This window comes from Pedobacter sp. SYP-B3415, assembly GCF_004138205.1.
In the GTDB taxonomy this organism is placed as follows: domain Bacteria; phylum Bacteroidota; class Bacteroidia; order Sphingobacteriales; family Sphingobacteriaceae; genus Pedobacter.
Genome location: NZ_RXNQ01000031.1, coordinates 57,672 through 115,342, shown reverse-complemented (window position 1 = coordinate 115,342; position 57,671 = coordinate 57,672). Strand labels below are relative to the sequence as shown.

General features: G+C 47.4%; 53 protein-coding genes, 1 pseudogene and 1 riboswitch (2 of these 55 cut by a window edge). Of the genes and pseudogenes, 31 read left to right on the top strand and 23 right to left on the bottom strand.

The genetic code is table 11. The features are described 5' to 3' along the window. Nucleotides 1-239: the 3' portion of a DUF2975 domain-containing protein gene (locus EJV45_RS10890; RefSeq protein ID WP_129715707.1), read on the top strand. It extends 415 nt beyond the left edge of the window; the window shows 239 of its 654 coding nt (coding positions 416-654); the start codon falls outside the window, past its left edge; the stop codon is at nucleotides 237-239. A gap of 9 nt (nucleotides 240-248) precedes the next feature. Then, complete coding sequence (locus tag EJV45_RS10885; RefSeq protein ID WP_129715706.1) at nucleotides 249-452, top strand: helix-turn-helix transcriptional regulator; 204 nt, start codon at nucleotides 249-251, stop codon at nucleotides 450-452. A gap of 24 nt (nucleotides 453-476) precedes the next feature. Here EJV45_RS10885 and purE read toward each other — a convergent pair whose 3' ends face one another. After that, the gene (purE, locus tag EJV45_RS10880) at nucleotides 477-986 is read right to left on the bottom strand and encodes a 5-(carboxyamino)imidazole ribonucleotide mutase (RefSeq protein ID WP_129715705.1); all 510 of its coding nucleotides are present in this window, start codon (nucleotides 984-986) and stop codon (nucleotides 477-479) included. A 6-nt stretch (nucleotides 987-992) separates the two neighbouring features. Further along, a complete protein-coding gene (locus EJV45_RS10875; RefSeq protein ID WP_129715704.1) occupies nucleotides 993-2,132 on the bottom strand; it encodes a 5-(carboxyamino)imidazole ribonucleotide synthase in 1,140 nt (379 codons plus the stop codon). A gap of 54 nt (nucleotides 2,133-2,186) precedes the next feature. Between EJV45_RS10875 and EJV45_RS10870 the strand changes: the two genes are divergently transcribed. Next, nucleotides 2,187-3,377, top strand: coding sequence for an aminoacetone oxidase family FAD-binding enzyme (locus EJV45_RS10870; RefSeq protein ID WP_129715703.1), 1,191 nt, complete (start codon nucleotides 2,187-2,189; stop codon nucleotides 3,375-3,377). Nucleotides 3,378-3,918: 541 nt separating this feature from the next. Here the strand turns inward: EJV45_RS10870 and EJV45_RS10865 are convergent. Further along, a complete protein-coding gene (locus tag EJV45_RS10865; RefSeq protein WP_129715702.1) occupies nucleotides 3,919-7,164 on the bottom strand; it encodes an amidohydrolase family protein in 3,246 nt (1,081 codons plus the stop codon). A gap of 69 nt (nucleotides 7,165-7,233) precedes the next feature. Between EJV45_RS10865 and EJV45_RS10860 the strand changes: the two genes are divergently transcribed. From EJV45_RS10860 to rplT, 9 genes are all read left to right on the top strand, one after another. Next, nucleotides 7,234-9,126 carry an ATP-dependent DNA helicase RecQ gene (locus tag EJV45_RS10860; RefSeq protein ID WP_129715701.1) on the top strand — a complete coding sequence of 631 codons (1,893 nt, stop codon included), beginning with the start codon at nucleotides 7,234-7,236 and terminating at the stop codon, nucleotides 9,124-9,126. 51 nt (nucleotides 9,127-9,177) lie between these two features. Next, nucleotides 9,178-9,885 (top strand): head GIN domain-containing protein, encoded by a 708-nt coding sequence (locus tag EJV45_RS10855; RefSeq protein ID WP_129715700.1) that lies wholly within the window; start codon nucleotides 9,178-9,180, stop codon nucleotides 9,883-9,885. 102 nt (nucleotides 9,886-9,987) lie between these two features. Further along, complete coding sequence (locus tag EJV45_RS10850; protein ID WP_129715699.1) at nucleotides 9,988-11,304, top strand: MFS transporter; 1,317 nt, start codon at nucleotides 9,988-9,990, stop codon at nucleotides 11,302-11,304. Nucleotides 11,305-11,342: 38 nt separating this feature from the next. Next, nucleotides 11,343-12,080: a (Fe-S)-binding protein gene (locus EJV45_RS10845; protein WP_129715698.1), complete on the top strand. Its 738-nt coding sequence runs from the start codon at nucleotides 11,343-11,345 to the stop codon at nucleotides 12,078-12,080. Nucleotides 12,081-12,177: 97 nt separating this feature from the next. Beyond that, on the top strand, nucleotides 12,178-13,044 hold the full coding sequence (locus EJV45_RS10840; protein ID WP_129715697.1) for a hypothetical protein: 867 nt from the start codon (nucleotides 12,178-12,180) through the stop codon (nucleotides 13,042-13,044). Nucleotides 13,045-13,279: 235 nt separating this feature from the next. After that, nucleotides 13,280-15,205: a threonine--tRNA ligase gene (gene thrS, locus EJV45_RS10835; protein WP_129715696.1), complete on the top strand. Its 1,926-nt coding sequence runs from the start codon at nucleotides 13,280-13,282 to the stop codon at nucleotides 15,203-15,205. Between the two features lie 10 nt (nucleotides 15,206-15,215). Further along, a complete protein-coding gene (gene infC, locus EJV45_RS10830; protein ID WP_129715695.1) occupies nucleotides 15,216-15,785 on the top strand; it encodes a translation initiation factor IF-3 in 570 nt (189 codons plus the stop codon). A gap of 26 nt (nucleotides 15,786-15,811) precedes the next feature. Continuing rightward, on the top strand, nucleotides 15,812-16,012 hold the full coding sequence (rpmI, locus tag EJV45_RS10825; RefSeq protein WP_107215237.1) for a 50S ribosomal protein L35: 201 nt from the start codon (nucleotides 15,812-15,814) through the stop codon (nucleotides 16,010-16,012). Between the two features lie 76 nt (nucleotides 16,013-16,088). Continuing rightward, the gene (gene rplT, locus EJV45_RS10820) at nucleotides 16,089-16,433 is read left to right on the top strand and encodes a 50S ribosomal protein L20 (protein ID WP_129715694.1); all 345 of its coding nucleotides are present in this window, start codon (nucleotides 16,089-16,091) and stop codon (nucleotides 16,431-16,433) included. Between the two features lie 249 nt (nucleotides 16,434-16,682). On the opposite strand, the gene bioD is transcribed toward rplT, so the two are convergent. From bioD to EJV45_RS10800, 4 genes are all read right to left on the bottom strand, one after another. Then, entirely contained in the window at nucleotides 16,683-17,297 is a 615-nt protein-coding gene (bioD, locus tag EJV45_RS10815) for a dethiobiotin synthase (protein ID WP_129715693.1), read from the bottom strand. A gap of 2 nt (nucleotides 17,298-17,299) precedes the next feature. Next, nucleotides 17,300-18,433, bottom strand: coding sequence for an 8-amino-7-oxononanoate synthase (locus EJV45_RS10810; protein ID WP_129715692.1), 1,134 nt, complete (start codon nucleotides 18,431-18,433; stop codon nucleotides 17,300-17,302). Between the two features lie 63 nt (nucleotides 18,434-18,496). Continuing rightward, nucleotides 18,497-18,940 (bottom strand): hypothetical protein, encoded by a 444-nt coding sequence (locus EJV45_RS10805; protein ID WP_129715691.1) that lies wholly within the window; start codon nucleotides 18,938-18,940, stop codon nucleotides 18,497-18,499. Between the two features lie 100 nt (nucleotides 18,941-19,040). Then, nucleotides 19,041-19,817: a LexA family transcriptional regulator gene (locus tag EJV45_RS10800; RefSeq protein WP_129715690.1), complete on the bottom strand. Its 777-nt coding sequence runs from the start codon at nucleotides 19,815-19,817 to the stop codon at nucleotides 19,041-19,043. Nucleotides 19,818-19,951: 134 nt separating this feature from the next. Between EJV45_RS10800 and EJV45_RS10795 the strand changes: the two genes are divergently transcribed. After that, nucleotides 19,952-20,302, top strand: a complete 351-nt coding sequence (locus EJV45_RS10795; RefSeq protein ID WP_129715689.1) for a GIY-YIG nuclease family protein — start codon at nucleotides 19,952-19,954, stop codon at nucleotides 20,300-20,302. 89 nt (nucleotides 20,303-20,391) lie between these two features. On the opposite strand, the gene EJV45_RS10790 is transcribed toward EJV45_RS10795, so the two are convergent. Both EJV45_RS10790 and EJV45_RS10785 read right to left on the bottom strand, forming a co-directional pair. After that, on the bottom strand, nucleotides 20,392-23,514 hold the full coding sequence (locus EJV45_RS10790) for a basic secretory protein-like protein (RefSeq protein ID WP_129715688.1): 3,123 nt from the start codon (nucleotides 23,512-23,514) through the stop codon (nucleotides 20,392-20,394). Between the two features lie 75 nt (nucleotides 23,515-23,589). Continuing rightward, nucleotides 23,590-26,043: a transglycosylase domain-containing protein gene (locus tag EJV45_RS10785; protein WP_129715687.1), complete on the bottom strand. Its 2,454-nt coding sequence runs from the start codon at nucleotides 26,041-26,043 to the stop codon at nucleotides 23,590-23,592. Nucleotides 26,044-26,196: 153 nt separating this feature from the next. Between EJV45_RS10785 and EJV45_RS10780 the strand changes: the two genes are divergently transcribed. Then, nucleotides 26,197-27,078, top strand: a complete 882-nt coding sequence (locus EJV45_RS10780) for a PPK2 family polyphosphate kinase (protein ID WP_129715686.1) — start codon at nucleotides 26,197-26,199, stop codon at nucleotides 27,076-27,078. On the opposite strand, the gene EJV45_RS10775 is transcribed toward EJV45_RS10780, so the two are convergent. Beyond that, complete coding sequence (locus EJV45_RS10775) at nucleotides 27,079-28,326, bottom strand: serine hydrolase (protein ID WP_240755257.1); 1,248 nt, start codon at nucleotides 28,324-28,326, stop codon at nucleotides 27,079-27,081. A gap of 95 nt (nucleotides 28,327-28,421) precedes the next feature. Continuing rightward, nucleotides 28,422-28,618: riboswitch (cobalamin riboswitch) on the top strand. A gap of 92 nt (nucleotides 28,619-28,710) precedes the next feature. Between EJV45_RS10775 and EJV45_RS10770 the strand changes: the two genes are divergently transcribed. The 8 genes from EJV45_RS10770 (at nucleotide 28,711) to EJV45_RS10735 (ending at nucleotide 37,194) form a co-directional block, all read left to right on the top strand. Then, nucleotides 28,711-30,759, top strand: coding sequence for a TonB-dependent receptor (locus EJV45_RS10770; protein WP_129715685.1), 2,049 nt, complete (start codon nucleotides 28,711-28,713; stop codon nucleotides 30,757-30,759). Next, nucleotides 30,749-31,888, top strand: a complete 1,140-nt coding sequence (locus tag EJV45_RS10765; protein ID WP_165305037.1) for a YncE family protein — start codon at nucleotides 30,749-30,751, stop codon at nucleotides 31,886-31,888. Before EJV45_RS10770 ends, EJV45_RS10765 begins: the two co-directional genes overlap by 11 nt. Before the next feature lie 3 nt (nucleotides 31,889-31,891). Next, nucleotides 31,892-33,022, top strand: coding sequence for a YncE family protein (locus tag EJV45_RS10760; protein WP_129715684.1), 1,131 nt, complete (start codon nucleotides 31,892-31,894; stop codon nucleotides 33,020-33,022). An 8-nt stretch (nucleotides 33,023-33,030) separates the two neighbouring features. Beyond that, nucleotides 33,031-33,924: a cell surface protein gene (locus tag EJV45_RS10755; RefSeq protein WP_129715683.1), complete on the top strand. Its 894-nt coding sequence runs from the start codon at nucleotides 33,031-33,033 to the stop codon at nucleotides 33,922-33,924. A 30-nt stretch (nucleotides 33,925-33,954) separates the two neighbouring features. Then, nucleotides 33,955-35,067: a DUF5074 domain-containing protein gene (locus tag EJV45_RS10750; RefSeq protein WP_165305036.1), complete on the top strand. Its 1,113-nt coding sequence runs from the start codon at nucleotides 33,955-33,957 to the stop codon at nucleotides 35,065-35,067. A 63-nt stretch (nucleotides 35,068-35,130) separates the two neighbouring features. Further along, nucleotides 35,131-35,724: a DUF6580 family putative transport protein gene (locus EJV45_RS10745; RefSeq protein ID WP_129715681.1), complete on the top strand. Its 594-nt coding sequence runs from the start codon at nucleotides 35,131-35,133 to the stop codon at nucleotides 35,722-35,724. 50 nt (nucleotides 35,725-35,774) lie between these two features. Continuing rightward, nucleotides 35,775-36,476 (top strand): NAD-dependent deacetylase, encoded by a 702-nt coding sequence (locus EJV45_RS10740; RefSeq protein ID WP_370291319.1) that lies wholly within the window; start codon nucleotides 35,775-35,777, stop codon nucleotides 36,474-36,476. Then, entirely contained in the window at nucleotides 36,463-37,194 is a 732-nt protein-coding gene (locus tag EJV45_RS10735; protein ID WP_129715680.1) for an ATP-binding protein, read from the top strand. The genes EJV45_RS10740 and EJV45_RS10735 overlap by 14 nt, the downstream gene beginning before the upstream one ends. Here the strand turns inward: EJV45_RS10735 and EJV45_RS10730 are convergent. Next, nucleotides 37,166-37,459, bottom strand: coding sequence for a hypothetical protein (locus tag EJV45_RS10730; RefSeq protein ID WP_129715679.1), 294 nt, complete (start codon nucleotides 37,457-37,459; stop codon nucleotides 37,166-37,168). The two genes, EJV45_RS10735 and EJV45_RS10730, sit on opposite strands and share 29 nt — an antisense overlap. Nucleotides 37,460-37,771: 312 nt before the next feature. Between EJV45_RS10730 and EJV45_RS10725 the strand changes: the two genes are divergently transcribed. Continuing rightward, entirely contained in the window at nucleotides 37,772-38,269 is a 498-nt protein-coding gene (locus EJV45_RS10725; protein WP_129715678.1) for a YMGG-like glycine zipper-containing protein, read from the top strand. 107 nt (nucleotides 38,270-38,376) lie between these two features. Further along, nucleotides 38,377-38,784 carry a Dabb family protein gene (locus EJV45_RS10720; RefSeq protein ID WP_129715677.1) on the top strand — a complete coding sequence of 136 codons (408 nt, stop codon included), beginning with the start codon at nucleotides 38,377-38,379 and terminating at the stop codon, nucleotides 38,782-38,784. Between the two features lie 30 nt (nucleotides 38,785-38,814). Here EJV45_RS10720 and dnaB read toward each other — a convergent pair whose 3' ends face one another. Continuing rightward, a complete protein-coding gene (dnaB, locus tag EJV45_RS10715) occupies nucleotides 38,815-40,383 on the bottom strand; it encodes a replicative DNA helicase (protein WP_129715676.1) in 1,569 nt (522 codons plus the stop codon). Between the two features lie 194 nt (nucleotides 40,384-40,577). Here dnaB and rlmB point away from each other — a divergent pair, with 194 nt between their 5' ends. Continuing rightward, complete coding sequence (rlmB, locus tag EJV45_RS10710; protein ID WP_129715675.1) at nucleotides 40,578-41,351, top strand: 23S rRNA (guanosine(2251)-2'-O)-methyltransferase RlmB; 774 nt, start codon at nucleotides 40,578-40,580, stop codon at nucleotides 41,349-41,351. Nucleotides 41,352-41,400: 49 nt separating this feature from the next. Here the strand turns inward: rlmB and EJV45_RS10705 are convergent, their stop codons facing one another. Next, complete coding sequence (locus EJV45_RS10705; RefSeq protein ID WP_129715674.1) at nucleotides 41,401-42,492, bottom strand: mannose-1-phosphate guanylyltransferase; 1,092 nt, start codon at nucleotides 42,490-42,492, stop codon at nucleotides 41,401-41,403. A 10-nt stretch (nucleotides 42,493-42,502) separates the two neighbouring features. Then, nucleotides 42,503-43,468, bottom strand: coding sequence for an SIS domain-containing protein (locus EJV45_RS10700; RefSeq protein WP_129715673.1), 966 nt, complete (start codon nucleotides 43,466-43,468; stop codon nucleotides 42,503-42,505). Nucleotides 43,469-43,557: 89 nt separating this feature from the next. Between EJV45_RS10700 and recQ the strand changes: the two genes are divergently transcribed. Both recQ and kdsA read left to right on the top strand, forming a co-directional pair. Further along, on the top strand, nucleotides 43,558-45,747 hold the full coding sequence (gene recQ / locus EJV45_RS10695; RefSeq protein ID WP_129715672.1) for a DNA helicase RecQ: 2,190 nt from the start codon (nucleotides 43,558-43,560) through the stop codon (nucleotides 45,745-45,747). 22 nt (nucleotides 45,748-45,769) lie between these two features. After that, a complete protein-coding gene (gene kdsA, locus EJV45_RS10690; protein WP_129715671.1) occupies nucleotides 45,770-46,582 on the top strand; it encodes a 3-deoxy-8-phosphooctulonate synthase in 813 nt (270 codons plus the stop codon). Nucleotides 46,583-46,591: 9 nt separating this feature from the next. On the opposite strand, the gene EJV45_RS10685 is transcribed toward kdsA, so the two are convergent. Together EJV45_RS10685 and EJV45_RS10680 are read right to left on the bottom strand one after the other, a co-directional pair. Then, nucleotides 46,592-47,005: a DUF6526 family protein gene (locus EJV45_RS10685; RefSeq protein ID WP_129715670.1), complete on the bottom strand. Its 414-nt coding sequence runs from the start codon at nucleotides 47,003-47,005 to the stop codon at nucleotides 46,592-46,594. Nucleotides 47,006-47,039: 34 nt separating this feature from the next. Continuing rightward, the gene (locus EJV45_RS10680; protein ID WP_129715669.1) at nucleotides 47,040-47,663 is read right to left on the bottom strand and encodes a 7-carboxy-7-deazaguanine synthase QueE; all 624 of its coding nucleotides are present in this window, start codon (nucleotides 47,661-47,663) and stop codon (nucleotides 47,040-47,042) included. A 32-nt stretch (nucleotides 47,664-47,695) separates the two neighbouring features. On the opposite strand from EJV45_RS10680, the gene EJV45_RS10675 reads away from it, so the two are divergent. After that, nucleotides 47,696-48,046 (top strand): Rieske (2Fe-2S) protein, encoded by a 351-nt coding sequence (locus EJV45_RS10675; protein WP_129715668.1) that lies wholly within the window; start codon nucleotides 47,696-47,698, stop codon nucleotides 48,044-48,046. Nucleotides 48,047-48,116: 70 nt separating this feature from the next. On the opposite strand, the gene EJV45_RS10670 is transcribed toward EJV45_RS10675, so the two are convergent. After that, entirely contained in the window at nucleotides 48,117-48,452 is a 336-nt protein-coding gene (locus EJV45_RS10670; RefSeq protein ID WP_129715667.1) for a potassium transporter KefB, read from the bottom strand. Between the two features lie 120 nt (nucleotides 48,453-48,572). Between EJV45_RS10670 and EJV45_RS10665 the strand changes: the two genes are divergently transcribed. Next, nucleotides 48,573-49,151 carry a TIGR00730 family Rossman fold protein gene (locus EJV45_RS10665; RefSeq protein ID WP_129715666.1) on the top strand — a complete coding sequence of 193 codons (579 nt, stop codon included), beginning with the start codon at nucleotides 48,573-48,575 and terminating at the stop codon, nucleotides 49,149-49,151. Between the two features lie 14 nt (nucleotides 49,152-49,165). Here the strand turns inward: EJV45_RS10665 and EJV45_RS10660 are convergent, their stop codons facing one another. After that, nucleotides 49,166-49,525 (bottom strand): helix-turn-helix domain-containing protein, encoded by a 360-nt coding sequence (locus EJV45_RS10660; protein WP_129715665.1) that lies wholly within the window; start codon nucleotides 49,523-49,525, stop codon nucleotides 49,166-49,168. Between the two features lie 267 nt (nucleotides 49,526-49,792). Here EJV45_RS10660 and EJV45_RS10655 point away from each other — a divergent pair, with 267 nt between their 5' ends. Further along, on the top strand, nucleotides 49,793-52,648 hold the full coding sequence (locus tag EJV45_RS10655) for a PAS domain-containing sensor histidine kinase (protein ID WP_129715664.1): 2,856 nt from the start codon (nucleotides 49,793-49,795) through the stop codon (nucleotides 52,646-52,648). Here EJV45_RS10655 and EJV45_RS10650 read toward each other — a convergent pair. Continuing rightward, entirely contained in the window at nucleotides 52,645-53,199 is a 555-nt protein-coding gene (locus EJV45_RS10650; RefSeq protein WP_129715663.1) for a DinB family protein, read from the bottom strand. The genes EJV45_RS10655 and EJV45_RS10650 overlap by 4 nt on opposite strands. Before the next feature lie 141 nt (nucleotides 53,200-53,340). Continuing rightward, nucleotides 53,341-53,892: an NADPH-dependent FMN reductase gene (locus tag EJV45_RS10645; RefSeq protein ID WP_129715662.1), complete on the bottom strand. Its 552-nt coding sequence runs from the start codon at nucleotides 53,890-53,892 to the stop codon at nucleotides 53,341-53,343. Nucleotides 53,893-54,428: 536 nt separating this feature from the next. On the opposite strand from EJV45_RS10645, the pseudogene EJV45_RS19750 reads away from it, so the two are divergent. Beyond that, a pseudogene (locus EJV45_RS19750) lies at nucleotides 54,429-55,306 on the top strand (manganese catalase family protein). Nucleotides 55,307-55,453: 147 nt separating this feature from the next. Here the strand turns inward: EJV45_RS19750 and EJV45_RS10635 are convergent. The 3 genes from EJV45_RS10635 to EJV45_RS19745 form a co-directional block, all read right to left on the bottom strand. Next, the gene (locus EJV45_RS10635; RefSeq protein WP_129715661.1) at nucleotides 55,454-55,645 is read right to left on the bottom strand and encodes a cold-shock protein; all 192 of its coding nucleotides are present in this window, start codon (nucleotides 55,643-55,645) and stop codon (nucleotides 55,454-55,456) included. A 224-nt stretch (nucleotides 55,646-55,869) separates the two neighbouring features. Beyond that, nucleotides 55,870-56,835 (bottom strand): SDR family oxidoreductase, encoded by a 966-nt coding sequence (locus EJV45_RS10630; RefSeq protein WP_129715660.1) that lies wholly within the window; start codon nucleotides 56,833-56,835, stop codon nucleotides 55,870-55,872. 186 nt (nucleotides 56,836-57,021) lie between these two features. Continuing rightward, on the bottom strand, nucleotides 57,022-57,671 hold the 3' portion of the coding sequence (locus EJV45_RS19745; RefSeq protein ID WP_129715659.1) for a thrombospondin type 3 repeat-containing protein. The gene runs 67 nt beyond the window's last position; 650 of the gene's 717 nt are visible here — the last part of the coding sequence; the start codon falls outside the window, past its right edge; it ends in the stop codon at nucleotides 57,022-57,024.

The following is a 57,671-nucleotide window of genomic DNA, read 5'->3' as shown; positions in this document are numbered from 1 at the left end:
TTTTATGGCTGCAGGTTATCGGGTTCAGTCTGATCGCTCTTCCCTTATCAGGCTGGCTGATGAAAGAGCTATTTATTCACTGCATCAGCGAAATGGGCATGAACGATTCGGGTTACCTGCTGCACAATGCCTCCCGGTTCACATCGTCAGAAACGATCTGGGGAAGTATTTTGCTTGTCATTGCATTCGTTTTTAGGACGGGTGCGCAATTGAAGGAAGAAAATGAGTCTTTTGTATAACCGAACTGTATGCCAATCATAATCAACCTTGACGTCATGCTGGCCAAACGAAAAATGTCGCTCACCGAACTTTCGGCGAAGGTGGGTCTTACCATCGTCAACCTTTCCATACTAAAAACCGGCAAAGCAAAAGGTGTTCGTTTTGATACGCTTGAGGCGATTTGTAAGGCGCTTGACTGCAAGCCCGGCGATATTATTGATATTGCCGATTAACAACTGCGGTCAGATTCAGATCCGTCAGGCTTTCGCCTCAACCTCAGCGGCACTCTCTTCAATCTTCTTTTTCAGGTCGTCTTTGTATTGCTGAAAAGCAGCCGACAGGCTTTCATCGGCAGTGGCCAGGATCTGCGTGGCAAGAAGACCGGCGTTTTTTGCGGCATTCAGCGCAACTGTGGCAACGGGAATCCCATTCGGCATTTGCAGGATGGAGAGAATGCTGTCCCAACCATCAATTGAGTTTGACGATTTTACCGGAACGCCGATCACGGGAAGCGTCGTGATAGAGGCAACCATTCCGGGAAGGTGCGCAGCTCCACCGGCGCCGGCAATGATCACTTTGATACCGCGGGAGGAAGCATGCTTAGCATATTCGAACATACGCTCGGGTGTGCGGTGCGCCGAAACGACTGTAATCTCGTAGGCGATGCCAAATTCCCGTAACACATCCGCCGCATCCTGCATGATGTTCAGGTCAGATTTACTGCCCATGATAATACCTACCTTCGGTTGCACTTCTTGCTGCTCCATATATATTTAGCTGATAACTTTTAGTGTTTGCTGCACATAACGTGCTTTTTCGATTGCCTTGTCACGATTCTGGTCGACCACCGTTACGTGACCCATTTTTCTGAAGGGTTTAGTGTATTTTTTTCCGTAGAGGTGTACGTAAACGCCCTCAATAGCAAGGACACGCTCAAGGTCCTGGTAAACTGCCAGTCCTTCATGTTTCTTTTCGCCAAGCAGATTGATCATCACAGCATTGCTGAGCGACCGTGTATCGCCGGGAGGCAAATTAAAAATAGCGCGCAGGTGCTGGGCAAACTGCGATGTGTAATTGCCTTCAATTGAATGGTGACCGCTGTTGTGGGGACGTGGTGCGAGCTCGTTTACCAGGATGTCGCCGTCATGCGTAATAAACATTTCTACGGCTAGCAGTCCGGTGATGTTCAATGCGGTAGCAATACTTACAGCTATCTTCTCGGCTTTTTGCTGAATGGCCTCAGGATAGGTAGATGGCGAAATCAAGAACTCAACCAGGTTGGCTTCTTTGTTGAACTCCATCTCGACAACCGGGAAGGTCTTAATGTCACCATTCGGATTCCGGGAAACAATTACCGCAATTTCCTTTTCGAAATTTACCAGGGCCTCTGCCAGCATCGGTGCATCAAATGTATTGTCTATATCCTCAGGTCCGCTGACAAGCATCACACCTTTGCCGTCATACCCGTCACGCCGCTGTTTAACTATATAGGGAAATGAAAAAGCACAGCTGTGCAGGTCTTCCTTCGAACCGATCAGTTGAAAGGGAGCCGTCGGGATATCGTTTTCTTTAAAAAACTGTTTTTGAATGCCTTTATCCTGAATCAGGCGGATGACGCGTGGCTGCGGATAAACAACTTTGCCTTCGCGTTCGAGCTGCTCAAGCGCCTCGATGTTTACCTTCTCGATCTCAATTGTAATGATGTCTGCTTTTTTACCGAATTGATACACCGTATCAAAGTCGGTGATAGATCCGCACTCGAATTTATGTGCTATATCTTTGCAGGGAGCATCGTGATCAGGGTCAAGGACATGGGTAACCAGGTTGTAATTAATGGCTTCCTGTATTAACATGCGGCCAAGCTGCCCGCCGCCCAGAATGCCCAATTTTAAATCACTGATCTGTTTTGCCATAAGGTAAGGAAAGTATGCTAATTTTGCTCAAAAATAAGAATATTTAGGAAATAGATGGTTGCAGATGCGATAATTGTGGGGGCCGGGGCCTGCGGACTGATGTGCGCTGTCCAGGCCGGATTTCTTGGTAAGAAGGCTATTTTGCTTGAGAAAAACAAGCAACCCGGCGCAAAAATCCTGATCTCGGGCGGCGGACGCTGCAATTATACCAACCTTTATACAACGGCCGATCAGTTTATTTCTGCCAATCCGCACTTTGTAAAGTATGCGCTCAACCAGTGGACTGTTGACGATACGGTCTCTTTTTTTGAAACCTATGGCATTTCCGGTTCAGAGAAAACGCTTGGCCAGCTGTTTCCGGAAAACGGGAATGCAAAAGATGTTGTGCGCATGTTTACCCAGCTTTGCAATGACCTGGGGCAGGAAATTCGCTGCCGCTCTGAAGTAAAAGACATCAGGCAGATTGACGGTGGTTTTGAGGTCGATTATGATCAGGATGGAAATGCTGTTACTTTACGTACGCCTAAAGTTGTGATTGCCTCCGGCGGATTGCCAATCCCTAAAATGGGCGCAAGCGATTTCGGGCTTCGTTACGCGCGTAGGCAGGCGATTAATATCATCGAAACTTCCCCTGCATTGGTGCCCCTTACCATTACCGGAAAGGATGAATCCTGGTACGCCCAGCTTTCCGGAAATTCGGTTTTTGCAGCAGTCAGCAACGGGCGCGCCGATTTTGAAGAAAACATTTTGTTTACACACTGGGGCCTTAGCGGACCGGCTATTTTACAGATTTCCTCGTACTGGCAACGGGGTGAAACAATTACAATCGACCTGCTGCCCGGCCGGGACGCAAACGCATTGCTAAGTGAAGCCCGGCGAACTTCAGGCAGCATGCTGTTGTCTGCCTTTTTGCAGCAGTTTGTTACCCGGCGGTTTAGTGAAGCGCTTGGCAGGTTTTTGCCGCTCGAAAAAACGGTCGCCTCACTAACAAAAGACGAGATCGCAAAAACAGAAGAAACGTTACACCGTTTTCAGGTCAAACCTGCGGGCGACAAGGGCTACGACAAAGCTGAAGTCATGCGCGGCGGAATAGATACGAACGAGTTATCGACTAAAACGCTTGAGTGCAAAAAGATACCTGGCCTTTACTTTGGCGGTGAGTGTGTTGATGTAACGGGCTGGTTAGGGGGGTATAATTTTCAATGGGCCTGGGCCAGTGGCTTTTTGATTGCGCAGGATATCTGAGTTAAGTTGTAAGTTTTAAGTAGTAAGTTCTAAGCGCATTTCTTCGAGATTTGAGATGTGAGATGTGAGTCTTGAGACATGATAGTATTTAGGTGTTCGTAATTCGTATTTAGACGTGACGCATACCTTTCATGGCGCATGACCGGATCTGCGCCGTGGTCATTCTTCCTCTTTCTTTTTTCTTTGGTCTCCCTGCGCAAACGGTCGTCGCTGCTTCAAGCAGGAGATCCCTCGCCGTTGCGTTCCCGGAAAAAAAGGAATTGCGTAAACGCGCTTCGGGATGACGGCGTGGGGCATGGGCAGTGAATTATGGCGATATGAGAATTGACGTCTGAGTCCTGACATGCGCAAAACCCCTCGGCCGGTTATGGCATATTGAGGGGGTATGCGCCCAGACTTAGAACTTAATACCTACAACTTAGAACTCCATCTTTTCTTTTTTTGCTCGCCCTGCGCGCCCAGACTTTAAACTTTTTACTTTCAACTTTCAACTCAACGAGGGCAATCGTTTTTCTTTATCCCTTTTCCCCTGATTAATTCCTTAATCGCAATGCGGTACCGTGTACGTCCAGGTTTCGATGTTGCCCTGTGGATATGATAACGACACATTCCGGTCGTTTTCGAACCACAGTTTGCCGCGTACTTTTTCGCGGAGACCGGTTTCGTTCAGGGTCATGCTGTCGTAAAGGCGACCATTGATCATAACATATTTGATCTTTTCCGAATTGCGGATATCCTCCAGCGGATTGGCATCCATGATGATCAGGTCTGCAAGTTTGCCGTTTTCAAGCGAACCAAGTTCTTTTTGCATGCCAAGATAGGTTGCGCCATTCAGTGTGGCCGCCCGCAGGGCCTGCATCGGGCTCATTCCGCCCTGAACAAGCATCCACAGCTCCCAGTGTGCACCCAGGCCCTGAATTTGTCCGTGGGCACCCAGATTGACCCTTGTTCCGCCATCGGCAATTTTCTTTACTGCCTTTGCAACATCAATGTGCCCATAATCTGCATACTCAGAAGTGGTTCGACGCCTTGCTCTCGAATCTACAATCCCTCTTGGGGTGAAGGCCATTAAGCGCTCATTTTCCCATACATTGGTACGGTCGTACCAATAGTTTTCTCCCCACTGGCTGCCGTAACTTACAATCAGCGTTGGGGTATAGGCTACCTCCGTTTTGTTCCAGAACTGCGCTACATCATTATATACAGGTACAATCGGAATGGAATGTTCTATGCCTGTATGACCGTCTGCCACCATGTTCATATTGGTAAAGAACGTGGATCCGCCTTCGGGAACCACTTCCATTTTCAGCTGTCTCGCAGCCTCAAGGATCTGCTGCCGCTGTTCGCGCCTCGGCTGGTTGTACGATTTGACCGAAAACGCACCAACAGCTTTGAGCCTCCTCAGGTGTGAAAGGGCATCATCAAGACTGTTTATGGTCACCTTGAAATCACCGTCGGCGCCATAAAGAATGGATCCGGTAGAGTAGACCCGCGGACCAATCATTCGGCCGGTCTTGAGCATTTCGCTCTGGCTGAACACCATTTCTGTATTGCTAGACGGATCATGGGCAGTTGTTACGCCAAACGCCAGGTTAGCCAGATACGACCAGTCTGTTTGCGGCGATATGCCGTCCGGGCTGGTGCGCAGATGTGCATGCACGTCGACTATGCCCGGAACAATCGTCTTACCGCTTACATCGACAACTTTTGTCTTCTCAGGAATGGCAACATCAGCAGTTTTTCCCAACTGTCTGATGCGGTTGTTCTCAATCAGGATGGTTCCGTCTTCAATGACCTGGTCGCCCTTCATGGTTACGATCCGTGCACCTTTGAGCGCGATCAGGCCTGTTGGCATATCAGCCTTCAGTTTAAGTCCAAGTTCAATTCCGGTTGTATCAGGAGCTGCCACCTGTGCCTGTCCGCCATCTGCAAAGGCAAAGATTTTTGATAATTCACGGCTAAAGTATTTAGGTCCCAGTGTCCACATCAGTTTTTTGCTGTCTCCGCTCCAATGGATGTAACTTCCAGCATCTTTCGTAATCCTGCTTACAGGAATGCTTTTGTTTGCTGATGAGAGATCGAGCGCCGAGCCGATCGTAACAAGCGGCGTTACGTATACATTGAAAAACTCGGTGAAGGCCAGCCATTTCCCATCCGGACTCGGCAAAAACTGTGTGGTATATGTAGACGTGTAGTGTGTGCGCTCATCAGCGCCATTCACATCTACGCTTTTCAGCGCCTTTTTACCGTCGCTGTAGCCCTGGAAATATATCCGGGTGTCATCAGCACTAAACTGGGGCCGGATACCGCTTTCGCTGATCAGCCGTATGCCTTCGCCATTCGCATTCATAATAAATATTCCCGTGTTGCGACCATAACTCAGTCCGAGTGTCTCATTGCCAACGCCCTTGCGAAACACAATGCGATCGCCTTTTGCAGCGTATTGCGGCGAGTAATAATATCCTTTCTCAGTAGTCAATGCGGTGACTTTCCCGGTACGGAGATCTGCCCGCTTGATAGCCCCTTTTAATTCGTCGCTCCAGCTTGCAAAAACAACAGATTTGCCATCCGGACTAAATGCGGGCTCAAACTCAAACTCTGCAGACCTGGTAAGGCGCTCAGGTGTTCCGTTCGGAAGTTCTTTTTTATATAAATACCCTGCAGCGTTAAACACAACGGTCTTACCATCAGGCGATGTGGCAAGCTGGCGAATCATTTTTATGTCGACCTCATCATTGAAAACCTGCTGGGGAAAATGCAGTGCTTCCTGTATGGTTTGAACACAATTTGCGCTGAAAGGAATTTCCTGTACCTGGAAGCCATTGATGCTGCTTTTTCTTATCTTTCCTTTAGCATAAAAAACAAGATTCTTTGAATCCGGTGTCCAGGCAAAGTTGGGGTAAACGCCGAAAATTGCCCATGTTTCCTGCTGGTCGCGCGACAGGTCATCATAGACCTGCCATTCTTCACCGGTTTGGATGTTCTGCACAAACAGTACCGATTTGAGTCTGACGCGGCGGACGTAGGCCATCAGTCTACCATCAGGGGAAACCTGTGGTCTGGCCGCACCGCCCTGCACATTGATAAAATCGCGCAACCGGCCGGTCTTCAGGTCAAGGCGCCTGATGGCATAAATGGTTCCGTTCGGATCTTTGCTGTATTCAAAGTTTGGTCCGGGACTCACGTCCTCACTAAAGTAAAGATAACGCCCATCAGGCGAAATATCAGGTTCGCCGGCATCCTGCTGGTCGTTTTTCTTTTTTGTCAGCTGCACGCCCTCGCCGCCAAAAATACTGTACATCCACATTTCGCCTGCGCCAAGCGAGCGACTTGCGGTAAAGTGTTTACGGGCTACGATATATTGACTGTTCGGCATCCAGGTAGCATTGTTCAGGAGCCGGAAGGTTTCTTTTGTTATCTGCTTTTTATCAGCTCCGTCGCGGTTCATAATCCAGATGTTGTCTGCACCGCTCTTATCACTTGTAAATGAGATGTATTTGCCGTCAGGGCTAAACCGTGGCTGGACATCCCATGCCGGTCCGCCGGTTAACAGCCGTGCGGTTCCGCCGGCAGCGGGCATCACATAAATATCACCCAGCAGGTCAAAGACTATCTCACTGCCGTCGGGGCTCATATCCAGGTTCATCCAGGTTCCTTCATTTGTGTTGACCGTGATCTTTTTGGTCGGACCTTTGTATTTTTCAATATCCCAGGGAGTTTGTTTAACCTGCGCCAGGTTTAAAAATGGAAGAAAAAGAAAGATAAGTATGAATAGTTTTCTGAGCATATGCCGGGTTTTAAACGGCGCAATTTAGCAATATCACGACGTTTTTTTTAGTTTTGACGCACGCCTTTTATGACAGAGACCGAAGTTTTACAAAAGTACTGGGGCCATCAGGCATTTCGGCCGCTGCAGCAGGAAATCATTGCTTCCGTACTGGCCAGGAATGATACGCTGGCACTTTTGCCTACCGGCGGAGGAAAGTCAATCTGTTTCCAGGTTCCGGCGCTTATGCGGGAAGGCATTTGCATCGTGGTTTCGCCGCTCGTTGCCCTGATGAAAGACCAGGTCGAAAACCTTAAAAGCAAAGGCATTGAAGCGGTTGCCATTTATGCCGGTATGGGTAAACGGGAGATCGATATTCTGCTTGACAACTGCATTTACGGCAATATTAAGTTTCTCTATCTGTCGCCAGAGCGCCTGCTGTCTGAACTGGTCCGTGTACGCATCTCTTATATGAAGGTAAATCTCATTGCGATAGACGAAGCACATTGTGTGTCGCAATGGGGGTACGATTTCAGGCCATCATACCTGCAGGTCAAGGCACTTCGCGAATTCGCGCCCGAAGCGCCTGTGCTGGCACTCACCGCAACGGCTACCGAACCCGTCAGGCAGGATATTATTGAAAAACTTGACCTTCGCGATGCGCAGATTTTCGTAAAGAGTTTCGCAAGACAAAACCTGAGTTATGTTGTTGCTGATGATGAGGATAAACACCGAAAGCTTCTTAAGGTTGTAAGGAGCCTGCAGGGGAGCGGCCTGATCTATGTCCGGAATCGCCGTGAGACAACAGAAGTCGCTTCGTTTTTGCAACGGAATGGCGTTTCGGCCGATTTTTATCATGCCGGCCTCGAAAAAGAAGTGCGTTTTGCCAAACAAGCCGAGTGGAAGATAGGTAAGAGCCGTATCATGGCCTGTACAAACGCATTTGGTATGGGTATAGACAAAGCAGACGTACGTTTTGTGGTACACTGGGACCTGCCCGAAAGTCTTGAGGCCTATTACCAGGAAGCGGGGCGCGCCGGGCGGGATGAAAAACGGGCCTATGCTGTCTTATTCGGTGGCAAGACGGAACTTCGTTTGCTCGAAACCCGGTTCAAGGATCATTTTCCTACCCCAGCGGAGGTTAAACATATCTATCAGCAACTGGGAAATTTTTACCAGTTGGCCTATGGTGCAGGCGAAGGTTTGAGCCTGTCTTTCGACCTGCCTGAATTTTGTAAGCGTTTTACCCTGAACCCCAACAAAACCTTACAGGCACTAAAGTTCCTGGAGCACGATGGCTATCTGACACTCTCAGAACGTATTTACAATCCGTCAAGAATCATCTTTCTAACCGGGCATGAAGACCTGTATCGTTTCCAAATCGAAAACAGGCTATATGATCCGCTTATCAAGGTCATTCTGCGAAGTTATGGCGGCAGCTTTGATCAATACGTTGGTATCAGTGAATCTGAACTTGCAAAGCGTACCGGTATGTCGTATAATGAAGTTGTTGCTGCGCTGAAGTATCTGCAAAAGTCGGAATTGCTCGATTATCTGCCACAGTCTGACGATCCGCAGCTTACCTTTCTCAGACCGCGTACCGATCAGGTTCATTTTGACCTTGATACCGCTTATCTGAACTGGCGTCAGGATGTACAACGCGCACAGATCCTGGCGGTCAGCGAATATGCCGTCAGACCCGTTTGCAGGAGTCTGCAGCTGCTGCGGTATTTCGGCGAACAGACAGCTGAAGCCTGCGGTACCTGCGATGTCTGCCTGGCCGAAAAAAAGGCATCCCGCGCAAGCGAACTCAATGACCGGATCGATTTTGAAATTCTTGGGGCATTACAACAGGACAGGCCTGTTCTCGACGAGCTGATGCAGGCAGTTAAATCAGGGAGCGACAAAGAAAGGCTTACGCGCATCCGTGAGCTGCTCGATGCCGGGAAGATAAAAACAGACGGGCAGCATTACTATCTGTAATTCCGACCAACATAAACTGCCCGTTTTTGTTTGATTAAGAAACCACTGCTTATGAAAATGATAACCCGGTTCCTGCCGGTTCTCCTCTTATTCATCGCTGCCTGCAATCATGACTGCCTTGAAGAGGATGGAAATCGTATCAATAAAGATATCAGCCTGCCTGATTTCAACAGTCTCAAGCTTGTCGGTCCGCTTGACGTGAACCTGATTCAGGACAGCACACACAAGATCAAAATTACAGCCGGTGAGCAAGTCATGGGTCATGTTAAAACAGAGGTAAGCGGGCGCAGACTTACAGTGCGCCTGAACCGGGAGTTGTGCGGTGCCGGCCGGGTGGCTGTGTATATCGGTGTATCAGACATCACAGGGATAGAAGTAAATGGCTCTGTTCACTTGAATAATGAGGGTACCTTGCAGCTTAAGGACCTGGCGCTCGATTACAGCGGACATGTTTCTTCTGCACTGCGGCTGAACGCTGCTAACGTAAAAACCAAACTGGAAGGGAGAGGTACACTGAGTTTCATGGGACAGGCGGGTTCGCACGACATCAGGATGCAAGGCTCGGCAGAGCTTCTGGCGTATGACTTCACGGTAGGACGTTATAAAATTGAGAGTGATGGCGTTGCGAAGAGTAATATCAATGTCTTGAATGAGTTAAAAGTCAATACTTCAGGCTCGAGCGAGATTTATTATAAAGGCAGCCCAGGCAAAGTGGATGAAAAGAAGTCCGGAACAGCCAAGTTGGAACGTGTCTTATAGGTCCTGGCCGGTACGGCTTTAACAAACGCTGAACAGCCTGGTTTGCGGCAATACTGAGTTGTGATTTTTTTTCTACTTTAGAGGCCGATATTATCGCCATCAATGACCGAGAAAAATAACAAAGGAATGATCCGTTCATGGGCATTCTTTGACTGGGCCAATTCCGCCTACAACCTGGTAATCACTTCAACGATCTTTCCCGCCTACTACGCTGCAATTACTTCAGATAAAGATCCACATACCGTTGATTATGTGACTTTTCTGGGTCGAAAGTTCATCAATTCGACGCTTTACAGTTACGCAATGGCGTTTGCTTTCCTGGTTATAGCCATCGCTTCGCCGATACTCTCATCGATTGCAGACAGCCGGGGTAATAAAAAGGTCTTTATGAAGATGTTTACTTACCTTGGAAGTCTTGCCTGCTGCGGCCTTTACTTTTTTGAGGAACACACCCTGCAACTGAGTGTAGTGCTTTTTGTGTTAGCGGCAATCGGTTTCTGGGGAAGCCTGGTGTTTTACAACTCGTATTTGCCCGAAATTGCCAGCCCCGACCGACAGGACAGTGTGAGTGCGAAGGGTTTCACCTACGGGTATATCGGTAGCGTGATTCTTCAGATTATCTGTTTCGTTTTTGTATTCTTCCCTTCGGCTTTTGGTTTATCCGGGGAGGGGCAGGCGTCCCGCTTGTCATTTCTGCTGGTCGGCATCTGGTGGATGGGATTTGCGCAAATTCCCTTCAGAAGACTGCCCAAAGGGAGCCCGAACTTTGCAAAGGCAGGCAGAAATGTGATGACGAGCGGCTTCAAGGAACTGCAAAAGGTTTGGACGGAGGTTAAAAAGATGGCGCATCTGAAACGTTTTCTTTTTGCGTTTTTCTTTTATTCGATGGGTGTGCAAACAGTTATGCTCATGGCGACTATTTTCGGAGAGAAAGAACTCGAGCTCTCGACCACAAAGCTGATCGGCACCATTCTGCTGCTTCAACTGGTTGCTATTCCCGGCGCGCTTTTAATGTCATACCTGTCGCGCAGGCATTTCGGAAATCTGAAAGTGCTGATCGGTGTCATCGTCATCTGGATCGGCTGCTGCCTGTCCGCTTATTTTGTACATACTGAATATCAGTTTTATGCCTTAGCGGCGGTCGTTGGGCTGATCATGGGTGGTATCCAGTCACTTTCCCGCTCTACCTATTCAAAGTACCTGCCTCAGGACAGCCCGGATCATACCTCTTATTTCAGTTTTTACGATGTTGCAGAAAAGGTGGCCCTGGTATTAGGTATGTTCAGCTTTGGTTATATTGAAGAATTTACCGGAAGTATGCGCAATTCAACGATAGCACTTGCGTTATTCTTCGTTGCAGGTCTTGTATTTTTGCTGGCCCTGCGCAAACATGAGCCGCAAAATGCCGTAAAAGCTTAACTTTGCGTATCAAATAGATAAACTTACTCATATTGTCGATGACCGTTGAACTTTTTATACCCTGTTTTGTAGATCAGTTGCATCCGGATACAGCATTTAATACTGTCAAACTGATTGAAAAGGCCGGTTATAAGGTGCAGTATAATTCACGACAGACCTGCTGCGGTCAGCCAGCATACAATGCGGGTTATTGGGAAGAAGCAAAAGAGATCGGTACCAAGTTTCTTGCTGATTTTTCTGACCAGAATTATATTGTGGCACCATCGGCATCATGCGTAGGCATGGTAAAAAGCGGTTATAACGACCTGTTCACAAACACCACCGTACATAACAAGTGCCGCACCATGCAGGGCAATATAATGGAGCTTTCTGATTTTCTTGTTAATGTAGCGAATAAGGATTACTTCGGTGCCGAACTTGAGGGCAGGGCTGTCTACCATGATTCATGCAGCGCCCTTCGTGAATGCCGGATCAGGGAAGAGCCGCGCCACCTTCTGTCGAAGGTGCACGGCCTGGAACTTGTCGAGATGGCAGATACAGAAACCTGCTGTGGTTTCGGTGGAACGTTTGCGGTAAAATTCGCTTCGATCTCATCGGCAATGGCCGAACAGAAGGTACGCAACGCACTTGCCCAACAGGCGGACTATATTATTTCTACCGACCATTCCTGCCTGCTCCATCTTCAGGGTTATATAGACCAGCACCAGTTGCCAATCAAGACCATGCACATTGCTGATGTACTGGCTAACGGGTGGCTCGAAAGCACCGAATACTAAGACTCTGTAACGTTTTGGCGATTTAACAAAAATTAGCTTTTACAGCCATCCGGCCTCGTATTTTTGTGTATCGCCGTCAATGCGGCTACTAACAATCATGAAAAAGATATTCCTGGCTTTTTTGAGCCTTGCAACGCTGGTGTCTGTCGCTTTTGCGCAGCAAAAGAAATCGGGTGCCATCCAGTTTCAGTCCGTATTTGATCCGGCAGCAATGGCTGCGGCGAGCGGAATGCAGTTGTCTGATGAGCAGCGGGCACGCATGCCACAAAAGCAAACCAGCGATTTTGAATTGCTGTTCACCCCAACCAATGCCAGTTACATGCCTGTAGAAGAAGTTGAAGACAGTAACGGCGGTGGCGGCAATCGTGGTTTCGGCGGCATGATGATGCGTTTCGGCGGTATGGGAGGCGGTAACCGAAGTTATTATTATAGCCTGACAGATAAAAAGCTGACCGAAGTTTTTGATCTGAATGATACCACGTACTTTATGGAAAGCAAACTGGGTGTTGCGCCTCAGATGCCCTCGTTTGGTGGCGGTGGAAATGCGAATCGGCCGAATATGACCCCGCCAGTTGTCGAGGTCATCAAATCTGATGAGACCAAAAAGATCCTGGGCCTCAATTGCAACAAGTATACGATCAAAACAACCCGAAAACTGAATTTTATGGGTCAGGAGCGTGAAGTGACAGATGAAACAAATGTCTGGTATACAAAAGAGCTTGGTTTTGATTTCTCGCCGAACCCGGCCATCTGGAAGGAAGGCGCTGTGCTGGCTATCGAAGGCCGGGGAAGCAGTACGGTAGCAAAAAGCATCGAGTACAGAAGGGTTGCTGAACGCGACGTTACGCTGCCGAAAAAAGGCGTAAGCATTACTCCCGAAGCTTACCGTGCAAAAATGGAAAGCAATATGCGCCGGTTCAGGAACAACGGTAATCGCCCGCAGGTACGTTTACAATCGAACTGATTTTTCTGGCTTTCGTAAACTCTTTTTAACGAAAGTTCTCACAAAAGGCAGCTCCCGGGGGCTGCCTTTTTTTTATTGTTGGCTTACCAAGAGAACATAACGCCGGTTCAACCGAAGCAGAAACCGCCTTCTGCCTGTTATACTCTTTCTATTTTTTCTTATTTTCGCATCAAAACAGATCACACGGTAAGTGATCGCTTTGAACACATTTTATAAACATAAATCATAGTTGTAGATGATTAACATTACACTTCCTGATGGATCGGTCCGTCAGTATGAAAAGGGCACTTCTGCCCATCAAATCGCCCTCTCAATCTCTGAGGGGCTGGCGCGCAATGTTCTTGCTGCCGAGGTAAACGGCGAAGTCTGGGATTCATCCAGGCCCATTGAAGATGATGCCGCCGTAAAGCTGCTGACCTGGAATGATCAGCTTGGCAAAAGCACCTTCTGGCATTCGTCTGCGCACCTGATGGCAGAGGCGCTCGAAGCCTTGTACCCGGGTACCAAATTTGGTATCGGCCCGGCTATTGACACCGGCTTTTATTATGACGTCGATTTTGGCGATCGTGAATTCTCGTCTGAAGATTTTAAGGCGATAGAAACAAAAATGATCGAGCTTGCCAAACAGAAAGAGACCTTTTCACGCAAGGCGGTAAGCAAAGCTGATGCGGTAAGTTATTTCACAGAAAAAGGTGATGAATATAAGCTTGATCTGATTGACGGGCTTGAAGACGGAAAAATTACTTTTTATACACAGGGACAATTTACAGACCTCTGTCGCGGACCACATATTCCGAACACCGGATTTATTAAAGCTGTAAAGCTCATGAACGTTGCCGGCGCATACTGGCGTGGGGATGAGACAAAAAAACAGCTTACCAGGATATACGGAGTTACCTTTCCAAAGGCGAGTGAACTTGCTGAATACCTGCAGATGATCGAGGAGGCGAAAAAGCGCGATCACCGTAAACTGGGAAAAGAGCTTGAGCTGTTTACTTTCTCTGAGAAGGTTGGTATGGGGCTGCCTCTCTGGTTGCCGAAAGGTACGGCCCTGCGCGAGCGTCTGGTTAGTTTCCTCACCAAGGCTCAGCAAAAGGCAGGTTATGAGCAGGTTATTACGCCGCACATCGGACATAAAAATCTGTACATCACATCCGGCCACTATGAGAAGTACGGTAAGGATTCTTTTCAGCCTATAAAAACGCCTCAGGAAGGAGAGGAGTTCTTCCTGAAGCCGATGAATTGTCCGCACCATTGCGAGATCTACAGATCGAAGCCGCGCTCTTACAAAGATCTCCCCGTGCGTTTCGCGGAATTCGGAACGGTTTACCGGTATGAGCAAAGCGGAGAACTGCATGGTTTGACCCGGGTTCGCGGATTTACTCAGGATGATGCCCACCTTTTCTGTATGCCTGACCAGGTAAAAGAAGAGTTTAAAAAGGTAATCGACCTGGTTTTATATGTCTTTAAATCACTCGGGTTTGATAACTATATAGCGCAGGTCTCACTGCGCGATCCCGAAAACAAAGGGAAATACATCGGTACCGATGAGAACTGGGAGCTTGCCGAAGCATCAATTATTGAAGCCGCTGCCGAAAAAGGCCTGCAGACTGTAGTGGAATATGGTGAGGCAGCATTTTATGGTCCGAAACTGGATTTCATGGTGAAAGATGCGCTGGGCCGTAAATGGCAACTGGGAACTATTCAGGTTGACTATAATCTTCCGGAAAGGTTCGAACTCGAATACACAGGCAGCGATAACCAGAAGCACCGTCCGGTAATGATTCACCGGGCACCATTTGGTTCACTTGAACGATTCGTTGCCGTGCTGATCGAGCACTGTGCAGGCAACTTTCCGCTATGGCTTACCCCTGAGCAGTTTATCATTCTTCCGATTTCTGAAAAATATGAAGAATATGCAAAAAAAGTTTTAGATGAACTTAATAATTCCGATATTCGCGGGCTGATTGACTTTAGGGATGAAAAGATCGGGCGTAAAATCCGTGATGCTGAAGTCAAAAAGCTTCCTTATATGCTGATAATCGGCGAAAAGGAGATGAATGAAGGAAAGGTCTCTGTTCGTAAACATGGAGAAGGAGACCTGGGTGAAATGACGATGGCGGAGTTTAACAGTTTATTAATAAAAGAAATAACCGTTTAAGCGTAAAAGTTTGGCACTAGGTAGACCAGGTTTTAACAGGGGGCCGCGACCTCCTTTTAAGAAAAAAGAAGCAGAACACAACATCAACCAGTTTATAAAGGCGCCTGAAGTTCGTCTTGTTGGTGACAATGTTGAACCCGGTGTTTATCCATTATCAAAAGCCATGGCCCTTGCCGATGGTCTTGAACTGGACCTGGTAGAAATTTCCCCGAATGCGGTTCCACCGGTTTGTAAAATCGTTGACTACAGCAAATTCATCTACGAGCAGAAGAAGAAGCAGAAGGAAATCAAGGCGAATGCAAAGCAGACCGTGATCAAGGAGATCCGTTTCGGACCAAATACCAGCGATCACGACTTTCAATTCAAACTGAAACATGCAATCAGTTTCCTTGAAAACGGCGAAAAGGTACGCGCATACGTACATTTCAAAGGCCGGGCTATTGTGTACAAAGAGCATGGAGAGATCCTTTTGCTTAAATTTGCACAGGCGCTTGAAGAAGTTGGTAAAGTTGAGCTGCTGCCAAAACTTGAGGGGAAACGGATGTTTTTAACCGTTGCGCCAAAGCTTGCTAGGAAATAAATTGAAATTTATATAAAAACAGAGTTATGCCAAAAATGAAAACCAATTCCAGTGCTAAAAAGCGTTTCACGCTTACTGGAACAGGTAAAATCGCGAGGAAGAATGCATACAAAAGTCACATCCTTACAAAGATGTCGACAAAACGTAAGCGCAATTTGGGTCATACCAGCATGGTACATGACGCAGACATGGGCAACGTTAAACGTATGCTCTGCATCGGCAAGTAAATTTATTTTTTAACCAGGTATCCGGTAGTAAGTTTGCTGAGAAACGCAACGCCGCCTACCAAAACACATTAACAACATGCCACGTTCGGTAAACGCAGTAGCTTCGAGAAGAAGAAGAAAAAAGATCCTAAAATTAGCCAGAGGTTACTGGGGATCAAGAAGCAAGGTATACACCATTGCTAAAAACACGGTAGAAAAAGGTTTGCAATATGCTTACCGCGACCGTAAAGTTAAGAAGAGAGCTTTCCGTGCCCTTTGGATTCAGCGTATCAATGCTGGTGCACGTCAGCACGGAATTTCGTATTCACAGTTGATCGGCAAACTCGCCGCTAAAGAAATCGGTTTGAACCGTAAAGTTCTTGCTGATCTTGCCATGAACAACCCTGAGGCGTTCAAAGCGGTCATCAACGCAGTGAAGTAGAAATAATAATCTTATCACACAAAAAAAAGGAAAGCTCACCGCTTTCCTTTTTTTGTTTTAACACGTTGACATACATTGTATTACAAGTGTTCTTTCAGCCTGTCAAATTTTTTTTTTAACTTTTTTTGCTATAGGCCAAACCATTTATACCGGAGCGTGTTATTATCATACTTCATAAAAATAGTTTGTTTGGTTTTAAGGGAATTCGCGAGGAATTCCCTTTCTCATTTAAACACCTTTTGTGTAATTCTAAGTAAGGGTGATATTTGCACCCAGTTCGCTGATAATCTTTGCATCGATCTGATCAAGCTCTGGAAGTTCGCCAAGTAATTCGAGTGCGGTATATTGTAAAATGTAACGCTTGCTTTCGTGATTCTCGGGTCCATTGAAGATGATACCCCGTACAGGTATTTCCTGTTCCTTTAAAAAATGCCAGCTTAGAAGTGTATGGTTAATACTGCCGAGATAGTGTCTGCTTACCAGGATAACCGGAAGGTTGAGATGGCGTATCAGGTCTGTAATTAACAACTTTTCAGCTAATGGAACCATCAGGCCCCCGGCACCTTCCACAACGAGACGGTTCTGGGTTTGGGGCAGGCTAAACCCGTCAAGTTCAATCTCTACACCGTCAATAGCTGCCGATTGATGTGGCGAAAGCGGCGTATTCAGCCGGTAAATCTCCGGGTGAATCTGTGTACGGTTGTTACTGATAAGTGCCCCGACAGACATGCTATCGCTTGCGTCTAGGTCACCGGACTGTACAGGTTTCCAATAGTCTGCCTTGAGTTTTTCGGTAATTACGGCACTTACAACCGTTTTTCCTATCCCGGTACCGATACCGGTTATGAAGTATCCCTGGTGCATCTTTAGTTTTTCTTTAGGCCCTCTCGCAGGTGCTTAACAAGGGCATTAATCTCTTCGTCTGTATTAAATGTATGAAGACAAATGCGCAACCGCTCAGTGCCTGAGGCCACTGTTGGGCTAAGAATGGCCCGCACATCAAAACCGGCCGACTGAAGTCGGGCAGCTGTTGTCTTTGCTTCGAAATTTCCCGGGCAGATCACCGAACGGATCGCTGCATCTGCCGGGGGCGGGGGGGAAATAAAATCCTGCAATAGGTTGTCAAACAGCGCGGTTCTGTTTTTTAGCAATTCGGAGTAATTTCCATGCTCCAGATGTAAATAAGCGGCATGAATGCTTGCTATGGTATGCGGAGCAGCTGCTGTGCTGTAAATGAATGACCGTGCAAAATTGAGCAGGTAGTCTCGTAAAGAACTGTTCCCGCAAATGGCTGCACCATGTGTTCCCAAAGCTTTCCCATAAGTATAAACACAGGCCAGAACCTGCTGCTGAAGACCCAGTTCTGCAACCACGCCCCGGCCGGCACGGCCTTTTATACCGATTGCATGTGCCTCATCAACGATAAGCCCGGCGTTGTACTGCCTGCAAACGGATGCAATTTCCTGCAGGGGAGCAGCATCGCCATCCATTGAGTAAATGCTTTCTACAACAACATAACATTTGCCCACAGCACGTTGAAGCCGCTCAGCCAATGCTTCGGTGTTGTTATGAGCAAACCGCAAACGGTTCGCATGACTCAGGCGAATGCCATCGATGAGGCTGGCATGTATGAGCTCGTCTGTTATCACTGTATCCCCTTTTTGTGGCAGGGAGGACAACAAACCCACATTAGCATCGTATCCTGAATTAAACAGGAGGGCGCTTTCAAAACCATGAAAACCGGCTATGTATGCTTCCGTCGATTCTGTAAAGGGATGGTTTCCGCTAAGCAAACGCGAACCTCCGGAGCCGTTCAGATATGGCTGAAATTCACTCAACAACTCGACGACTTTTTGGGCAATTGCAGTACTGCGCGCGAAACCCAGATAATCATTTGAGCAAAAGTCGTAGGGTAGTTTTGAGGCATTCAACTGCCTTAGCAGCCCTTTTTCACGCCGGTCTGCCAGTTGTGATTCGATGAACCGCTGTATGTTGTTCATGGTGGGTCAAAAATAGAAAAAGCGTTGTGATTAACAACGCTTTTTCTATCTATCGAAACCTATCTACGATCCGGATACGGGTGATGTGATCTCTGATTTCTTGAACTTTCGTTTACCTTTGGCGGCTTCTGCGTGTTTACGCATTTTGTCGCGCTGTTCTGCGCGCAGGCTTTGCAATTTAGTTCTTTGCTCAGTTGTTAATACGGCATCAATCTTACTTTTTGTGTCCTGCATCAATGCCTTGCGTTCTTCTGATTTAGCGTTACGGTCTTCCTGGCTCTGCAGCGTTGTCTGTAAACGTTTCGTGCGATCCAGTTCGATGTTATAAATCTTTTTTTTCTGCTCGGCGCTTAACGACAATTTCTCAGCAAGCGCTGCACTTGATCTTTCTGCCCGCTGTTCTGCGGTCAGTCTTGGTCTGTGCTGTCTGGTTCTGGTGCTGTCCTGAGCGTAGGTTGCGCTGATCGCAGATACCGCGATAAGCGCACTTAATAATAACTTTTTCATTTGTTCAAATTTTGTGTTGCCTGCAGACATCTTTATGTCTGTTTAAACGGATAGAGTACAATGATGAAAAAGGGTTTAAAAATGCACTTGTTAAAACTTGTTAATTTTTGTTGAGCTGTGAAATGGACTTTTGCATCTGAGACATCATGCTTGTTAGCGTCTCGATGGTAGGTTCAGGCGTTGGCTCAGGCAGGGCAGTGGATATATACGCTTTTGCCTTCCAGATCTCGAGAATATCATCGGCAGCAATCTGGTAGGGATCATATAGTTTATTATCTGAAATCAACTTCAGGTCTTTGTTCTCGCGGAAGCGGTTGCCCGCACGTTTGTAGACAACGCCTTCAGTTTTGCTGACCACGACATACGTTTCTCCGGTTTTAACATCATTCCAATTGTCCATATACTCGCCGATAATAATACTGCCTGGCTGCACGGGGAGCATACTGTCGCCCATGATTTCGAATGCGCGAAAAGTTCCCTGCCTGAGCGCAGGTATCGGAAGCTGAAACCGCGGCATCTGGCTGAGATATTCGGGATCTGCATAGCCGTTCAGGTATCCTGCGCTTGCCTTAACAGGTACCAGTTCTATGTTTTCTTTTTCGTCCTGGTCAACAGAGATACTGAGAATACGGAGGTTTGAGCCGGAACTTTTTGGTTTTGGTTTCCATGACTCATTAATTGTTTCATTGATAAATTCATCAATGGTAAGGTCAAAATATTCTGCTATCTTTTTTAGTAATTCGTATTTAGGCTCCGCACGGTCTTCCTCATAGGCGCCGATCAATGAACGTTTAATTTCCATGATATCAGCAAATTGCTGCTGGGTATGGCCTTTTTTCTTCCTGAGGTATTTGAGATTCGCTGCGATGTTGGACATAAAAATAAATTTTTAAAAAATTTTGAAATACTAAAATAATTAGTAATTTTATGCCAATAAAGTTAGTAATATTTCCCGACAATCCAAGAAATAATACTAAATAGATTAGTGGTAACCTTTTTATCAATCGCATCATGAACAATTTTGTATACATCGTAACCGACCGGAACAGGAACAGTCTGCATGTAGGTATGAGTGCTGACCTGATCAAGACTCTTGAGTTTTATAAAAAAATGCCGAATTTATTCTTCGATAGTAACCAACAATTGAGCAGATTGGTGTATTTTGAGGAGTTTAAAACCGAAGAGCAGGCGCTCAGCCGATTTAAACTGATCAGCAGGTTTACAAGATCTCAAAAAGAAAAAATGATCCGGTCCTGCAATCCTGACTGGATTGACCTTACCATAGGTCTCGATTTTGAGCATGTCATGATGCAGAAAAAAATTGACACACAAGTTAAGATGTCCTTCGTGGGCATGTCATAAAAGATACCCTACATTCATCCTTGTTAAAAACGAAGGCTCATGCAGAGATGCATGAGCCTGTTTTGTTTTTATACACAAGAGCTGTTTTCCTACCAGCCGGGTGCGAAAGTAAGTCCAAATACGCCTGGCGTACTTAAATCGGTGCGGGTAAACGGAAACGCATAATAAGGTTCGATCACGAAATAGCCAAACACGTTCACCCGTGCAGAAATACCTGCACTCAGCGCAGGGACGCGTTTTGCCGGAAGGCCGCGCGGTGTCACCGCTGTACCGGGATCGCGCTCGAATGATATTTCGGAATCTTCATCCCAGGCTACACCTGCATCAAAGAAAAAGTTAAGATCGCTGAACAAAAACTTCGATGGAATTGCAGAAAGTTTCTTTGGCCCGGTAAACGGAAGCCGAACTTCGAAATTGAATACCGCAATCTTACTTCCGGATAACTGATTGATGTTAAAGTTTCCTGAATTACCTGAACTGTTCCGGTAAAACGAATTGGCCTCATAACCTCTGATCAGGTATGGATAACCGAGAAAGAGGGGGTAAAGGAAATCTCCTTCGCGGCCAAAGCGTCCGTAGTTGTAACTCCGCACGGCAAGCGTGACAGGCTTGATGCGCCAGTATTTGCGCAAATCAACCGTCAAGCCGGTAAATGAGTAGTCTCCGAAATATTTTTCGCCGCCAATCCGGTACCGGAACCCATCCAGCGGAGCTGTAATCCCGAAGATCGAGTTGTCGCCGACAAATGCAGTGTTTAATTGAAAGATCGTGAAGGCGTTAAATGGCACACCCAGTTCCTGAGCAGCCTGTTCATTCGATACGCGCGCACGGTTGGCGCCAATATAATAACCTGATGGATCATAGTAATTACTGTAGCGGTCTATCCGGTAACTGTAATGGGAAAACGCTCCACCCAGTTCGAAACGGTGAACCTTGTTGAACGGGTATGCACCGAAAACCTGAGCCTGCTCTTCAAATGTCCGGATAATATCTGTACGCAGATTCGTAACCGGGATCTCGCTGCCGTTATTTCCCGGAAGGCGGTCGGCGCCAATACTGCTGAAACCGGAGACATACGGAATGTGTGATAAAGCAATACCCCAGTTGATCCTGCTTTTCTGATTAATGTACCCGACCAGACCGCCGAAATCATAGATCTCACCGTTCACCGACAGGTTGGCTATGATCTGGTTAACGCCTAGGATGTCGCTGAACATCCCGACAATACCACCCTGAACACCAGTTCCAAAACGGCTTGTAGATACACCAACGCCGCTGTTAGCCAGGTAATCAAGTCTGAATTTCGGGCGATACTGCACCAGCTTCATCGAATCCTGGGTTGTGCGTTCAAACCTGTTGAAGTTGCCAAGGTTCGAATTGATGATGTTTACACCGAGATTCTCCATTGGCGGCAGGATCGCTGCGTCGAAGTTCACTTCGTTTGCCTCTACCTTTCTGCCACGAAATGAACTGGCCGGAGCATTGTATAAGGTGTAGCGCTGATAGCGGTAATAACTGTAAACAATATCGTCATTCCGGGACACCGAAATTGCAGGCGAAAACTCGGTGATTCCGCTTATCCCAGTAAAATAGTCTGTAAGTTGTGTGACATCGCCGGCACCAAGATTGTAACGGTACAGGTTTCTGAAACCATCCCTGTTAGACAGGAAGAAGATGCTCTTGCTGTCAGCCGAAAATACAGCATTCAGGTTATTTGCACCTTTAAATACATCAATATTACGGATGCTTTTTTCAGGAATGTTGTATACAACTAAGTTGATCGGATTGACGGCGGCGGTATTTCCACCTTCAATAGCACCGCGGTCTGAAGAAAAGACGATCATGGTTCCGTCGGGCGAGAAACTCGGTGCATAATCAGAAAACACATCATTTGTGATCTGAGTCACGGCTTTTGTATCGAGGTTATAAGAGAAAATATCGCTTTGCCCTTCTTTCATTCCTGAGAAGGCGATGTCTTTTCCGTTAGGTGACCAGGTCAGGTTGCCAAATTGCTCCACCTCACCCATATCTGTTCTGAGTAGGGCCCGGCCATTCGATATGTCAACAACCATGAGCTGATTTTTTCCGCGGCTGAAAACGCTGAATGCAAATTTTTTGCTGTCGGGAGACCAGGTTCCGGCCGATTCAATAAAATTAAAATCATCAATGTGACTGTTGTTCACCTGGCTTGTCAGCTTGCGGATAATTCGTCCCGTTTTAGCATCAGCAAGAAAAAGATCAATACCGAAAAGATCCTTTTCAGAGAGAAACGCCACATACTTGCCATCCGGACTTACCGCCGGTGCCACGTTCATATTTCCTCCATTCCTGTTGTCTATGATCTTTGTGCCAACAAGTCTGATCTGTGAACTGTCGCTTTTAAGCATTGGGCGGTAGTGCTGCTCGATGGCATTTTTCCAAAGCCCGGAAAGCGTTTTATCATCGTATCCGAAAGTATACCTGATGGCGTTCTCATATCCATATTTCGCGGTATTTTTAAACAGCGGCACAATGGTGGTGTCACCGTACTGGGATCCGATATATGTCCAAAACGCCTGGCCATAGCGGTACGGAAAATATTTATTTGATGTGGTCAAATCTTTAAGCGATGGTATGTCACGGTTAAGCATGGCATCGCGCATCCACATCGATGTAAAGGCATCACTTTTTCCGATAGAGAGGTATTCGGCCATCCCTTCAATCATCCAGAGCGGTGTTTCGCCAATGTTCTGAAGGGGAATGGAATCGCGCTCAAGCAAGACGTGATATTGAAAGGCATGCACCAACTCATGACCAAGTACATGCCGCGTCTGGCTGTTCAGCTCCATTACCGGCATAATAACACGGTTCTTCAGCGCTTCCGTAACACCGCCCGTACCTACGCCAATTTCGCCCTGCAATGCGGTTGTCTGCTGGAAATCAGGGTGATTGGAATAAAGGATGATCGGGTTCTTTTTAAAAAATGTATCCCTGAAAACCTCCTGATGCATTTTATACCATGTTTCAGCGTCCTGCGCAAACTTCTGCACCAGCTTCTCATTCTTCAGGTAGTAATAGATCTCAAAATGCGGCGTCTGCAACACTTTGAAATCGGGATTTTTGTACCTAACCTTATTCTGCCCGAAGTACTGCGCCTGGGCTACCGGTGCCGTACAAAACAGCAACAACAAGACTGGAACAATCTTTTTTAAGAGGGTAAGTTTTTTGATCATATTCGGTGTGGTTTGGTATTCGTTGTTATAAATGCTGCCTTACCGGCCGGGTTAAGCAGTGTACAGATTTTTGTTTTACTCGCCATCCTGTTTTCTTTTTTCACGTTCTTCCTGGCGCTGTTTTCTCTTTTGCTCACGTTCCTCACGCTTGGTTGCCGGGGCTGCAGGCAGGGCAGGGTTTACCGGCTGTTCAGGCTTTTTGTCTTCCTGCTTTTGCGTCTCGGGCTGTGGCTGCGTTTGTTCAGCTGGCGCATCTGTGTATGGAATGGAGTCGGTAGACAGTGAATCGGTAAGTAAGGTGTCAGCCGATGTCGTGTCTTCTACAATTCGCGGGCTCGGACACATGTACGTACGCTCTATTTTGCCTTTCGGTTTTGGAAAAGGGCCATAGGTATAACCGCTGTTGGGGTCCTGATAAACTTTCTCCATAAACTTGGCAAAAATAGGGAGGGCGGTACGCGACCCTTCGCCCTGTTCGCCATTTTTGAAGTGTGCAGTGCGCTCATCGCAGCCCACCCATACACCGGTTACCAGGTCTTTCGTTATCCCCATGTACCAGGCATCCACATAATCTGAAGACGTTCCGGTTTTACCGCCAATCTGGTTGTTTTTCTTCCAGAGGTCCCATTCCCAAAGCGCCTGCGATGTGCCGCCCGGTTCTTCCATGCCACCCCTGAACATATATAACATCAGCCAGGAAATTTCGTCAGAAAGCACCTTTTTCGTTTTCGCTTTGAACTCTTCCAGGACGTTGCCCTCGCTGTCAGCAATTTTTTCAACCAGGATTGGATCTGTCCGTTCACCATTGGCCAGAAATGTTCCGTAAGCCCTTACCATTTCAAAAACGGAGACATCATTAGAACCGAGGCTCACAGAAGGTACAGATTCAAGGTGACTGTCTATACCGCAGTCTTTTGCCCATTTCACAACATTATCCCAGCCAACGCGCTCAGTAAGCTGTGCGGTTATGGTATTTACTGATTTCGCCATGGCCCAGCGAAGTGACATCTCCCGGTAGGTGATGTTCCAGTCCGCGTTTTTAGGTTCCCAGGTTTTCTGCTGCCCGTTTTCTACATACGGAATGCTGACAGGTTTATCAGTAAACTTATCGCAGGGACTCATGCCTTCCTCTAATGCAGTCAGATAGGCAAAAGGCTTAAACGTTGAACCGGCCTGGCGTTTGGCCTGATTGACGTGGTCATATTTAAAATATTTGTGATTGATTCCACCTACCCAGACTTTGATTTTTCCCGAAAAGGGATCCAGCGTCATCATGCCGGTGTTCATGATCTTGCCATAGTAACGGATTGAATCCATTGTGGAAAAGAGTGTGTCGCGTTCACCCTTCCAGGAAAATACCCGCATCTTTTTTTTGCGTTCGAAATACGCATCGACAGAATCCGGGTTGTTAGGAAACTTTTTTACTAATTGCGCGTACACCGGCAGATTTTTTTTAGCGCGGGTAGGGTAGTCGACTTTATTGCCTTCGGAGTCATACCAGGGGTCTTCATTTCCCCAGACGCTGTAGAAGCGGCGCTGAAGCGTTTTCATTTGTTCGCCTACGGCCTCTTCTGCATATTTCTGCAGTCGTGAATCGATGGTTGTATAAATTTTGAGCCCATCTTCATAAAGGTCGTAACCATTATCTGTGCACCATTTGTCAAGATAACGGGCTACTGCCGAACGCAGGTAAGAATCACCCTCGCTGCCATCTTCAAGCCTTCCCTCGCGCAGGCTAAGCGGCGTTTTCCTGTATGCAGCAGCCTGTTCAGGGGTCACATAGTTATACTTCTCCATCTGGCTGATGGCCACATTGCGTCGTTCAAGCGCTTTTTCAGGGTTCTTAAGCGGATTGTAGAGGCTGGTTCCTTTGAGCATGCCTACAATCAGCGCCGCTTCGGGCACGTTAAGCGCTTTGGTATCTTTATCGAAATAAACACGACCCGCGGTTTTTATACCATAGGCGTTGTTGCCGAAAGAAACCGTATTCAGATACATGGTGATGATCTCGTTTTTGCTGTAGTTTGACTCAAGCTTTATTGCGGTCATCCATTCCTTCAGCTTAAAAATTACCGTACGTACCACCGGAATATATTTCACAACGCCCTGAGATTTATTATACCTGGTACGGTAAAGATTCTTTGCCAGCTGTTGCGTAATCGTACTTGCCCCGCGCCGGTCGCCGGTAGCGGTCGATATGCCGCTGCTTAAAACGGAACGAAAGTCTACACCCCAGTGCTTGTAAAAACGAACGTCTTCTGTGGCAACCAGGGCGTTGATCACGGCAGGCGAAATCTGATCGTAATCGACGGGTGTACGGTTCTCTTTGAAGTAACGTCCGATCAGCTTTCCGTCGGAAGTATATAATTCTGAAGAAACACGCAAACTAGGAAGCTTGATATCTTGTTTACGGGGTGAATATCCGAAGAGCCATAAAAAGTTGATCTGAAGCGCGCAGAAGAATAAAATGATAAAGTAAACGGTGATCGTGAAGTAGCGTAAAAATTTATTTCGGATTTCCCTGAACATGCCGTAAATATGATAAAAAAGATAAATGGTTCTTTGTTAAAATGTGTTAAAACCAATATGCAAATTAACAGATTTAATTTACTTAATTTTTAGCGTATCTCTAAATTTTAGCCTTTTCAAACCAGGTTGTCATAAACCTCAAATAACCCGTACATGAAAGATATCTTCCGCGAATACGAAGTCAAAAACCACAAGAACGCCAATCCGGCTAAATTTGATACAGATGCACCCGAGGGGTATGATAAAAAAACGGCGGCGATGCTGCTCACAGAAAGCAAGCTGCGCATGGCAGACTATCAGGAGCGGCTGTATGCGGGTCGTGAACGCGCGTTGCTGATTATCTTTCAGGCTATGGATGCAGCGGGCAAAGACAGCGCTGTTAAACATGTTATGTCAGGGCTGAACCCGCAGGGCACCATGGTGCGAAGTTTCAAACAACCCAGCGCTGTCGAATATGGTCATGATTTTTTATGGCGTCATGTGCTTGCATTACCTGAACGGGGGCAAATCGGCATTCATAACCGTTCGCATTATGAAAGTGTGCTCGTTTGTAAGGTGCATCCTGAATACATTCTCAGAGAAAATATTCCGGGTATCAGGAATGTGAAAGACATTGATAAAAATTTTTGGAAACGACGGTATGCGCAGATCAGAAACTTTGAGCAGCATCTTCATGATAACGGTACAACGGTTTTGAAATTTTTTCTCAATGTGTCGAGGGAGGTGCAGAAGGAGCGGTTCCTGGAGCGTATCGACGATCCTGCAAAGAACTGGAAGTTCGCCGCCGGAGATATTGAAGAGCGCAGGCATTGGAATAATTACATGGAAGCCTACAAGGAAGCGATGGCAGAAACATCGACGTCCGATTGCCCCTGGTACATGATTCCTGCAGACAAAAAGTGGTTTGCCCGGCTGGCCATAAGCACGGTCCTGGAAGAGACATTAAAGAAGATAAATCCGCAGTTCCCTGTATTGCCCGAAGAGGCGGCGGCAGGCTTACAACTTGCGCGCAAAAAGCTTGAAGCCGAAAAATAACTATTGGTATGACATACGCAGGTGATCGAGATTTGCAGGGCTGTCTTTTTTTCTCGTGCGCTCAATTTCATAAATGCACCGGCCAAGGTTTTTCATAAAGGGATAACACACCGTTTCGTATTCGTATCGGTTATCGTTATAAATGCCGTCTTCATTTGATTGAACAACAGCCGTGAGCAGAAATTCGACTTTATTTTTAAAATCTACAATGTATGCGTTATCTATGATGTAACCGTATGAGTCGCCATATTTATTAAATATCCTGACGTCAGGATTAGGCACAGTGGTCTTATCCCTGCCATAAAAAAGCATTTTTGCATAATTTGGCCAGAACTCTTTCTCATTATAAGCCGGAAAGTTACTTTCAGCAGGCAGTTTGCTCATATAGGTATAGATCAGCTTGTAATCGTCTTTGGTAAGCTGAAAGCGTTCCGTTTCGGGAAAAACTTCAGGAAACATCAGACGTTTCATCAGCGACTGCTGATCAGCTATGGAGAATGCGTTTTTGTTTTCAAGGCTGAAGGGCTTGTTTACCAGGCGGTCTGCACTGTCCAGATAGCCTTTGCCCATGGTTGTATGTGTCAGATTAAGCGGATAATCTTTCGGATCGTATTGTTCATCCTGCCGGTAGACCAGCTTGCTTCCATTATAGAATCTGACAGGATTGGTATGTCTGGCAGGTTCACCGGCATCGCCGATGGCCAGACGATTCAGGATCCGCGAATGCAGCAACCCGTAATGTTTCAGTTTTTGGTTAATCTCAGCCCGGCCTATAAATTCATACAGCCGGTTAAAGGCATCATTATCACTGGTTAGCAGGATCTTCTTGATGTAGTGTTCAACCGAAGGCAGCCCGTTCGCAGCACTGGCATCGACCAGTACAGAAGTCTGACCTGCAGATGAACTATCAGTCAGCATCGTACTTTTAGATGTCAAACCGGTTTTCTTCAGCGAATTCACCTTTTCCAGGGCAAATATGCAGGCCGCAAGTTTCACCGTGCTGGCCGGATAAAAATAATGCAGCGGGTCAAGATTGTATGCGTATGAGCTGAAGCTGGGCCGGTTTTGCGCATCACGATCAATCCGGGTATAAAGCACCTGCACCTCATTGTTAGCGGGGTGGTTCAATATACCTCCAAACAGCTCAGGCTTTGATTCGAATAATTTTTTAAGAAATGTGGTATCAGTTTCCTGACCCATGGCGGCGGTATGGAGCATGGCGAACAAGATAAAAATGTATTTTTTCATGCGAAGGAGTTTAAGCTATGGCAGCTAACGTATGCTAAATTAGGCTTTTCGCAGACAGCTGGACCTGCGGTGGAAAAAAATGGGTAAAAATGTCTACCTTCGCGGCATCAAAAGGTTCTTCACCGGTACAGCCGGGCTGAAGATTAAAAGGGAATACGGTGAAAATCCGTAACTGTCGCGCAGCTGTAAACTCTGTTAACGGTTTCCAATCGAATGCCACTTCCTGTTACGGGAGGGAAGGCGGACCAACCGGGAGTAAGTCAGAAGACCTGCCTTTGATACATAATTTCATGGCTTTCGCGGACTGAAGCCGGAAAACTGTACGCAGCACGTGTATGCTGCTGTCTTTCGCTTTACCGCCTTTGCCGTATTTATTTGTATGCAATGACCGATCGCAAACCCGTTTTTAGCAAGATCCTGCTTTTTAGCATGTCTTTCGCCACATTGATGGCGGGCCGATCTTTTGCGCAATCAGATTCTGTCCAGCGGTTCAGACAACTCGAAGAAGTACAGATCCGCGAGCGGCTTGTTCCTGAGCTCCGGCGCTCCGTTGTTCCCGTACAGGTCCTGTCAGGCTTGCAGCTTAGCCGTATGCACAGCCTGTCGGTTGCAGATGCGGTCCGGTTTTTTTCAGGGGTGCAACTTAAAGATTACGGCGGTATCGGCGGCCTTAAAACGGTTAATGTGCGCAGCATGGGAACAAATCACGTCGGTGTGTTCTATGATGGCGTGCAACTGGGAAACATGCAGAACGGACAGGTCGATCTCGGGCGTTTCTCTCTTGATAACATGGAATTGATCTCGTTGTATAACGGACAGAAACCGGGTTTGCTTTTGCCGGCAAGGGCCTATGCCAGCGCATCAGCCATTTATATGGAAAGCCGCAGGCCTGTGTTCGAAGGCCGGCTGGCCCGGCGCTATCGCGTTGCACTCAAAGGCGGATCATATGGATTCGTCAATCCATCGCTAAGCATCGAACAAAAGTTGGGAAGACGGATTTCAGCCAGGATCAATAGCGAATTCTTAAACGCCAACGGACGCTATGGTTTCAGAAGCCGGATCGGAACAACAGATACATCCGCCGTCAGGCAAAACACTGATATCTGGTCGGTAAGAAACGAAGCTGATATTTTTGGTCCCAACGACTCTCTGGCGGCGTGGCATTTGAAGTTTTATCAGTACAGCTCGGAGCGAGGGCTGCCCCGGGCAATCGTATCCAACCGTTTTGAAGCGCGACAGCGGCAGTGGGACGACAATCTGTTTGTACAGGGAAAATACAGGCGGCAAATCGGCCGACGGTTTGCATGGTCATTCTCCGGAAAATACAGCCATGACCGGCTCAGATATCTTGATCCGGAGATTACCACGGATGCAGGTTTTTTAAACAACCTGTTTCGTTCAGACGAATTATATGCCTCGTTATCATCTCAATATGAAATTACCGGATTTTGGGAGATAGGTCTGTCAGGCGACTACCAGCTTAACGATATGCGTGCGAATTTGTACCGCTTTCCCTATCCTTCCCGGCAAACGTTATTAGCAGCAGCCGTTAGCAGGTTACAACTTAAAAATTTCCTGGTTGAGGCGAATCTGCTGTCGACCGTAGTTGATGAAGATGTACAGTATTACCTGCAGGCAAACGATTTCAGGAAATTAACGCCATCTGTTTCTTTTAACTGGCAAGCGGTCAGCGAAGTTCCCATACACCTTCGAGGTTTCTATAAGGAGATTTTTCGAATGCCCAGTTTCAACGATCTGTATTATACTTTCTCAGGTAATTCGTTCCTGCGACCCGAGTATGCAAAGCAAATAAATTTGGGCCTTACCTCTGCCAATAACCTGGGCAGCGGAGTACTTCGCACACTCGACGCACAGGCGGATGTTTATTACAATAAGGTAACTGATAAAATTGTGGCCGTGCCCGGGCAGAACCTGTTTCGCTGGGCCATGATCAATTTGGACGAGGTTGAAATCAGAGGTCTGGATGCTACCTTACGTATGGCCGGCCAGGCAGGCAGCAAACTGGATTTTACATTACTGTTTGGTTACACCTTTCAAAAGGCGATCGAAACGACCCCTGGTGCGGCCCCTGGACAGCAGATCCTATACATTCCAAAGCACAGCGGAACCTTCACCGCCAGTGCAGATTATGGTGCAGCAGGCTTGAGCTACAGTTTCGTCTATACGGGCGAGCGCTATGCCCAGAAAGCCAATATCCGTTCCAACTACCTGCAACCATGGTATACGCACGATCTGTCGCTCCATTACCGGGCGCAATCTGGCAGAAGGCTGTTGTCCGTAAATCTGGAAGTAAATAACATGTTGAATCAGCAATATGACGTGGTTAAAAATTTTCCTATGCCCGGCCGCAACTACCGGCTGGGCCTTTCCTGGCAGTTTGATCATGCAAAACGAGAAACGCATGGCTTGTAGAAAAATGTGTTGCTTCATTATGGCCATGCTCGTACTTAGCGGCTGCCGGAAGGACCTGGGGCCCGAACCGGAAGAAGGGCAGCCCGTACCCGCCGAAACGCTTAACCGCGTATCGGGTTTCTTTTTGCTCAATGAGGGAAATATGAACATGAACAAGGCTGCCCTCGATTATTTCGACTACGGCACCGGGACCTATCATAGCGACGTTTTTAGCAAGGGCAACCCCGGAAGCAGCGGATTAGGTGATGTTGGCAATGATGTGGCCGTTTATGGCAGCAAGGTTTATGTGGTAGTCAATGTTTCAAATAAGATCGAGGTGCTTGATGCCCGAACGTATAAAAGGCTGAGACAGATCAATCTGGATAATTGCAGGTACATCACATTCTCCGGCGGAAAGGCATATGTAACCGCCTATCTGGGGGTCGTCGGAGATCCGGATGCACCCCAGGGCAGTGTAAGTGAAATTGATACGGCTTCGCTGAGCATTACACGCAGGGTGACGGTTGGCCGACAGCCGGAAGAACTGGCGGTTGTGGGCGGCCGGTTGTTTGTTGCAAACTCCGGAGGATACAGCGCGCCAAATTATGAACGCACACTTTCAGTTATTGATCTCGGCACTTTTCGCGAAACAAAGCGGATTGATGTAGGTATCAACCTGCACCGGGTGCGCGCTGATGCATATGGTGATCTTTACGTGAGTTCGCGCGGCGATTATTATGACATTCCCCCAAAACTTTATGTCATTGATACCGGTGCCGACCGGGTCAAAACTAGCTTTGATCTGGCTATAAGTGATCTGGATATCAGTGCCGATACGGCTTACATATGCGGCACCGCCTTTAATTATCAGACAGGCAAAAACGTGATCAGTTATACCATGCTCGATCTGCGTACAGAAAGACCGCTTCAACGCTCCTTTATAACCGACGGGATGGACCAGCCGGGCAGAATCACCATGCCATATGGCATAGCTGTTAATCCGGAAAACAAAGATATCCTACTTACCGACGCAAAAGATTATGTTTCGCCAGGAACCCTGCACTGCTTTGGCAGCAACGGAAAACTTAAATGGTCGGTTACCACCGGCGACATCCCGGCACACATTGCATTTCTCAAAAAAACACAATAGAACATGAATAAAAACTACAAAAAACTGATGCAGCTGGCTGCTGGCCTCGCCTTACCATTCGTTATGGCCTCATGCAGCAAAACCGGAGAAGACGAGATACTGGAAAAGATCAAACCGGAGCCGGTAGTCGACAAAACGGTCGGAATTTATGTGCTGAATGAGGGCGCCTGGCCGGCAAATAACAGCTCCATAAGTTATCACGATATTGCCGGCAACCGGACAGAGGCCGATATATTTCAGAAAGTAAATGGTCGGGCACTGGGTCAGAGCGCCAATGATCTGAAGCGTTACGGGAGCAAAATGTATTGTGTAGTATCCGGATCGCTTACTACCGCTGAGTCGTTCGTAGTGGTCATGGATGTGAATACAGGCAAACTAATTAAGGAGATTTCTTTTAATCAAAATGGTAAGGGGGTCATGCCACGTTCGGTCGCTTTCAGCGGTAGCAAGGCTTACGTTTCTGCCTATGATGGAAGCATCAGCCAGATAGACACAGCAAGCCTGCTGGTTGATAAGAAAGTTGCTGCCGGCTCAGCACTTGAAGGCATTGCCATTGCGAATGGGAAACTATACGTTATTAACACGGCAAATGACTATACTGTACCCGGTTCAGGCAAAAATAATTCGGTATCGGTTCTTCGTTTAGCTGACCTGAGCAAACTGAAAGACGTCGAGGTTGGGTTGAATCCAACAACAATTGCTGCCGGCCCTGACGGAACGCTGCTTGTGGGATATGCCGCCGATTACTCAGCTGCTGGTGGCGGGGTTGTAAAACTGAGCACGGTGACTGACCAGGTGATGTCGAGTGCGAACACTGAAATTAATAGCATGGTTTTTTCTGATAATACCGCGCTGGCAGTTGGCGGTCTTTACCGTGATGGCAAGCCTTTCATTGGCTCCCTGGATCCCATGACACTTGTGAAAAAGAATGACTTCATTCAGGATCAGGTCACGTTTACGAGCCCCTACGCACTGACGGTTAATCCGTTTGATAAAGCGGTTTTGCTCACTGACTCAAAATTCAGCGCCCCATCCGGCGAAGCCATATATTTCTCAGCCGCCGGAAAAAAAATATTCAGCTTTGCTACAGGAACAACTCCACAACGTGCTGTATTCGTGTATAGTTATAAGTAATCTTACCTATGAACAAGAACATTAATCCACATTACCTCATTCTATTGCTTGCAGGCTTTTTCGCCCTCGGCGGATGTAAAAAAACAGAATCAACGCCGGCAGACGAAGACCAGGGCGTTTTCGTACCGCGAGACCCGAAGCCAGGCAGTAATGCTTACGCTACACAGCTGCTGGCCTACAATCCGGCACCCGGGCAATTTATTAACAAAGCGCCAGGTAACCTGGAAAGCGCCAACGGAATTCTCGGCAAAAAAGGCCTGGTTTCACTTGGCGCCTGGGGCGGAAGCATTGAACTGGCTTTCGACCACACGGTTGCAAATATTGCCGGGAAAGATGACATCGTGATTTATAACAATGCCTTTGCAAACTTTGCAGAGCCTGGTGTCGTGTATGTCATGCAGGATATAAACGGCAATGGCAAGGCTGATGATACCTGGTACGAGCTGAAAGGAAGCGAATACGGCAAAGCCGGTTATGTGCGGGACTATGAGGTAACATATACGCGTCCCAATCCGGCAACAGGCGATGTTCCATGGACTGACAATAAGGGTAACTCTGGCGTCGTGAAGACAAACACCTTTCACAAACAAGCCTATTACCCGGAGTGGATTACTTCCAATACTTACACCATTAAAGGCGTGGTGCTTCCCTCTTCAAATATTGACATGTCGAACCCTGCTTCGGTGAAAAGTCTGGCATTCCCATTTGGTTATGCAGATAATTCTGCACTTGAAGACCGCTTAGACCTTGACAATGCAATCGACGCAAAAGGCAACAAAGTTGTGCTAACCGGCATCGACTTTATAAAAATTCAGACCGGTATTCAGGCCAATATGGGCTGGCTCGGTGAACTCTCCACCGAAATTTCCGGCGTTGCCGACCTGAAACTGTTAAATCCTTAACTTCTTTTCATATACATGTTTTTAAAAAAAATGAGCCGTTCTGGCGCCGCGATCGCAGCAGCGGTCATCCTGTTTACATCCTGTCAGAAAGAAACTGCTGTTCCTGACCCTATTGATCCGGTTGTGGGAAAATATGAAGATGGTTTTTTTCTGATTCATGAGGGCTGGTTTGGCCGTGGGAGCGGAGAAGCAAGTTTTTTCCGGTATAGTACCGAACAGCTGTCAGATAGTGTTTTCCTGAAAGAAAACAAGGGTAAAGAGGCTGGTACGGCTTCATCAACGCTTCAGTATGCGGCAAAACTCAACGACAAGATTTATCTGGTTAACAAAGCCGGCGGACCTGTGATTGCTGTCGATGCCAAAACCTTTAAAGAAACCGGACGGATGAGCGGTACGGGGAATGACTTCCGGGCAATCGCCGGCCTCGACGACCAGACGGCCTTGTTGAGCAGCTCTAACGGCATCTTCCTGCTCGACCTGCGCAGCATGAAGGCTAATACAAAACTCGCGGCTGCATCCGGACAGGTAGGCGATCTGCTGAATGCAGGTACGCATATCTTTGCCTTATCGCAATCGGAGGGGGCCGTTATTTACAAACGGTCTGACTTGTCGGTAGCAAAAAAAATCAAAGGCGTTACTCAAGGCTTTGCCCAGACACCAGACAAGCAGGTCTGGTATACAAAAGGTAAATTTCTTTACAACATCGATCCCGGAACGCTGGTAGCCGATAGCGTAGAGCTACCCTGGACAACCTCATCTACATGGTTTGCATGGTACCCATCGCCGATCATCGCTTCTACAAGAGAGAATACGGTGTACCTGGTGCGCTCCGCAAGTTTTGGCGGAGGAAAGGAGCTGTACCGGTACGTGTCCGGGAAAAAGGAAAGCCTGGCACTGCCGTTCATCATCATGCCTGACAAGCAGTCTTTCTACAAAAAGAACCTCGGTTTTGACGGAAAACGGAATGAACTGGTTACAACCAGTGTGCAAGATGGATTTGGGAGTAACTACACCGTGAACACGCTTTATTTTCACGATGCGCAAACCGGCGCGCTGAAAAAACGCATGCCGTTTAACAAGGTGATGAACGGAACTATCGATGAAAGTTACTACTTTACCTCGATGTTTTTGTTCCCCGACTAAGGGGGCGCAGCCCGCTTTTTTTATTCCCGGAATGTCTTAACTTTGTTTTTTTAATTAAATAACATGTCGAAAGTGCAATTTAACCCGCGTACCGTCATCCTGGTGTGTATCATTTTGCTGATCACGCTTTTCCGGTTGCTCGTTACCTTTAATACAGACGTATTGGCATTTGCCAATTTCAGCTCAATAGGCGCGGTTGCGCTTTTTGGTGGTGCTTATTTCAAGAGCTGGGGCAAGGCTTTTGCATTTCCCTTACTGAGTTTGTTCCTGAGCGATTTTGTTCTGGCAAATACCATTTACAAAGCCTACAGCAATGGATTCTCTTACGATGGCTGGCATTGGACCTATCTTGCCTTTGCGCTTATGGTGCTTGCTGGTCGCCTGATCATCAGGAGACCAAAAGTGCTGAATATATTTGCCGCCGCCATGGTGACCGTAGTTATTCACTGGATCGTAACAGATTTCGGCGTATGGTTTCAAAATCCATCATATACGCAGGATGCTGCCGGATTCTGGCTTTGCCTGGAACGGGCCATTCCATTCGAGCGGAACTTCCTCGCGGGAACACTGATCTACGGTAGTTTGATGTTTGGTGCATTTGAGTTTATCAAAGCAAAATACCCGGCCTTGAAAAGACCCGGACTTTTAGCCGCTTAAAATACAGCCCTTCCGCCAGGAAGGGTTTTTTTTGCCCTATACATTGTCGAATGATGAAAAAGTTGGTAGTTCTTACCGGTGCGGGTATCAGCGCCGAAAGCGGATTGAAGACCTTTCGGGACAGCGATGGCCTCTGGGAAGGTCACCGTGTGGAAGAAGTGGCTACGCCCGAAGCGTGGCTGCGGGACCCGGAAAAAGTTCAGCGCTTTTATAATGAGCGTCGGGAACAGGTGCTGAAAGCCGAACCAAATGATGCACACCGGTTGCTCGCGGCGCTTCAGGAATACTTTGAGGTTACGATCATTACACAAAATGTAGACGACCTGCATGAGCGCGCAGGCAGCCTGAATGTTTTGCATCTGCACGGACTGATCACGCAGGCGCGCAGTACCCGAAATCCTGAACTTATTTACCAGGCAGGCGCCGACGGTATCAGGATGGGCGATGTTTGCGAACTTGGCAGCCAGCTTCGTCCGCATATTGTCTGGTTCGGCGAACAGGTCCCTATGATTATTCCTGCCGCCGAACTGTGTTCCTCGGCTGAAATATTTGCGGTAATCGGCACCTCGCTGGCGGTCTATCCGGCAGCGGGTCTTATCGATTATGTGCCTGAACATGTAAAAAAATACATCATTGATCCGCATATACCCGCCACCCACGGCATCGCCAATACCAGACCGATAGCCGATAAGGCTGTGACCGGCGTGCGGGTTCTTTATGATGCACTGTTGAGGGAACATGGTAAGAACTAAAGCCGTATTTAACTGGAGCGGCGGTAAAGACAGTGCTTTGGCACTAAACCGGGTTCTTGAAGCCGGTGATATCGAAGTTGTTTATTTGCTTACCACGGTCAATGCCGATCATGGTCGTGTATCCATGCATGGTGTCCGCGAAGAGATGCTTGATCTTCAGGCTGCCGCAACAGGCATCCCCCTTTACAAGATTTATGTGCCCGAAAACCAGACGATGTCTGCCTATGCTGAAAGCATGCGCGGGCACTGGGCTGTTCTGAAAAACCAGGGTATTTACCATTCCGTTTTTGGCGACATCCACCTGCAGGATCTGCGCGACTATCGCGAAAAGCAGCTTGCGGCGTACGGGGTAACCTGCAGTTTTCCGATCTGGGCAGAAGATACCAAAGTCCTCCTCGATGAATTCCGGAGAAAGAACTTTGGCGCACTGCTGTGTTGCGTACTTGAAAACCAGCGGCCCGCTCTTGGCCGTGAAGTAGGGCCTGAACTAATTAAGTTACTTTTGCCGGGTACTGATCCCTGCGGGGAAAATGGTGAATACCATAGCTTCGTCTATCGGGCGCCCTTTTTTTTAGATAAAATTACCTTTAAACGCGGCGATGTAGTTTTCCGTTCGTTCGGGTTCAAAACTTCCTCAGATATAAACGAAACACATGGTTATTGGTACCTTGACCTCTTGCCCATGTCTACTACCGAAGACGCTGAAGTTCCTGTCTGAGTTTGCGCATCATCTCGGTTCGGGAGAGGCCGCGGCCTCGACAGATATCCTCCTGCGAACGACCGTTAATCATCAGTTCGCGAAGCACAGACGGACCAACAGGCGCCGGCGGCGTACTTTTAACAGCTGCATTACTTGTTCGCAGGTAGCTGTTGGCATAAGCATACAACCGGGCGAAACACGGCTGCTGCCCGTCAGCTGATTTCACGTTCAATGCAAGACTAACCAGCGAGGAGGAAAGGTTTTCGTTCGTGGTCCGGTTCATCAAAATGGAAAAAAGGAGACATGCGTCTGATCGAAGGGAAACCGGCATTTTGCTCTGTGTTTCAGATCGTTCAGGTTTTAAAACATGTAAATTATATATTTTGTAAGCCGGCATTTTGGGTACGTATAGGGCATCAACAAAATGCCGCCTGCCTTAGTTTGACGTATTCCTTTTAGCTATTCGAATTTTAAAATTCTGTTAAACTATTTTCTTAGCCGCAGGGCCGCCCGAAACTTTATGATCTGGTTTTGGCATCATTTTTTCTTAGCTTCCTGTAACATCCCAATATTTACGAACACAATTATAGAAGCCATGAAAAAGATACTCGGAATTTTAGCACTGTCTGCAAGCATAGTTGCCTGCGGCCCAAGTGCAAAGGAGAAAGAACAAATGAGAATTGCAGCTGAAAAGCGTGTGACCGACAGTTTAAGACTGGACAGCTTTAAAAAAGTTGAGCTGGCCAGGCAGGAAAAGATAGAGCAGGAGCGGGTAGCTGCCGCCGCCGCCGCTGCTGCCGTTGCAGCTGAGCGCCGGTCATATGCCCGCCGTTCGTCGTCATCTTCTTCAGGAGGCTCAGGAACTTCAAGCAGCTCCTATGGTGGTACACAGGCAACAGCTAAAAAGAAAGGCTGGAGTGATGCCGCTAAGGGCACTCTGATCGGGGCAGGCGCAGGTGCTGTTGGTGGTGCGCTGATCGATAAGAAAAAAGGCCGCGGCGCAGTGATCGGCGGTTTGATCGGTGCGGGTACCGGATATGTGATTGGTCGCGGCGAGGACCGTAAAAGCGGCCGCGTACAGCCAAGAAATTAATTTTTAGTTTTTTTATACATTAAAAAGCCGGATGACCTCCGGCTTTTTTCATTTGTTCTGGATAGCGCCGGCAAAAACCGCTATATTGTTATAGATAAATTGAACCAATGAAAAGAAGAAAATTTGTACAAACCGCGGCACTTGCTGCCGGCGGTGCAGTACTTGCCCCCTCAGATTTGATTGCAAATATGAATAACTCCAAACAGCAAAATTTACTTCATTACGTACTCTTTTGGCTAAAGGACGGCCTTAGTACAGCAGAAATTGAGTCTTTCAAAGGTTTTTTTGAGATGCTAAAAAAGATTGAGACGGTTAAATCGCTTCAGTACGGAAGGGCTGCAAATACACCGAATCGCCCGGTAACTGATAACTCATTCAGCTATTCCATGACTGCGATCTTTGATTCTGTTGAAACACATAATCAATACCAGGACGACAAGCGTCATCATGCTGCTATAGAAAAATATAGCCACCTGTGGACAAAGGTGGTGGTGCATGATACATTGCTTGGATAGGTCTATAGCCGATAACCGCTGGTTAACAGGCTAAAAAGGTGGCTCATCATCAAAATCGTCCATTCTTGATGGTTTGATGATCACGTTACTCGGTTTGTCGAAGTCTTGCGACGGGTACATCCCTGAGGCGGGGCTGTCGTTTCCAAAACCTCCGCCTGGCGGCATAAAATCTTCTTCGAGATCGCCGAATTTTACAAACTTGCCTATAAAGCGTAACGGAACAATTCCTGTTTCACCATTACGGTGTTTGGCGATGATAACTTCGCCGACACCGATCTGCGAACGGCCCTGCTCATCTTCAGTTATTCCGTAATATTCCGGCCTGTAAAGAAATAACACCATATCAGCATCCTGCTCAATTGAGCCGGATTCCCGGAGATCGGATAGCTGCGGCCGTTTTCCGTTTACGCCCGGCCTGCTTTCAACGGCACGGCTAAGCTGCGAGAGCGCAAGCACGGGAATATCAATTTCTTTCGCTACTGACTTAAGGGCACGCGATATACTGCCGATTTCCTGCTCACGGTTTCCGCCGCCTTTTCCTTCACCTTTACCGTGCATCAGCTGCAAATAATCGACGATGACCATCTGGATATCGTATTGAGATTTCAGCCTGCGGCATTTTGCGCGGAATTCAAATATATTCAGGGCGGGCGTGTCATCAATCAGCAGCGGTGCTTCGGTCAGGTTACCGATCTTGCTGTGCAGCTGCTGCCATTCCCATTCCTGGAGATTACCCTTTCTGATTTTCTCCTGCTCAATTTCGGCTTCGCCGGATATCAGACGGTTTACAAGCTGTACAGATGACATCTCCAGCGAGAAGACTACGACGGCTTTCTTGAAATCGACAGCCGCGTTTCTCGCACAACTTAGTACAAATGCCGTTTTTCCCATCGCCGGTCGTGCCGCAATGATGACAAGGTCAGACTTCTGCCAGCCCCCAGTAATACGGTCCAGCGCGGTGAAACCTGAAGGAACGCCAGTCAAACCATCCGTTTTACTTCGTAATTCTTCAAGGGTAGCGAGCGATTGCCTGATAATTTCATCCATTTTCTGGGTGTCGCGACGCAGGTTGTTCTGGGCAATATCAAAGAGATTCTTTTCGGCGTGATCCAGAAGGTCAAAGATATCGGTGGTGTCTTCGTAAGCGTTATTGATGATCTCTGTTGAGATCCTGATCAGCTCGCGCTGAATGTACTTTTGTGAGATGATCCGGGCGTGAAACTCAATATTTGCCGCTGAAGCAACCCGGTTTGTCAGGCTCGTGATATAAAAAGCACCGCCAACCATTTCGAGGTGACCGAGCTGACGCAGCTCTGATGTAACCGTTAAAATATCTACAGGCTTTGATTTTTGAAAAAGCAGGTGGATGGCTTCAAAAATTTTCTGATGCGCTTCCTGGTAAAAAAGCTCTGGTTTGAGAATGTCGATGACCGAAGAAAGCGCGTCTTTCTCGAGCATGAGTGCACCCAATACGGCCTCTTCCAGATCTACGGCCTGTGGCGGAATTTTGCCCATGCCGCTGATCGTGTTGCTCAGTCTGTTTTTTCTGGAAGTCGTGTTGTTCGGTTTAGTTTGTCCCGGCTCGTAATCGCTGCTCATGCCACAAAAATACGCAATAAATGCCCGGTTTTCTCCCGGCAATTATAAACATCTTTTCCGCCGGCAGGCGATAACATGTTGGTCGACCCGGCTTTTTAACATTTATTTGTTGATAATCAGTGCACTGCCGATGCATGCCTTCGCCTTAGCGGAATCGGATTAATTGATGTACTTTTGCAGCAAATACAATCAGCATGGACAACAACAGGAGATCGCCGCGGCCAAAACAGAACAACACCTTTATTTTTGGGATCCGGGCGGTTATCGAAGCCATCCGCGCCGGACAGGATATTGAGACCATATTTGTTCAGCGGGGCATATCCGGGAACCTGATGACCGAGCTGAAAGCCGTGCTGGCAGATCATATTATACCCATGCAGACGGTTCCTGTCGAAAAGCTTAATCGGATGACGCAAAAAAATCACCAGGGTGTTATTGCGGTAAGCTCGCCGATTACCTATCAGCAGATCGAAGATGTCATTCCGGCCATATATGAGCGCGGTGAGACACCGCTGGTCTTGTTACTTGATGGGCTTACCGATGTCAGAAATATGGGTGCCATTGTGCGCACTGCTGCCTGTGCAGGTGTTCATGCAATCGTTGTTCCGCTAAAAAATTCGGCGCAGATCAATGCAGATGCGATCAAAACCTCGGCCGGCGCATTGTTTAACATTCCCGTGTGCCGCCATGCGAGTCTTTACAAAACTGCACAGTTTTTACAGGAAAGCGGTCTGCAGCTTGTTGCCTGCACCGAAAAGACCGACGATCTGATCTATGCGCCCGATTATACCGTGCCAACAGCAATCATTATGGGCGCTGAAGATGTTGGCATTTCCAATGAACTGTTACGCCTGTCAGACCACCTGGCTAAGATTCCCATGGCAGGAAACATCGAATCGCTGAACGTTTCGGTTTCTGCCGGGGTTATTTTGTATGAGGCAGTCAGACAAAGAGGTTCAGGTCTCTGAAATCAGAAAGCCGAACCATTGCCTGCGGACCATTGACCTATGAGCTGGGCTAGATAAACTTCGTGCCGAATCTCGACTTGACGTCGTTTACAATCTGCTTTACGCTCTGTTCCTGATCTCTGGGACAGATTAACAGTGTGTTGTTTGACTCGACCACGATATAATCATGCATGCCCTGCAAGATTACCAGTTTGTCTTTTGGCACGTTGACCATACAATTCGAAGAGTCGAACATCATGACATGTTCTGAGGGAATGACCGCATTTCCAACATAGTCTTTATCGGCCATGTCATAGATCGAGGCCCAGGTACCCAGGTCATTCCATCCAAACTCGGCCGGTAAAACGTATACGTTTTCCGCTTTTTCCATTACACCAAAATCGATCGAGATATTGGTGCACTGCTGGTAGGCATTCCCGATAAATCCGGCCTCATCAGCCGTATTATAGGCCGGTTTACCTGAAGCAAAGATTTCATACATGTCGGGAAGGTGTTGCTCAAACGCGTTCAGAATGGTCTGGGCAGACCAGATAAAGATACCCGCGTTCCAAAGGAAATCTCCGCTTTGAATAAATGAGCGCGCCAGCTCCAGGTTCGGTTTCTCCGTAAATGTCTTTACCTTGTGGATCTCGGCATCAGATGCCAAAGTATGTTCGTTGTATTGAATATAGCCATAGCCTGTATCAGGGCGGCTTGGTTTGATGCCGAGGGTAATCAGGCAATTGTTTTCTGATGCGGCTTTAAGCGACTGCTCAATAGCGGCAATAAAACCTGCCGGATCTGCGATGGTATGGTCTGACGGTGCTACGACAACAGCAGCATCCGGGTTAATCTCGCGAATCTTCATACAGCCATACGCAATGCATGGGGCGGTGTTCCTCATCATCGGTTCGGCCAGGATCTGGTTGTCTGAAATTTCAGGGATCTGCTCCTTAATGAGGTCGCTGTATAACTCGTTGGTAACAATAAAAATGTTTTCTGCCGGACAGATGGCTTTAAACCGCTCGTATGTGCTTTGAATAAGGGTCTTTCCTACACCAAAGAAGTCAATAAATTGTTTAGGATAATTAGTACGGCTAACGGGCCAGAAACGGCTGCCAATGCCGCCTGCCATAATCAGGGCAAAATAGTTTTTGTTCATTGCTGCTCGCTCAGATGATTCCTTCCTGTATAATGTCATGCAAATGGATCATTCCAAAGTACATATTTGATTGCGTTACAGGCAGTTGTGTAATATTGTGTTTCTTGATAATTTCCAGGGCATTTACAGCAAGCTCATCTTTATCAACTGACTTCGGATTTGCTGTCATGATTTCATGCGCCGAAATGTTTGCAAGGTTGGTATGTCTTTCAAGCATTCGGCGAATGTCTCCGTCTGTAATGATGCCCAATATACGGTTATCTTCTGTAACCGCAACGGCACCCAATCTGTTTTTGCTGATTTCAATAATCACATCTTTAACCGCGGCATCGCTGTTTACGCTTGGCTTTTCATTTCTGACGGCCAGATCTGACACTTTCAGGTAAAGCTTTTTTCCGAGCGAACCGCCGGGATGAAAACGTGCAAAATCCTGCTCGTTAAAACCCCGTGCTTCGAGCAGACAGATGGCCAGTGCATCGCCCATGGCCAGCTGTGCTATGGTGCTGGTTGTGGGTGCCAGGTTGTGCGGGCAGGCTTCTTTTTCCACTGTGGTGTTCAAAATGAAATCGGCCTGCCGGGCCAGATACGAATCCATATTACCCACCATCCCGATCAGCGGATTGCCGCCCTGTTTCAGAAGTGGTGCCAGCAACTTTACTTCTGGGGTATTGCCGCTTTTCGACAGGCAGATAATTGCATCGTCTTTTTGGATCATGCCAAGATCGCCGTGTACAGCATCTGCAGCATGCATGAAAATGGCAGGGGTACCGGTAGAATTGAGGGTTGCAACGATCTTTTGTGCAATGATTGCGCTTTTGCCAATGCCCGTAATGATGACGCGGCCGCGAAGACCAAGTAAAAGCTCGACCACCGAGACAAAAGATTCATCTAAAAAATTACTGATACTATCGATGGCTCCGGCTTCCATCCGAAGTGTCGATACAGCCGTATTCAGGATCGATTTTTTACTTTTCAAAGAGAAAATTTTTGTATCTTAATGATATAATCCCTGCAAAATTATGTTATTTTGAACAAAAATGCACATCGCATATTTTACACACACAAATGGACGTTAAGAAGTCGTTATTTGACAACCTGCAAAATTTTTTCGGGTTCGATAATTTCAAAGGTGATCAGGAGTCGATCATTACCAATATTCTCGAAAAGAAAAATACTTTCGTAATTATGCCGACCGGCGGCGGCAAATCGATCTGTTATCAGTTGCCCGCCCTGATGAGCGAAGGGACCGCAATCGTTATATCCCCGCTTATCGCCCTGATGAAGAATCAGGTAGATCAGCTGCGTGCTTTTGGCGGTAATGACAGCATTGCGCATTTCATGAACTCATCGCTTAACAAAAGTGAGCTGAACCAGGTGAAGACCGATCTGCTGAGCGGGCAAACCAAGTTATTGTATGTTGCGCCCGAGTCGCTGGCAAAGGCAGATAACATAGACTTTCTCAGGCTTATAAAAATATCATTTGTAGCGGTAGATGAAGCACACTGTATCTCTGAATGGGGCCATGATTTCCGTCCCGAATACCGAAAGATCAGGCAAGTTATTTCCGGTCTCGGTGCAGATATTCCAATCATTGCGTTAACAGCAACAGCTACCCCGAAAGTGCAGCAGGACATCATCAAAAACCTGCATATGACAGACGCCACGCTGTTTAAGTCATCTTTTAACCGGCCTAACCTGTATTATGAGATCCGCCCGAAGAAGGATATCATGAAGGAGATTATCCGGTATATAAAGTCAAACACAGGCAAGTCTGGAATTATCTACTGTCTGAGCCGCAAGAAGGTTGAAGAGGTCGCCGAAAGCCTTAACCTGAACGGCATCAGGGCGCTGCCTTATCATGCCGGGCTCGACGCCAAAGTACGCGCTGAAACACAGGATAAATTTCTGATGGAAGATGCGGAAGTCATTGTCGCTACCATCGCATTTGGTATGGGCATTGACAAACCCGATGTTCGCTTTGTTATTCACCATGACGTTCCAAAAAGTATGGAAGGTTATTACCAGGAAACCGGCCGTGCAGGCCGTGATGGTGGTGAAGGTGTATGTATCGCGTTTTACTCTCAAAAAGATATAGATAAACTGGCTAAGTTCATGAAAGACAAGCCGGTTGCAGAGCGGGAAATCGGTACCCAGATCCTGAAAGAAGTGATTGATTACGCAGAATCCGGTGTATGCAGGCGAAAGCAGATCCTTCACTATTTCGGGGAAAACTTTAACGAGTCGGGCTGTAACAGCATGTGTGATAACTGTAAGAAGCCAAAGAAAAATTTCGAGGCTGAAGAGCAGTTGCAGGTGTTGCTGAAGCTGATAGAAAAAACCGGGGAGAAATTTGACGACACGCATCTGCTCAATGTGCTTATGGGCAATGAAACAGCGCAGATTATTGCCTATGAGCATAAAAAGCTGTCTGAGTTTGGCCATGCCCGGATTGATGGTGATTTGCTGTGGAAATCGCTGATCAGGCAGGCTGTTCTTTCAAACTTCCTATCAAAAGACATCGACAACTACGGACTCTTGCAGCTCACTGCATCAGGCCGGGACTTCATTACCAACCCTTACAGCATCAGGTTTGTAATGAACGAGCCGATCGAATCTGCCGGAGATGACGGCGACGATGATGCGAAGGGCGGAACCGGTACGCTTGACACCCAGTTGCTGCAGCTATTAAAAGAGTTGCGTAAAAAGATCGCCAAACAGAAAAACGTACCGCCATTTGTTGTTTTCCAGGATCCGTCGCTCGAAGAAATGTGTACGCACTACCCGGTAACAATGGAAGAGCTTCGGCAGATCTCCGGAGTAGGCGCAGGAAAGGCGGCAAAATTCGGTTCTTCATTTATTGAACTGATAAAAAAATACGTTGGCGACAATGATATTGAGCGCCCGATCGACCTGGTCATTCGTACTCAGGCTAACAAATCGCAGCTCAAGGTTTCAATTATTCAGAATATTGACCGACAGATCGGCCTGGAAACCATTGCCGATTCAAAAGGGATCACCTATGAAGACATCCTGAAAGAAATCGAGTCTATCGTTAATTCCGGAACTAAAATTAACCTGGATTACTTTATTGATGATCTGATTGATGAAGACCGGCAGGATGAGGTGTTCGACTATTTCCGTGCGGCAGAAAATGACTCGATCGACGCAGCGCTTAATGAGCTTGGCGAAACCGACTACACCCGCGAAGAAATCCAGCTGATGCGTATCAAATTTATGTCTGAGTTAGGGAACTAACTTCAGAAAAATCACATTAATTATGCAGAATTACCTTAAAAATATAAAATATACCGATTCCGGGAACTTCTTTTTGATGGCGGGGCCATGTGCCATTGAAGGTGAAGAAATCGCGTTACGTATTGCAGAACGCATTGTCGCGCTAACTTCAAGGCTCAAAATCCCTTATATCTTTAAAGGTTCTTACCGCAAAGCGAATCGTTCAAAGGGTAGTTCATTTACAGGTATCGGTGATGAAAAGGCGCTGAAGATTCTCGAGAAAGTTGCCCGGGAGTTTGATGTACCAACGGTAACCGATATCCATGAACAGGCAGAGGCCGCAATGGCCGCGGCTTATGTAGACGTGCTTCAGATTCCGGCCTTTTTATGCCGCCAAACCGATCTTCTTATTGCTGCTGCTGAAACCGGCAAGGTTGTGAATGTAAAGAAGGGACAGTTTTTATCTGCCGGCTCCATGAAGTTTGCCGTAGAAAAAATACAGGATGCAGGAAATGATAAGGTGATTCTGACAGACCGGGGCAATACATTTGGATACCAGGATCTTATTGTTGACTACCGCGGGCTGCCTGAAATGCAGAGCTTTGGGGTGCCTGTTGTGATGGACTGCACCCATTCGCTGCAGCAGCCAAATCAAAGCAGCGGCGTAACAGGTGGGAAGCCAGAGCTGATTGGTACCATAGCAAAGGCCGCTATAGCGGTTGGTGCCGATGGACTGTTCATTGAAACGCATCCCGATCCTGCAAATGCAAAATCTGATGGTGCAAACATGCTTCATCTCGACAGACTAGAGGATTTGCTTGTAAAACTGATCAGGATCAGGGAAGCCGTACAATAATAGGCAACTTCAGGCCCTTAGCTTGTCCTCACGCCAGTGCGTTACAGCCTGTTTAATTTTGTTTGCTGACAGATTTTCGGTTATTGCCCGTTTGGTAAGAGCAGGTAATTCCTCATCGGCCGAAAAACGGAGTGCCAGCACCTGGCCCAGCTTCAGCGTTTCAGGAAGCCGCTCGCCGGTCAGCATGAAGTAACGCAGGTTTTCCTCTGCACGAATGGCCCGGTCCTGAACTTTAAGCGCAAAGGTGCGCAGACAATAAGCAGCCAGCAGGATCAGAAAAAAGATAAGCGTATACATCCACTTCAGGCCAATGTCTTCCCAGCCGCCAGCTATGGAAATGATCATCGCAATGAGCGATACAGGAACCAGCACGAAGTGAAAGGGCGGGCTGAACCGCCGGTGATTTTTGTAATTCTGAGCCATAATGCCTGCAAATTACATATCCGGTGCCGCAGTTTCAGGGAATATTTAAATATTTATGCGTCTGCAGAGATATTTCCCATTTCGGGTTTTGCATTACATAATCAATGATCAGGGGCGTAATTTCTTTAGATCTTGACCATTCTGGCTGAAGGTAAAGTTTGCACTGTGCGGAAACTGTTTCAGCATATTTCTCCGCCCACTCGAAATCGCTTTTGTTGAAAACGATCACTTTCAGCTCATGAGCAAAAGGGGTAATGTCTGGCCGCGGCGCTTTGAATTTTTTCGGCGACAAACAGATCCAGTCCCAATGGCCGGAAAGGGGATAGGCTCCCGAAGTTTCGATAAAGGTCTTGATTCCCTTTGCCTGCAATGCAGCGGTAAGTTGATCAAGATTATAAATCAGCGGCTCGCCGCCGGTTATGACTACCGCTTTGCCGGGATGTTTTTCAGCATTAGACACGATCTGTTCTACGGGTGTCAGGGGGTGCATGTCCGCATTCCAGCTCTCCTTCACGTCGCACCAGTGACAGCCCACATCACAACCTCCAAGTCGGATAAAATATGCCGCCTTTCCGGTGTTGAATCCCTCACCCTGGATCGTATAAAATTCTTCCATCAAAGGTAAAAGTGAACCATCTTCGGGAACCTGAACTGCCATTTTTGTAAATTAGGCTGCAAATATACAGAAACATGCAGGATGCTTCAACGCGTTGGGTAAGGATAATGTCAAAACAGGAGATCCCCGAGGGCGATTTTGTGCGTTGCCTGAAAGCAGACGGAAAAAAGGTCTGCCTGATTCGTCACGGCCAGGAACTTGTCGCTACCCAAGCTACCTGTCCGCATGCAGGCGGACATTTCAGCGGAGGCTGGTGCAAGAACGGCATGCTTGTCTGCCCCATTCACCGCTATGAATACGACTTGCGAACCGGGAGGGGTGCCGCCGGCCAGGGCGACTATATCGACCTTTATCCCGTAGCGCTGAAAGACGATGGCGTTTACATCGGTTTCAAAACAGGCTGGCTCAAACGGCTGCTGGGCTAATGTTCAGATGCTTATTTTGGTATCGGTTTTTACCTGGTACAAGATCTGAGCAGGCTGGAACCACATGCCATTAATCCCACATCGTACCATTAAGTCCCAGTACGATTCCGATCCACAAAATGAAGAGATAGCCAATAATTCCGATTACAACACCGGCCAGTGTCTTCCAGCCGCCCAGCACACGAATGTTGCGAAGAAACGCATAAAATGCACCGCCTGCCGCACCTGCCATGGGAACCATAATGAGTGGCTTTATCTGCCAGTACTTCGGCCACGCCGGATTACCAGGACCAGCACCGATCAGAAAATAAGAGATAACAAGGAATGCGATGCCAGCGCCGATTAAAACGGTTCTTAAAGAAGTGATGCCGGCTGCCGGTTTCGAGTTGATATTGCTATGCGTCATAAACAAAATATTAAAAGTGCTTTGAAATACAAAGTTGGCAAATATACTTTGTATTTCAAAGTGAAAAATGAATTTTTTTGATTTGTACCTGATCGTTTACTTTTGTCAAAAATTCAAAACATGAATATCTGTGTATTTTGCGGTTCCAGTTTTGGGACAGAGCCGGTATTTGCAGATGCAGCGCGTGAGCTTGGCCGTACATTAGCCGACAGGGGAATGGGCATTGTTTATGGCGGGCCGAATGTGGGACTGATGGGTGCGGTGGCTGATGGAGGTCTTGAACAGGGTGGAACGGTAATCGGCGTGCTTCCGGTGTTCCTGCAGGCCAAAGAGATTGCCCACCCCGGGCTAACCGATTTGGTGCTGGTCGATACCATGCATGAACGGAAAACCCGGATGAGCGACCTCAGCGACGCGGTTGTAGCGCTGCCCGGCGGCTTTGGAACGCTGGAGGAATTGTTCGAAATGCTTACCTGGGGGCAATTGGGTCTTCATCAAAAGCCTGTAGCATTATTAAACGTAGCCGGCTTTTTTGATCCACTGGTTCGTTTTATCGACCAGATGGTCATAAGCGGTTTCCTGAAACCGGTTTATCGCGACTTGCTGATCGTTTCACCGGAGATCCCCTCACTTATCGATGCCCTTCAGCACTATGAGCCGCCCGTCATACAGAAATGGATAGGCAGGGACGAAGTTTAGTTCATAACCAGCGTCTATAAATACGTTACTTTATGGCGTTTTCCCCATGCTTCCATGGCGTGCCAGACAGGACTCAGGCTATTTGCAGTTTCCGTTAACTCGTATTCGACCCGGAGGGGGATTTCAGCATGGACCGTGCGTTTGATCAGGTGATCTTTTTCGAGCTCTTTAAGCTGTCGGGTAAGCATTCTTTCGGTGATATTGGGAATCTCATCTCTGAGCGTGCTATAACGTTTCCTGCCCGACTCAAGTTTGTACAGGATCAGCATTTTCCACCTTGCACCAATAAGCTCGAGCGTATAGACCACACCGCAAAAGTTTTTTAGCAAATGTTGATTTTGGCTGTTGGTTGAATTGACTTTACGTACTGACATGATTAAATTTAGGGATTCAGGATGTTATAAAATTAGCGATGGCCGGAATATTTTGCAAAAGGTTCCAGGGGTGTTTCGCTCAAGCAGACATTGAATGATGGGTTTGCTGAAATACGTTGTTCCTTGTTGCCGGCCCTGAAAGACATTTTAACGCTTTTTCAAACGGGCAGATAAGGTGCCGCATCGAAGTCAGTGCGCGCTGTCTTGCTTCAACTAAATCTTTTACATTCTTTTCAGGAAGTTAGATTTACTTTATATTAGGACCTCATGTCCACATCTATGCTTCCTGATCAAGACCCGGGCAATTTTAATTACTATTTGCATGGCGACAGCGAGATAGCGAAAATGCTGATTGGCCGCGACTGGAGCGATTCTGCTTTGGGAAATCGTGAAACATGGCCTGAAAGTTTGCAATATGCACTCGGCATGTGCCTTGGTTCTCCTTATCCTGTTGCACTTTACTGGGGGCCTGAGTATCTGCTGCTTTATAACGATGCCTACATCAGCATCGCGGCAGAGCGCCACCCGGAGGCGTTCGGGAAGGCTCGCGCTGAAGTCTGGCCGGAAAACTGGGCTGAAGTAAAGTCCCAGTTCGATGCAGCGCTTTTCTCGGGCAAGGGAACACGGATCTTTGATAAGTATTTTCCTATCAAACGCTTTGGCCGGCTTGAGGAGTGTTATTTTGACTATAACCTCTCCCCAATCGTAGAAAAAGACGGCAGGATAACAGGTGTCATGAATGCGGTCATCGAAACAACATACCGGGTCATCAACGAACGCCGCAATAAACTTTTGTACCGTTTTAGCTTTGAATCAAATATTTTTCATTCGCAGGGTCAAGGTTACAAAGAGAGTCTGGATCTGCTTAATATTTTCGACACAGACATTCCGTTCAGCATGCTGTTCCTGCATGATCAGCACAACGGGAGTTTCGAGCTGACCCAGGTAACGGGCATCACTGAAATGCAGGCGGAACTACTTCAGCTTCCGCTGGAAGCGGTACTGAAGGCTGACACCGCCCTGCTCATCGATAATCTTACGGCCCAACTAGGCCATGTATACCCACGCGACTGGCCTGATCCGATTGAGCAGGCCATGATTTTTCCAATCAGGCAGGGCGAACACCATGTTACTGGTCTGCTGGTTTGCGGTATACATCCCGGAATCGCTGTCGATGCCGGTTACAAGTTATTTCTCGAAGCAGTCGCGGGACATATCAGCCATTCTATCGCCAACGGGGCAAATTTTGAAACGGAAAAACTTAACCAGAGACGTATTCGTGAAAGCGAAGATCAGTTCCAGTTTGCCATTGATGCCGCGGGGCTTGGTACCTGGGATCTGGATCCTGCCACAAATCGTTTTGTAGGTAATGAGCGTCTGAAATCATGGTTCGGCTTATCGCCGCTGGCGGAAATTGAACTTTCCCGGGCAACCGATATTATAGATAAAGAGGATCGGGCAAGGGTAATTGCAGCCATACAGGAGGCGATGACGTACCGGTCGGGTGGAATTTATTTCGCTGAATATAAGATTGTAAATCCCGCAGACCAGGAGCCGCGTATTGTGCGTGCAAAAGGGAAAGCGCTGTTTAACGAAAATGAACAGGTTATCCGGTTTAGCGGCACACTTCAGGATATCACTGAAGAACGGATGTTCAGCGCAGCACTCGAGGAAACCAACAGCAGGCTGCAGATTGCCCTCGATGCGGCCAGGCTGGGTTCTTATGATATAGATCTTGCCACGCGCAAGATGATTTGTACTGATCAGTGCAAGCTGAATTATGGGTGGCCGATTGATCAGGAATTCCATTTTGATGACATGATGGCGCTCATACAGCCTGATTTCCTTCCATACGTAGATCAGCAGATCAGGCAGGCGATTGAACACGATACCGTTTACCGGGCCGAGTACGAGATACGCTGGCCGGATGGTTCACTGCATTGGATCAGTGCATCAGGAAAGCCAAGGTATGATCAGGACGGAAGGGCACAGCGCGTAATCGGCGTAACAAGCGATATCACTGATCAGATCACAGCCAGGACGGCGCTTGAGAGTGCGTTTGAGCAAATGAAACTTTCGCAGAATGCGGCAGAGCTGGGATCATTCGATATGGATATTCCCTCAGGTAAACTGGAATGGGACGAGCGCTGCCGAAAGTTCTTTGGCATATTTGGCCAGCGAGAGGTTAGCTATGAGCAGGACTTTGTTGCAAATCTTTATCCGGATGACAAAAATAAGGTTCTTAAGGAAGTTCGAAACTCGTTTGACAGGGCAGTCAGTAACGGTGATTTTGATATTGAATACCGCACAATCGGTGCTGAAGATAAAAAACTGAGATGGATAAAGGCCAAGGGAAAGGTTTTGTTTAACGATAAAGACGAACCTTTGCGTTTTACAGGTGCTGTGCTCGACATAACAGATCAGAAGCAGGATGAACTCCGCAAAAACGATTTCATCAGCATGGTCAGTCACGAGCTGAAAACACCGCTGACTTCCCTCAAAGCCTATATCCAGATCCTGAACAACCGCTCAAAAAAGGCGGGCGATGCCTTTGCAACAGAGTCTCTCAGCAAGGTTGAGCAGCAGGTAAACAAAATGACGGGCATGATTAACAGCTTTCTGAATGTGGCCAGGCTGGAATCAGGCAAAATTCAGCTTGATAAAACTTCGTTTGAAATTTCCTCGCTGCTTAATGAAGTGCTGGATGAAGCCAAGCCAATTATGGGCACACATACTATCCTTGTCGACCCGTCAGAACCGGTAACCATCTTTGCTGATCAGAACAAGATTCTTCAGGTAATGATGAATCTTGTCAGTAATGCCGTAAAGTACTCCCCGCGTGGCCGGGTTGTACGTATGACATGGAAAGTAACGGCAGATGAAGTTATAATAAGCGTTCAGGACGAAGGGATGGGCATCAAACCTGATGATATAAAACTGTTGTTCAAACGCTTTTACCGGGTGGAAAGTCCGCATACGCGTAATATTTCGGGCTTCGGAATCGGGCTTTACCTGTCTGCCGAAATTGTTGAACGCCATGGCGGCAACATCTGGGTAGAAAGCCAGAAAGGGGTAGGGTCTACCTTTTATTTCAGCCTTCCCCTTTCTGACCAGCCGGCTTAACCAGCAAAAGCCAGTTGCTGAACAATTTTGCCGACATAAATATTGTAGAAGTTATAGTCCGTCATCGGTGCATCTGTCAGACCTACATTTCTGCCAATGGTTACGATCTGCCCGCGGTGATACGTGCTATGGTTTACACAATGCAGCACGTACTCAAAATTTTCAAAGTCGCTCTGAAACCAGGGGCTGACAAGCAGATTATTCTGCTGAAAGTCCTGCTCATCCATCCCGTTGATATATTCGGCAAGCTCAGCGCTCTGTTCCATGATACCGTTCAGGATGATAGCCGTATCATCGCTGAATGTGCCGAAATTTTCAGTATCACCTCTTTTGATTGCAGCAAGCCAGTATGCCTGCGACTCCCAGATATGGCGCAGCGTCTTTTTAATGCTTGAGAAGCTTGATGCAACTTCCTGTTCAAGCAGTTCAACCGGTTTCGACTGTAGCCAGGTAACGATGCTTTCAGTTGCCCACTGGTTGTAGCTCGCATAGTTTTTCAGCAGACTGCCAATAGTTCTGTTGGTCAATGTGTTGTTCAGTTGTGTTTCCATGATCCGTTTTCTTTTTGGTTATTCAAAGAAACTCCAGCCCACTGACAACGTTATGTCAGTGCAAAACAATCAAATCGAAATATTTTTAAACGAACTATTAATTGGCTGATTAACAGTATTTTAAAAATGTATTTGTTCAGTTTACTGCGGAGCGTTCTGGGCAAGTTGCAGAAGTCCTTTCCAAACCGATTGCATCAGTTTGCGGGTACCCTCGTCGGTAAGCTGACCCGACTCGTCGAATTTTTCGCCCGCGCCGGCGAGATAAAATTCAGGCTGCTGCAAAGGTTGCATATTCAGATAAACCAGGACCTGGCGTAAATGGTTCACGGCACCGAAGGCACCGAGGTTGTAAGGTGTGCAGCCCAGCACGGCTACCGGCTTTCCATCCCAGCAATTATTGCCTTGCGGCCGGGATCCCCAGTCGAGCGCGTTTTTTATCACCGGCGAATACGAGCGGTTGTATTCGGGTGTAGCCAGTACCACAACGTCTGCGGCAAGTGCCTGTTCATGCAGTCTTTTGACCGGCTCGGGCAGATCGTCTTCCAGATCCTGGTTAATGTGCGGGAGTTCGCTGATATCGACAATGTTGACAGTAACGCCTTCGGGTGCCAGGGCAGCAAAGGCTTTTAAGGTTTTTGTTGTGAAGGAGTCTTTACGGAGGCTGCCTGAAAAAGCGGCGACATTGATATTCATAGGTTTAAATTTAAGGTTTCGTAAAACAACAAGGCGCTGCAGCAAATGTTTGCCAGAAGCATCGAAACTGTTTGGTAATCGGCCTCTTAGCCGCTACCGGTTGCGGTGAATGACTACGAACTTCGACGGTGTAGCATTAAACTTTTAACAACCGGCTTTTTTCTTCAACGCTTCAATGCTGACCTTGATCCTGGTGCCTCAGTAACTACGCGGATCAGTAAGCGTCCGGACTCCGCTTTTGATCCTTTCAGCTATCAGCGGGAACTTGCATTCGACGCCCGCCCGTACTCAGGTATTTCATCAGGATGTTATAAGACCGGTTCACGCGAACCGGTATTCAATAGCTTCCCGACGGGTACACAAATTACGGTTTGTGTCACCGTAGTTGATCATAAAAATCAGACTTTTTCCACGCGGAATCGGGTAGTTCAGGCGCGAACCTTTTGTTAGGCAGCAGGTTCTACTTGTGGTAGCATAAAGTGTATGAAATATGCTTTTTGCCGGCAATTAACCAATGTTAAATCAAAAAGAAATCTATGTTCTATCATGACAACAATCTGCAGTACCAGGTACGTGTAGACAAACCAAACCCGGCCTTTGCTAAACTGCTTCAACAGGCTATTGGCGGAATTGAAGGCGAAATCCGCGTGTGCCTGCAATACCTGTTTCAGGCATGGGGAAACCGCGGACCAAACAAATACCGCGATATGCTGCTCGATACGGGTACGGAAGAAATCTCACACATCGAAATGCTTTGTACAGCGGTGGCTTTGAATCTTGACGGCGCTACGCACGAACTGAAAGACAAGATTGCGGGAGAAAACCCGATAGTCAGCAATATTCTTGGTGGTATGGACCCCCGCCATGTCATCTCATCGGGTCTTTCAGCGATGGCAGTCGACGCTAATGGCGTTCCGTTCAACGGATCATGGGTTGTTGGCAGTGGTAACATTGCAGCAGACATGTATGCGAACGTCATGGCTGAATCTACGGGGCGGGTATTGGCGACCCGGCTGTATGAAATGACCGATGATAGCGGGATGAAAGATATGCTGGCCTTCTGATTACCCGCGATACGATGCACCAGAACCAGTGGCTGGCCGTGCTGGAAGATCTTGGCGGCGTAAACGCAAATTTGCCTATTCCAAACACATTCCCGACGGAACGCCATATCCCTGGTTTTGATTATGCATTCATATCAACAAACATCGAAAACCAGCCCGTAGCTGAAGGCCGTTGGACCAGTGGTCCTTCGATAGACGGTAAGGGCGAATTCACAACGCTGGTTGCGCAACCCGGGGCGCCGCGACCTGACTTAGGTATGCCGGATGTAAAAGGTTATGCCCAGGCCCAGCAGATGATGGGCGGTGACAAAGGCATCATTGAGAACATCAAAGACACCTTGTTGCCATAATATTTTGGTGGTGCTGTGGAAGGCGCCGGGGCTGTCTGCATTTGCAGCAGCCCCTTTTTTTTTGTTATCGGTGCGGAGAAATTGCCCAATAAAAAAACCGCTTCGGGAAGGAAGCGGTTTTTTCATCAATGTATGATAGAAATCTGATTAAGCGATTTTAACATTAACTGCGTTCAAGCCTTTTTTACCTTGCTCAACGTCATAAGTTACTGAATCATTCTCACGAATGCTGTCTACCAACCCGGATGAATGAACAAAGATTTCGCTTCCGCCGTTAGCCGGAATGATAAATCCAAAACCTTTAGTCTCATTGAAAAATTTTACTGTTCCTTGTTGCATTGTATTTTTTTTAATTATTCTCAAATGTAACCTTTTTATTCCTTAAACCGAAGTTATTTATGGTATTATTTTCCCGGCCGAAGAAAGCTGCATGTCTGAAAGCGTTCAAGTCCCGCTACGCGCTTGGTTAAAGGTAAGCCCTGGCCATCCGAAAGCGTACCATAAGTTTTGTAAGGCTTGCCTATTTAATGCCAAACATGCTATCATCAATGTGGTCAATGAAATCACTTACGCATCAATTTCGCCGTTAAAAGGCCAAGGGAAAGCAGGATGCCCGCTGCGACATATTTGCGGTGTGCCTTAGGCCGTCCGGGGATGCCCCAGCCGCCATGCACGGCATTGCCGTATTTTACAGGATTAAAAATGTTTCCGCTTGTGCGTTCAATCTGTTCGGCCTGTGTTAAATAGGTTCCGATAACGGTTCCCGCTATGTTTCTTGTTAGTGAAGGAAAGAGTGCGTAAGCGATCCGGGCTACGGTTGAAAAGCTTCCCACCATTTTTTCGCTGCGCGGATATTCAGCAAGTCTGACAATTTCCATTGCCAGCCGCTGCGGATCATATACAGGCGGCCCCGGCTTGAGCATCTTTCCAGTATAATTTGCTGCGTGCTGAATACCCGGCGTGTCGAGAAAAGCGGGGAAGGCGTCGCAAACATGAATATCCGGAAACTTCTTAAGTTCAGCCTTTAGCGCAGCCGAAAAACCGCGCAGACCAAATTTGCTCGCTGAGTACCCAACGCCGAAAGGCACCGGAAGAAAACCACCTATCGAGATGTTATTAATGATAATGCCATGACCCTGTTCCTTGAAGTAGGGCAATACAGCGTGGGCGCCATTCATGTACCCGAGCAGATTGGTTGCAATGACTTGTTGTGTTACCTCCATCGGTGTTTCGTCAAACTTGCCTACGGCCAGAACGCCGGCATTGTTAACCCACACATCGATTCCCGGTCCGAAGTCGGTAGCCGCCGCGGCCAGGTTTATTGCAGCCCTGTGATCAGACAGGTCTGCAGTAACCACAAGTGTCTGACCGCCCAGCTGCCTGCACTCTTCTGCCACTTCTTCCAGCGAAACTTCATTTCTTGCCGCCAGTACGATCCGGTCACCATTTTGGGCGAAAGCCAGGGCGATGGCCCGACCGGCGCCGCTTGAAGCACCGGTAACGACAACAGTTTTTTTATTTGCATTCATATGGTTGTAACGACGGTGGGGCCGGAATGTTTGCGGGCAACAAACTCAGGTATTGAACTATCGCAAAACTGTCCGACGCATACATCACCTGTGCAGATGCACATTCGCCATGTGCCCAGCATTATGATAGTTAGCTGTCATTTACCTCGCTATGCATTGGTTTAAGTGTTAAGCCAGCATCACTCCTTAGAGATGGAAAGTAGTCAAGCTGTCTTCTGTAAACCAATAGGCTTGAATACAACCGATTCGATAGCCTTCGTAATAATCTGCCAGATGGGGGAAGTGTTCGCGCAAAGAGTCTATGTATTCCAGTTTGCCTTCTAAATAGTATAATTTGCTTTGCCGCATTGCTATCTCGTTCGCCACGGATCTATAAGTGATATAACATCCGCGATTACTCGTGTCGCAGTATTCCTTGGTAGTTTTCTCGTCAGTGCTCCCAGTCGAACTTACTTTATAAAATGTAAGAACCGGTTCATAGACAACTGCATTTTTAAAAAGTTCTTTTGTTTCATTTAAAACCTCAGATATTCCTTTCGCAAGCCCACAATTGTATGTCATCGAAGCTGTGACAGCGCAGTATCTATTCAGATAAGTCTCTGCGGATACCCAACCCGTGAGTTGTGGCGGCGTGGTTGGTCCCCCATTATTGGTATCGCAGACATCACCTATTCCATCGTTATCATGATCCGATTGATCAGCATTGGGTGTGTCAGGGCAATTATCTAGGTTGTCCGGAACCGAATCGCAATCGCGATCATCCAGATATGGACAAGGGACTTCATTAGACAATTTAGCACGAAGCTGAGTTTGTCGATCGGCTGGCTGTACGAGGC

Coding starts and splice junctions, on each gene's coding strand:
- EJV45_RS10885 (WP_129715706.1), top strand. CDS start 249: ATGCCAATCATAATCAACCTTGACGTCATGCTGGCCAAACGAAAAATG.
- purE (WP_129715705.1), bottom strand. CDS start 986: ATGGAGCAGCAAGAAGTGCAACCGAAGGTAGGTATTATCATGGGCAGT.
- EJV45_RS10875 (WP_129715704.1), bottom strand. CDS start 2,132: ATGGCAAAACAGATCAGTGATTTAAAATTGGGCATTCTGGGCGGCGGG.
- EJV45_RS10870 (WP_129715703.1), top strand. CDS start 2,187: ATGGTTGCAGATGCGATAATTGTGGGGGCCGGGGCCTGCGGACTGATG.
- EJV45_RS10865 (WP_129715702.1), bottom strand. CDS start 7,164: ATGCTCAGAAAACTATTCATACTTATCTTTCTTTTTCTTCCATTTTTA.
- EJV45_RS10860 (WP_129715701.1), top strand. CDS start 7,234: ATGACAGAGACCGAAGTTTTACAAAAGTACTGGGGCCATCAGGCATTT.
- EJV45_RS10855 (WP_129715700.1), top strand. CDS start 9,178: ATGAAAATGATAACCCGGTTCCTGCCGGTTCTCCTCTTATTCATCGCT.
- EJV45_RS10850 (WP_129715699.1), top strand. CDS start 9,988: ATGACCGAGAAAAATAACAAAGGAATGATCCGTTCATGGGCATTCTTT.
- EJV45_RS10845 (WP_129715698.1), top strand. CDS start 11,343: ATGACCGTTGAACTTTTTATACCCTGTTTTGTAGATCAGTTGCATCCG.
- EJV45_RS10840 (WP_129715697.1), top strand. CDS start 12,178: ATGAAAAAGATATTCCTGGCTTTTTTGAGCCTTGCAACGCTGGTGTCT.
- thrS (WP_129715696.1), top strand. CDS start 13,280: ATGATTAACATTACACTTCCTGATGGATCGGTCCGTCAGTATGAAAAG.
- rpmI (WP_107215237.1), top strand. CDS start 15,812: ATGCCAAAAATGAAAACCAATTCCAGTGCTAAAAAGCGTTTCACGCTT.
- rplT (WP_129715694.1), top strand. CDS start 16,089: ATGCCACGTTCGGTAAACGCAGTAGCTTCGAGAAGAAGAAGAAAAAAG.
- bioD (WP_129715693.1), bottom strand. CDS start 17,297: ATGCACCAGGGATACTTCATAACCGGTATCGGTACCGGGATAGGAAAA.
- EJV45_RS10810 (WP_129715692.1), bottom strand. CDS start 18,433: ATGAACAACATACAGCGGTTCATCGAATCACAACTGGCAGACCGGCGT.
- EJV45_RS10805 (WP_129715691.1), bottom strand. CDS start 18,940: ATGAAAAAGTTATTATTAAGTGCGCTTATCGCGGTATCTGCGATCAGC.
- EJV45_RS10800 (WP_129715690.1), bottom strand. CDS start 19,817: ATGTCCAACATCGCAGCGAATCTCAAATACCTCAGGAAGAAAAAAGGC.
- EJV45_RS10795 (WP_129715689.1), top strand. CDS start 19,952: ATGAACAATTTTGTATACATCGTAACCGACCGGAACAGGAACAGTCTG.
- EJV45_RS10790 (WP_129715688.1), bottom strand. CDS start 23,514: ATGATCAAAAAACTTACCCTCTTAAAAAAGATTGTTCCAGTCTTGTTG.
- EJV45_RS10785 (WP_129715687.1), bottom strand. CDS start 26,043: ATGTTCAGGGAAATCCGAAATAAATTTTTACGCTACTTCACGATCACC.
- EJV45_RS10780 (WP_129715686.1), top strand. CDS start 26,197: ATGAAAGATATCTTCCGCGAATACGAAGTCAAAAACCACAAGAACGCC.
- EJV45_RS10775 (WP_240755257.1), bottom strand. CDS start 28,326: ATGAAAAAATACATTTTTATCTTGTTCGCCATGCTCCATACCGCCGCC.
- EJV45_RS10770 (WP_129715685.1), top strand. CDS start 28,711: ATGACCGATCGCAAACCCGTTTTTAGCAAGATCCTGCTTTTTAGCATG.
- EJV45_RS10765 (WP_165305037.1), top strand. CDS start 30,749: ATGGCTTGTAGAAAAATGTGTTGCTTCATTATGGCCATGCTCGTACTT.
- EJV45_RS10760 (WP_129715684.1), top strand. CDS start 31,892: ATGAATAAAAACTACAAAAAACTGATGCAGCTGGCTGCTGGCCTCGCC.
- EJV45_RS10755 (WP_129715683.1), top strand. CDS start 33,031: ATGAACAAGAACATTAATCCACATTACCTCATTCTATTGCTTGCAGGC.
- EJV45_RS10750 (WP_165305036.1), top strand. CDS start 33,955: ATGAGCCGTTCTGGCGCCGCGATCGCAGCAGCGGTCATCCTGTTTACA.
- EJV45_RS10745 (WP_129715681.1), top strand. CDS start 35,131: ATGTCGAAAGTGCAATTTAACCCGCGTACCGTCATCCTGGTGTGTATC.
- EJV45_RS10740 (WP_370291319.1), top strand. CDS start 35,775: ATGATGAAAAAGTTGGTAGTTCTTACCGGTGCGGGTATCAGCGCCGAA.
- EJV45_RS10735 (WP_129715680.1), top strand. CDS start 36,463: ATGGTAAGAACTAAAGCCGTATTTAACTGGAGCGGCGGTAAAGACAGT.
- EJV45_RS10730 (WP_129715679.1), bottom strand. CDS start 37,459: ATGAACCGGACCACGAACGAAAACCTTTCCTCCTCGCTGGTTAGTCTT.
- EJV45_RS10725 (WP_129715678.1), top strand. CDS start 37,772: ATGAAAAAGATACTCGGAATTTTAGCACTGTCTGCAAGCATAGTTGCC.
- EJV45_RS10720 (WP_129715677.1), top strand. CDS start 38,377: ATGAAAAGAAGAAAATTTGTACAAACCGCGGCACTTGCTGCCGGCGGT.
- dnaB (WP_129715676.1), bottom strand. CDS start 40,383: ATGAGCAGCGATTACGAGCCGGGACAAACTAAACCGAACAACACGACT.
- rlmB (WP_129715675.1), top strand. CDS start 40,578: ATGGACAACAACAGGAGATCGCCGCGGCCAAAACAGAACAACACCTTT.
- EJV45_RS10705 (WP_129715674.1), bottom strand. CDS start 42,492: ATGAACAAAAACTATTTTGCCCTGATTATGGCAGGCGGCATTGGCAGC.
- recQ (WP_129715672.1), top strand. CDS start 43,558: ATGGACGTTAAGAAGTCGTTATTTGACAACCTGCAAAATTTTTTCGGG.
- kdsA (WP_129715671.1), top strand. CDS start 45,770: ATGCAGAATTACCTTAAAAATATAAAATATACCGATTCCGGGAACTTC.
- EJV45_RS10685 (WP_129715670.1), bottom strand. CDS start 47,005: ATGGCTCAGAATTACAAAAATCACCGGCGGTTCAGCCCGCCCTTTCAC.
- EJV45_RS10680 (WP_129715669.1), bottom strand. CDS start 47,663: ATGGCAGTTCAGGTTCCCGAAGATGGTTCACTTTTACCTTTGATGGAA.
- EJV45_RS10675 (WP_129715668.1), top strand. CDS start 47,696: ATGCAGGATGCTTCAACGCGTTGGGTAAGGATAATGTCAAAACAGGAG.
- EJV45_RS10670 (WP_129715667.1), bottom strand. CDS start 48,452: ATGACGCATAGCAATATCAACTCGAAACCGGCAGCCGGCATCACTTCT.
- EJV45_RS10665 (WP_129715666.1), top strand. CDS start 48,573: ATGAATATCTGTGTATTTTGCGGTTCCAGTTTTGGGACAGAGCCGGTA.
- EJV45_RS10660 (WP_129715665.1), bottom strand. CDS start 49,525: ATGTCAGTACGTAAAGTCAATTCAACCAACAGCCAAAATCAACATTTG.
- EJV45_RS10655 (WP_129715664.1), top strand. CDS start 49,793: ATGTCCACATCTATGCTTCCTGATCAAGACCCGGGCAATTTTAATTAC.
- EJV45_RS10650 (WP_129715663.1), bottom strand. CDS start 53,199: ATGGAAACACAACTGAACAACACATTGACCAACAGAACTATTGGCAGT.
- EJV45_RS10645 (WP_129715662.1), bottom strand. CDS start 53,892: ATGAATATCAATGTCGCCGCTTTTTCAGGCAGCCTCCGTAAAGACTCC.
- EJV45_RS10635 (WP_129715661.1), bottom strand. CDS start 55,645: ATGCAACAAGGAACAGTAAAATTTTTCAATGAGACTAAAGGTTTTGGA.
- EJV45_RS10630 (WP_129715660.1), bottom strand. CDS start 56,835: ATGAATGCAAATAAAAAAACTGTTGTCGTTACCGGTGCTTCAAGCGGC.